Here is a 56,660-nt window from a genome sequence, read left to right as displayed (position 1 = left end):
CCAGTCCTCGGTGACGATCCGGGCGAGGACCGCCACCGGGACGGCCACGGCCAGGCCCAGCTGCGGCAGATAGCGGGAGAAGTAGTCGTCGAGGGCGTCCACGCCCCGGGTGGCCAGCGCCACGAGGGAACCGGTCCGCTGCCCGCTCAGCCAGCCCGGTCCCAGATCGGCCGCCCGGTCCAGCAGTTGTCCCCGCAGCTGCGACTTGACCGCCGCGGCGGCCCGGTGCGCTGCCAGCTCGGTGAGCCAGCCGAGCAGCCCGCGCCCGACCGCCACGGCGGCGAGCAGCAGCAGCGGCGTGCGCAGCGCCCCGCCGTCCAGGCCCTTCTCGAAGGCCCCGACGACGATCTCGGCGAGCAGCATCGCCTGGCCGATGACCAGCCCCGCCCCGGCACATCCCAGGGCCACCACGGCCGCCAGGAACAGGCGGGTGGAGCGGGCGTACCGAAGCAGGCGCGGGTCGATCGGTTTCACGTGAAACATCCCCCAGGGCAGGGTCGGTCAGGCGAGGCGGGACACTCGGCAGAGCCGGGTCTCAGTGCGCGTCGGCGATGTGCTGCGTGCCGATCCGCTTGCGGAACACCCAGTACGTCCAGCCCTGGTAGAGCAGCACCAGCGGGGTGGCCACGGCCGCCAACCAGGTCATGATCTTCAGGGTGTACGGGCTGGACGAGGCGTTGGTGACCGTGAGGCTCAAGGCGTCGTCCAGCGAGGAGGGCATGACGTTCGGGAAGAGCGTCAGGAACAGCATCGCGACGGCCGCCGCGATGGTGGTCCCGGAGAGCGCGAACGACCAGCCCTCCCGGCCCGCGAGGTTGGCGCCCAGCGCTCCGGCCAGCGCCAGCACGGCGACGATCAGGGCGATCAGGCTCCAGCCGTCACCGCGCTCGAGCTGGGTCCACCCCAGGAAGACCACCGCGAGCGCCGCGGTGACCGCGCCCAGCCGGGTCGCCAGGGCGCGGGAGCGGTCCCGGATCTCGCCCACCGTCTTGAGCGAGGTGAACACCGCGCCGTGGAAGGTGAACAGGGTGAGGGTGACCAGGCCGCCGAGGAGTGCGTACACGTTGAGCAGGTCGAAGAGGCTGCCGACGTACTCCTTGTTCTGGTCGATCTTCACGCCGCGCGCGATGTTGGCGAAGGCCACGCCCCACAGGAAGGCGGGGATCAGCGAGGCCCAGAAGATCGCGTGCTCCCAGTTGGTCTGCCACCTGTCCTCGTCCCGCTTGTGCCGGTACTCGAAGGCGACGCCGCGGACGATCAGGCAGACCAGGATGACGAGCAGCGGCAGGTAGAAGCCGGAGAACAGGGTGGCGTACCAGTCGGGGAACGCGGCGAAGGTCGCACCGCCGGCCGTGAGCAGCCAGACCTCGTTGCCGTCCCAGACGGGCCCGATCGTGTTGATCAGGACCCGCTTCTCGGCGCGGTCGCGCGCGAGCAGCTTGGTCAGGACACCGACCCCGAAGTCGAAGCCCTCCAGGAAGAAGTAGCCGGTCCACAGGACGGCGATGAGCACGAACCAGACGTCGTGGAGTTGCATGGTGGGGTCCCCTCAGCCTCAGTACGAGAAGGCCATCGGCCGGTCGGAGGTGCCGTCTCCGCCGATCCTGGTCGGCGGGTTGAGGTCGGCCTCGGTGAGCTCGGGCGGGCCGGCCTTGACGTACTTGACCAGGAGCTTGACCTCGATGACGGCCAGTACGGCGTACAGGGCGGTGAAGACGAGCATCGAGGTGAGGACCTCCCCCTGGGAGACTCCCGGCGAGACGGCGTCGCGCGTGCGCAGGACTCCGTAGACGACCCACGGCTGGCGGCCCATCTCGGTGAAGATCCAGCCCCAGGAGTTGGCGATCAGGGGGAAGCCGAGCATCCAGACGGCGGCGAGCCAGTACCACCGGGTCAGCCGGGCGCCGAGCGGCTGCCGGAAGAGCACCAGGTGCGGCACCTCGTCCTCACCGGTCCGCAGGGCCGGCGGGAGCATGAACCTCTTGCGGGTCAGCCACAGCCCGGCCGCGCCGAGGGCGACGGAGGCCATGCCGAAGCCGATCATCCAGCGGAAGCCCCAGTAGGCGACGGGGATGTTGGGCCGGTAGTCGCCGGGCCCGAACTTCTCCTGCTCGGCCTTGTTGACGTCGTTGATGCCGGGGACGAAGGAGTCGAAGTCGTCGTTGGCGAGGAAGGACAGCAGGCCCGGGATCTCGATGGCGACCCGGTTGTGGCCCTTGTCGACGTCCCCGTACGCGAAGACGGAGAACGGGGCGGGTGCCTCGCCGTCCCACAGCGCCTCGGCCGCGGCCATCTTCATCGGCTGCTGCTTGAACATGACCTTGCCGAGGAAGTCGCCACTGAGCGCGGTGAGCATGCCGGCGATGACGACGGTGACCAGGCCCAGCCGCAGCGAGCTGCGCATCACCGGGACGTGCCTCTTGCGGGCGAGGTGGTAGGCGGCGATGCCGACCATGAACGCGCCGCCGGTGAGGAAGGCGGCGGACAGGGTGTGGAAGGCCTGGGTGACGGTGGTGTTCTGGCTGAGCACCGCCCAGAAATCGGTCAGTTCGGCGCGGCCCGTTTCCTTGTTGATCCGGTAGCCGACCGGGTGCTGCATCCAGGAGTTGGCCGCGAGGATGAAGTACGCGGACAGGACGGTGCCGATCGAGACCATCCATATGCAGGCCAGGTGGATCTTCTTCGGAAGCTTGTCCCAGCCGAAGATCCACAGACCGATGAAGGTGGACTCGAAGAAGAACGCGATCAGGGCCTCGAAGGCCAGCGGGGCACCGAAGATGTCGCCGACGAAGCGCGAGTAGTCGGACCAGTTCATGCCGAACTGGAACTCCTGGACGATGCCGGTGACGACACCCATCGCGATGTTGATCAGGAAGAGCTTGCCCCAGAACTTGGTGGCCTTGAGGTACTTCTCCTTCTCGGTCCGCACCCAGGCCGTCTGCAGGCCGGCGGTGAGCGCGGCGAGCGAGATCGTCAGGGGGACGAAGAGGAAGTGGTAGACGGTGGTGATGCCGAACTGCCATCGCGCCAGAGTCTCCGGCGCCAGAGCCAGGTCCACGTCGTCTCTCCTTACGTCGCCGTGGGCGGCACTCCGCATGCCCGAACCGGCGTGAACCGGGAGGAGGCACGCGCTTGTGAACGCGTTCACATTCACAAGCATTATGTCGCACAGGCATCCGGCGCTTTCATCCGGGGGGTACAAGCACTGGCCAAGGAATTCAACATATTGTTGAATTCAGGCATGAAGATTCGAATCTCCTGGCCCGCAGGCCAGCTCACGGCCACGCTCGACGACACCCCGACGGCCAAGGCGCTCACCGCCGCGCTCCCCATCCACGCCTCCGCGAACACCTGGGGCGAGGAGGTCTACTTCGACACCGGCATCTCCGTCGCGCTGGAGCACGACGCCCGCCAGGTCGTCGAGCCCGGCACGGTCGCCTTCTGGACCGAGGGCGACGCGCTCGCACTCCCCTACGGTCCGACGCCCATCTCCCGCGGGGGCGAGAGCCGCCTGGCGAGCCCGTGCAACGTGCTCGGCTCGTTCGACGGCGACCCCCGCCTGCTGGCCACCGTCCGCGACGGCGACCCGGTCCGGGTCGAGCTGGCCTAGCCGGCCCGGGATCCCCCCGAGCCGGCGCTGCACCGGCCGCGTCCGCCGCAGCCGGCGCTACATCTCCTTGAAGAACGCCTCCGCCGTGTGCAGGAAGAGGTCGTTCGCCTCGGTCTCACCGATCGTGACCCGCAGGCCCTCGCCCGGGAAGGGCCGGACCACCACACCGGCCTTCTCGCAGGCCGCCGCGAACTCGGCGGTCCGCTCGCCGAGCCGCATCCACACGAAGTTCGCCTGCGTCGGCGGCACGACCGTCCAGCCCTGGCCCAGCAGCGTCTCGTACACCCGGGTGCGCTCCGCGACCAGCGATCCGACCCGGCCCATCAGCTCGTCCTCGGCGCGCAGCGAGGCGACCGCCGCGTCCTGGGCCAGCTGGCTGACACCGAAGGGCACCGCCGTCTTGCGCAGCGCCGCGGCCACCGGCTCGTGTGCCACTGCGAAGCCGACGCGCAGGCCGGCCAGGCCGTACGCCTTGGAGAAGGTGCGCAGCACGCAAACGTTCGGGCGGTTGCGGTACAGCTCGATGCCGTCCGGCACTTCCACGTCGCGGACGAACTCGCGGTACGCCTCGTCGATCACCACGAGGATGTCCGAGGGCACACGGTCGAGGAACCGCTCCAGCTCGGCGCGGTGCACCGCCGTGCTGGTGGGGTTGTTCGGGTTGCAGACGAAGATCAGGCGGGTCCGCTCGGTGATCGCGTCGTACATCGCGTCGAGGTCGTGCACGTCGCCCTCGGCCAGCGGGACCTGCACGGAGGTCGCACCCGCAATCTGCGTGATGATCGGGTAGGCCTCGAAGGACCGCCAGGCGTAGATGACCTCGTCGCCCGGGCCGGCCGTGGACTGCACCAGCTGCTGGGCCACGCCCACCGAGCCCGTGCCCGTGGCGATGTGCTCGGCCGGGATGCCGAAGCGCTCCGCGAGCTCGTTCACCAGGCCCGTGCAGGCCAGGTCCGGGTAGCGGTTGAACGCGTGGGCGGCCGTGACCGCGCTCTCCAGCACGCCGGGCAGCGGCGGGTAGGGGTTCTCGTTCGAGGACAGCTTGTACGCGACCGGACCGCCGCCGGCGGCAGCGGCGGGCTTCCCCGGCTTGTAGACGGGAATGCCGTCCAGCTCGGCGCGCAGCTTCGGGCTCTTCTCGCTCACCGCAGGTCCTCCTCGACCATCCCGTCCGACGTCGCCGTCGACTCAATACTGCTCACCATATGAGGATTCCGCGCTTCCGAAAATGGCGGCGCCAGGATTGCGGGGGAGCGCACGCATATATGCGTGCGCCGGTGGCCTGCGCCGTGGCGCGCATCCCTCGTACAGGTGAGTTGAGACCGCACCGAGACCATCCCCGTTTGGCATGCCCGTACCCGCCGACAAAGGCCCCGGTCACTCTCAGCTCCCAAATCCCTTTGTTTCCAAGGTCATTGGGGGTGGCGAACCATGCAGAATCGTGCCTGTCAACGCGTGCATATGCACCCGGACCACCCGCCCCCCCGAGCCCTACTATCGGCTCGCCATGACAGCAGCAGGGAAGCATCAGGTGAGCCGGACCGAGACCACCCGGCGGGCCGCCGGCCGACAGGGCCGGGCAGGCATCAGGGACGTGGCCGCCGCAGCGGGCGTCTCGATCACGACCGTCTCCGACGCGCTCAATGGCAAGGGGCGGCTGCCGGACGCCACCCGCCGCCATGTGCGCGAGGTCGCCGACCGGCTGGGCTACCGCCCCTCCGCCGCCGCCCGCACCCTCCGTACCGGAAAGTCGGGCCTCATCGGCCTGACCGTGACCACGTACGGGGATGAACCTTTCACCTTCACCGAATTCGCGTACTTCGCGGAGATGGCCAGAGCCGCCACCTCCGCCGCGCTCGCCCGCGGGTACGCCCTCGTCATCCTCCCCGCCACCTCCCGGCACGACGTGTGGTCCAACGTGGCCCTCGACGGCACCGTCGTGATCGATCCCTCCGACCACGATCCCGTCGTCACCGAGCTGGTCCGCCAGGGCCTGCCGGTGGTCTCCGACGGGCGCCCCGCCGGCTCCCTGCCCGTCACCGCCTGGGTCGACAACGACCACGAGGCGGCCGTGCTCAACCTCCTCGACCATCTCGCGGCCGCCGGCGCCCGCCGCATCGGGCTGCTGACCGGCACGACCACCGACACGTACACGCGCCTGTCGACCACCGCCTACCTCAACTGGTGCAAGCGCGTCGGCCAGGACCCCGTCTACGAGTCCTACCCCGCCCACGACCCGTGCGCGGGCGCCGTCGCCGCCGACCGCCTGCTCGCCCGACCCGACCGCCCCGACGCCGTCTACGGACTCTTCGACCCCAACGGCACCGACCTGCTCGCCGCCGCCCGACGCTACGGACTGCGCGTCCCGGAGGACCTGCTGCTCGTGTGCTGCAGCGAATCCACCGTGTACGCCAACACCGAGCCGCCGATCACCACGCTCTCCCTCAAGCCGCGCCGCATCGGCACCGCCGTGGTGCAGCTGCTCATCGACGCCATCGAGGGGGTCGACACCGGGCGGCCCGTCGAACAGGTCGTCCCGACCGAGCTGATCGTCCGTACGTCCTCGCAGCGCAGGCGGCCCCGGACGACGGTCAGCCCGCCCCGGTCACCGGCCCAGGACTGACCGCCACAGCGCCGTACCGGCGGGGTCGACGGCCCCGCCGAGGATTTCAGCAACGCCAATTTCGGGCGAAAGCGGCAGGAACGATCGGTTCCGCACAGGATTCACCACCCCTGGTGCGTCACACAGCGCGAGCCGCATTCCTATGATGGGCGCACGACATCACGGATCCTCCACCCTGGAGGCCAGGAGGGTCCGCAGGTGTACGGCAGCGCGACGGTGGTGGAGGGGTCGATGACTCAGGGGGCCGGTCAGGGACCCGCGATGCGGACGGAGACGCTGCGGGACTTCCGGGTGCCGGTCACCGAACCCCATCCGTACGGCCCCGCGCCCGCACCGCAGCCCGAGGACGCCCCTGTGTACGGCGAGTACCCGGCGTACTACGGCGAACCGCCCGCGCCGGCCCACGCCCCGGGCCAAGCCCCCGTGCCGCCGCCCCCGCCGGCGCCCGTGCCGCCCATGCCCGCGTCCGCGCCGGCCCCCGTGCCCGCCCCGGCCACGGCCCTGCCCGCGGAGGAGGACCTCGGCGGCTACACCCCGACCCACCGCGACCTGCCGGTCATCGGCCGCGGCGGACCGGGCGACACCGTCCAGGTCCAGTACGTCCCCCCGGAGTCCCCGACCGGGCCCGGCCCGCTCTACGTCGTCGGCGACGTCCACGGCTACCTGGACGAGCTCGTCGCCGAGCTCCAGGCCCAGGGGCTCATCGACGCCGACCGGCGCTGGTCCGCCGGCAACGCCCGCCTCTGGTTCCTCGGCGACTTCACCGACCGCGGCCCCGACGGCATCGGCGTCATCGACCTCGTGATGCGCCTGTCCGCCGAGGCCGCCGCCGCCGGCGGCTACTGCAAGGCGCTCATGGGCAACCACGAGCTGCTGCTCATCGGCGCCAAGCGGTTCGGCGACACCCCCGTCGCCTCGGGCGCCGGCACCGCGACCTTCCAGGCCGCCTGGCTCCTCAACGGCGGCCAGCGCACCGACATGGAGCGCCTGGAGGACGTCCACCTGCAGTGGATGTCCCGGCTGGACGCGGCCGTGCTGGAGGACGGGCACCTGCTGCTGCACTCCGACACCACCGCGTACCTCGACTACGGCGACTCCGTCGAGGACGTCAACGACACCATCCACGAGCTGCTCAACCGCAACGACGCCGACATCACCTGGGACCTTTTCCGCAAGTTCACCAAGCGGTTCGCCTTCCGCGACGAGGAGACCGGCCCGCAGGCGGTGCGCGAGCTCCTCGACACGTACGGCGGCAGCCGCGTCGTGCACGGCCACAGCCCCATCCCGTACCTGCTCGGCGAGGTGGGCACCGAGGACGGCGAGAGCGGGCATGGACCGGAGACGGTCCACGGACCGCACGTCTACGCGGCCGGCCTCGCCATCGCGATGGACGGCGGGGTCACCATGGCCGGCAAGCTGCTCGTCCAGCAACTCCCGCTGAGCGACTGAGGCTTGCAGGCTTGTCACGTGCGGGGCAATTCACGAAAGCCCCTGTCACGGCGCGGCATGAGCGCTCTACCATCGCTCTATCCGTAGCAGGCTCTCCTCCGTTTGTGCCGGTGCCCGGTCTACGCGGGCCAACCGGCTCCCACGGAGCATCGGGGGATGCACATGAACAGCGCTCCGCACCTGCTGACCGAAGACCGGCCGGAGTTCGATCGGCTCCTCGACGAGGCGCTGCGCACCGCACACGAACGGCCCGAGCTCGCCGGGATCGGGATCCGCCTGAACGCCGAGCAACTGCGCACCATGGCCGTCGGGGCCATCGCCCTGCTGACCGCCGCCGCAGCGGCCGAGTACGACCACTTCGTGAAGGTACGGGGCGAGCGGCGCGAGGAGCTGCGCTCGGCCCCGAGTGCAGCGGCCGGACACCGGGGCGCCGGACAGGAGGACGGGGAGGGCGACGGCGCGGGCATCAGCGCGATGGTCGCGGTCCTCGCGCCGGTCCTGGCGGCGGCCGCCATGCTGATCTTCCTGCTGCTGGGCTACACACTGAAGGCGGTCGATCCCGAACCCTCGTTCGCCGACACGATGCTGACGGCGGGTTGGCTCTTCGGTGCGCTCACCGTGGTGACCCTGCTGTTCGCGGCGGTCGGGCTGCTGGTGACGGCCGTCCGCAACCGTGCGACCGAGGTCGTGGCCGGGGACGGGGACGCGGCCGAAGCGGTGCCCGACGAGGTCGCGATGGCCCGCGAGGCCTGGCGGCGGTCGTTGCTGGAGCGGGGCATCCTGCCGTTCCTGCGGGACGCGCTCGCCGACCCCGGCGCGGGGCCGGAGCCGGTGCCCGGGCCTGCGCTTTCGGGACCCCGCACGCCGAAGGCCGGGCGCATCCCCAACCTCGGATACTCCCGGCCCGACTTCACCAGTCCCGGCTCGCCCTCACAGGGGACCCGGCCCGGCTACACGCCGCCGGACTTCACGAGCCCGGACTTCGGCGGCCCGCTTCGCGAGCCGGAGTGACCTGCCCTAGTGGTTCCTGGGGGCTCCTTGCAGGGTGTCTGCCTTGAACCCCTTCGCGCGAAGAGCGCCCGTGGCCGGGCCGGTCAGCTGGGTCCACCCCTCGTCCCAGGTGAATTGGCCGTTGATGTCCCCGTGCGTCTGGAAGACCCGGCCGTCGGTTGTCAGCACCCTGACGTACGCGTCGTTGCCCTGGGCATGGATCCCGACGCTGCAGGCGAACCCCAGGGGGAATCCGGGGTTGTCCGCGTTCGTCAGGTCCTGCCAGGCGATGTTCCCGCCGAGCGTGGTCGACTCGCCGACAAAGGCGCGGCCGTTGAACAGCGCTGTACTGAAGGACCTGGTATCCGATGGCGCGTAGCTGTCGATGTCGTTGCAGGGCGCGCTGGCTCCCGTCGCACCTGTGGCACCCGTGGTGCCCGTGGCGCCGGTCGCACCCGTAGGGCCGGTCGGGCCCGTGGGACCCGTCGCGCCCTTGTGCCCTCTCGGTCCGCGCGGGCCCGTCGGGCCGACCTTGCACTTGTCGCCACCGGCAGGCTGCGCCTGCTCCATCGCCTTCTTCCCCGTGGACGGCCCGCAGTAGTCGCCGCCGTCCGGCGCCACCACGGACCCCGCGGGCCGCGGTGCGACCGCCGCGGCCGGAGCCGCGATGCCCGTCAGAACCAGCGCCAGAGACGCGAACGTGCCTCCGGCCAGCCAACCGGCCCGACGGGGCAAGGGCCCCAGGGGGGATCGGGACCTGTCCTCAGAACTCATGTACCGCTCCTCGCGCACACCGGATCGAATGTTTCGGCGAAGTCCGCACACAGGCGCAGACTCCGCGGGCCATCCTGAAGAGCCCTTCCCGCCACACCGGTCCGGCTCGCAGGCGTGTCAGCGGAACGGACCAGTAAACGCGGCCACTTGGCGGTGTCGTACCAGCCCACCGGGTCGCCGTACGGCGTGCCGCCGGTACCCCGGCCGGCCGTATCCCTAGGGTCGGCGGCCGTGAAGCCGACCATTTGCCTCTGCATGATCGTGAAGAACGAATCCGCCGTCATCGAGCGCTGCCTGGCCTCGGTGCGCGACCTCATCGACACCTGGGTCATCTCCGACACCGGTTCCACGGACGGCACCCAGCAGCTGATCCGCGACGCCCTGGCGGGGATCCCCGGCGAGCTGCACGAGGAGCCGTGGACGGACTTCGGCCACAACCGCAGCCTCAACATCGCCCATGCCCGCGGCAAGGCCGACTACCTGCTGCTCCTCGATGCCGACCACGTCCTGCGCAGCGAGGGGCCGCTGCCCCGGCTCGGAGCACAGTCGTACATGCTCCGCCACGAGGGGGCGACCGAGTACCGCATCAAGCGCCTGGTCCGCGGCGACCTGCCCTGGCGGTACGAGGGCGTCACGCACGAGTACCTCACCTGCGACCGCCCAGGCGAGTTCGAGCCTCGCCCGGGGGTGCAGGAGAACCTCGACGCGCTCTTCATCGAGGACCACGCCGACGGCGGCTCCCGGCACGACAAGTTCGAGCGCGACGCCCGCCTGCTCAGCGCGGAGCTCGAGCGGGATCCGTCCAACACCCGGACGGTGTTCTACCTCGCCCAGACGATGCGCGACATGGGCGACATCCAGGAGGCGATCCGGCTCTACGAGCACCGGGCAGAGATGGGCGGCTGGCCCGAGGAGGTCTACTGCTCCCTGCTCCAGGTCGGCGTCCTGGCCGCCGATTCCGGGGACTGGCCGGCAGCCATGGACGCCCTCACCCGCGCCTGGGAGTCGCGGCCCAGCCGCCTGGAGGCCTGTTACGAACTGGCCTCACGGCTGCGGATGCTGGGCCGCCACCACGCCGCCCACGCGATCACCTCGGCCGTCCTGGACCGACCCGCCCCGGACGACCTGCTGTTCATGCACCCGTGGGTCTACCGGTGGGGGCTGCTCTTCGAGCACTCCATCACCGCGTACTGGGTCGGCGACATGGAGGCCTCGCTGAACGCCTGCGACCGGCTGCTGGCCCTGCCCGACCTGCCCGAGCCCTACCGGCGCCAGACGGAGACCAACCGCGGCTACACCCTGGCCCGCAGCGGTTCCTCCATCCCTGTTTCACGTGAAACATCGAAGCGCAGGGCAAAGGCCTAGCCGGCGGCGCGCTCCCCCCGGGGCCGTCGGCGCAGCGCGGCATCGGCCAGGGCCGGCGGAAGCCAGACCCCGTCGGGCCGGTACAGGTTCGTCCCCGGCGGCACGATCGCGTCGATCCGGTCGAGCGCGGCGTCGTCGAGCACCACGGAGGCGCCCTTGAGGAGCGACTCCAACTGGTCCATGGTTCGCGGGCCGATGATCACCGACGTGACCGCGGGGTGCGCGACGGGGAAGGCGACGGCCAGCTCCGGGAGGGTGCAGCCGATCCCGTCGGCGAGCTCGACGAGCTGCTCCACGGCCTCCAGCTTGGCGACGTTGCCGGGGATCGCCGGGTCGAAGCGGGCCGGTGTCAGCGCGGCCCGGCCCGAGGTCAGGTCGACGGGGCCGCCGAGGCGGTACTTGCCGCTCAGGAAGCCCGAGGCGAGCGGGCTCCAGGTGAGCACCCCCATCCCGTACCGCTGGGCCACGGGCAGGACGTCGGCCTCGATCCCGCGCGCGAGGATCGAGTACGGCGGCTGCTCGGTCCGGAACCGCGGCAGGGCGCGGCGCTCGGCGGTGTGGTGTGCCTCGACGATTTCTTCCGCGGGGAAGGTCGAGCAGCCGAAGGCCCGTATCTTGCCGGCCCGCACCAGGTCGCCGAGGACGGACAGGGTCTCCTCCACGTCCGTCGTGTGGTCGGGCCGGTGCACCTGGTAGAGGTCGATCCAGTCGGTGTCCAGCCGCCGCAGGCTGTCCTCCACCGCGCGCACGATCCAGCGCCGCGAGTTGCCGCTGCGGTTGCGTCCCTCGCCCATCTGGAAATGGACCTTGGTGGCGAGCACGACATCGTCGCGCCGTCCCTTGAGGGCCTTGCCGACGATCACCTCGGACTCGCCCGCTGAGTACATGTCCGCGGTGTCGACGAAGTTGATGCCCCGGTCGAGCGCGGCATGGACGATCCGCACGCAGGCGTCGTGGTCGGGGTTGCCCACCGCCCCGAACATCATGGTCCCCAGACAGTGCGTGCTGACTTCCATGCCGGTCCGGCCCAGGCTGCGGTATCTCATGGTCATGGGCCCGCACTCTAGGAGCTGGAGCACACTCGAGCGCAAGCCTCTTTCCACGGACCGAGGCCGCGGACGGCGCTCCGGGGAAGCCCCCTCTACCTCCCCGGAGCGGTGCGCCCGCGGCGCTGCGGGTCAGTCCGCCAGCGGGAGGTAGACCCGGTTGCCGCTCGCAGCGAACTCGGCGGACTTCTCCGCCATGCCCGCCTCGATCTCCTCGGCCTTCAGGTCGCCGCCGTGCTCGCGGCGGATGTCCTGGGAGATCTTCATCGAGCAGAACTTCGGACCGCACATGGAGCAGAAGTGCGCGGTCTTCGCCGGCTCGGCCGGGAGGGTCTCGTCGTGGAACTCGCGGGCCGTGTCCGGGTCGAGGGCCAGGTTGAACTGGTCCTCCCAGCGGAACTCGAACCGCGCGTCCGACAGGGCGTCGTCCCACTCCTGGGCGCCCGGGTGGCCCTTGGCCAGGTCCGCCGCGTGGGCCGCGATCTTGTACGTGATGACGCCGGTCTTCACGTCGTCGCGGTTGGGCAGGCCCAGGTGCTCCTTGGGCGTCACGTAGCAGAGCATCGCGGTGCCCCACCAGGCGATCATCGCGGCGCCGATGCCGGAGGTGATGTGGTCGTACGCCGGGGCGACGTCCGTGGTGAGCGGGCCCAGCGTGTAGAACGGGGCCTCCTCGCAGATCTCCTGCTGGAGGTCGATGTTCTCCTTGATCTTGTGCATCGGGACGTGGCCCGGGCCCTCGATCATCGTCTGGACGTTGTGCCGCTTGGCGATCGTGTTCAGCTCGCCCAGCGTCTTCAGCTCGGCGAACTGCGCCGCGTCGTTGGCGTCCGCGATCGAACCGGGGCGCAGGCCGTCACCCAGCGAGTACGTCACGTCGTATGTCGCGAGGATCTCGCAGAGCTCCTCGAAGTTCGTGTAGAGGAAGTTCTCCTTGTGGTGCGCCAGGCACCAGGCGGCCATGATCGAGCCGCCGCGCGAGACGATGCCCGTCTTGCGGCGGGCGGTCAGCGGCACGTACGGCAGCAGCACGCCGGCGTGGACCGTCATGTAGTCGACGCCCTGCTCGGCCTGCTCGATGACCGTGTCCTTGTAGATCTCCCAGGTCAGCTCCTCGGCCTTGCCGTCGACCTTCTCCAGCGCCTGGTAGAGCGGCACGGTGCCGATGGGCACGGGGGAGTTGCGCAGCACCCACTCGCGGGTGGTGTGGATGTTGCGGCCGGTGGAGAGGTCCATGACCGTGTCGGCGCCCCAGCGGGTGGCCCAGGTCATCTTCTCCACCTCCTCCTCGATGGAGGAGGTGACGGCGGAGTTGCCGATGTTGGCGTTGACCTTCACCAGGAACTTCTTGCCGATGATCATCGGCTCGATCTCCGGGTGGTTCACATTGGCCGGCAGCACCGCGCGGCCTGCGGCGATCTCCTCGCGGACGACCTCGGGGGAGACGTTCTCGCGGATCGCGACGTACTCCATCTCCGGGGTGATCTCACCGCGGCGGGCGTACGCGAGCTGAGTGACGGCCTGGCCGTCGCGGCCGCGGCGCGGCAGGCGCGGGCGGCCGGGGAAGACCGCGTCGAGGTTCTTGAGGCCACCGCGCGGCGAGGTGTGCTTGATGCCGTCGTCCTCGGGGCGCACGGGGCGGCCCGCGTACTCCTCGGTGTCGCCGCGGCCGATGATCCAGTTCTCGCGCAGCGGCGGCAGGCCGCGGCGCACGTCGGTCTCGATCTGCGGGTCGGTGTACGGCCCGGACGTGTCGTAGAGCGTCACGTCCTTGCCGTTGGTGAGGTGGACCTGGCGAACCGGCACCCGGATGTCGGGGCGGGAGCCCGCCACGTAGCCCTTGTGCCAGCCCGGCTGGCGCTCGGTCCGGCCGTCGGCGTCCTGGCCGACGGCAGGCGTGCGTGCGTCCTGAATGGTCATGAGACCTGATCTCCCTACGCCGGCATTACCCGGTAACAGGTTCGGCGGTCGACGCAGCCTCTTCCCTACGCGTGCCGTGCGCGCGTACGGTGATCAGCGTCCTCTCAGCCCGGTGCTCCGAGCTCCCGCGTTGTGCAAAGGTGCCCCCACGCTAGCGTTATCTGTGGCGTGCTGAACAGTGGGCGCCCCTCATCTCTTGCGATGATCGGTCGGTGACGTCCTCGCCGCATCTTCCCTTCAAGCCCTCCGAGCCCCCTGACCACGGCCGTGCCGGTGGTCATGACCACGTGCCCGGAACCGGGCACGGAAACGGGAACGGCCACGGCCACGGCCACGGCCACGGCCATGCGCACGGTCACAGCCACGGCCACGGGCCGGCGGCGCCCGTCTCGATGCACCTGCGCAAAGTCATCGCGGCCGTCCTGATCCCCTTCGCCGCCGCCGTCTTCATCGGCATGGCGGTGCTCTGGCCGGGCGGCGCCCCGTCCCACGAGCGCTCCGGCGTGGGGTTCGACCGCCAGACCCAGCAGGGCAAGGTCGTCGCCCTCGAACACGTCGACTGCAAATCGGTGAACGCCTCTCAGGTGCCGCCCACGGGCAGCACCGCGACCCCGGAGGGCCGCGAGGCGGTGGCTTCGCAGACGGGCGAGTGCAAGAAGGCGACGATCGAAGTCGGCACCGGACCGGACAAGGGGCGCACCTTCTTCGAGATCGTCCAGCCGGGCGCCCCGCGGCAGCTGGCCAACGGCCAGGAGGTCGTCGTCGCGTACGCACCGGACGCGCCCCGGGACCTGCAGTACTCCGTGATCGACGTGAACCGCAAGCTGCCGCTGGCGCTGCTCGCCGGCCTGTTCGCGGTGGCGGTGGTCGTCGTCGGGCGGATGCGCGGCATGTTCGCGCTGATCGCCCTGGCCGTCAGCTTCGTCGTGCTGACCCTGTTCATCCTGCCGGCGATCCTGCAGGGCTCGAACCCGCTGGTCGTCGCGGTCATCGGGGCGAGCGCCATCATGCTGATCGCGCTCTACATGTGCCACGGGCTGACCGCCCGGACCTCGGTCGCTGTGCTCGGCACGCTCGTCTCGCTGCTGCTGATCGGGCTGCTGGGCTCGCTGTTCATCGACTGGGCGTTCCTCAGCGGCAACACCGACGACAACACGGGGCTGATCCACGGGCTCTACCCGGGCATCGACATGAGCGGCCTGCTGCTTGCCGGCGTCATCATCGGATCGCTCGGCGTGCTCGACGACGTGACGGTCACCCAGACCTCGGCGGTCTGGGAACTGCACCAGGCGGACCCGTCGATGGGGCCGCGCGCCCTGTACCGGGCTGCCATCCGCATCGGCCGCGACCACATCGCCTCGGTCGTCAACACGCTGGTGCTGGCCTACGCCGGCGCGGCGCTGCCCCTGCTGCTGCTGTTCTCGATCGCGAACAGCAGCATGGGCTCGGTGGCCAACAGCGAGCTGGTCGCGGAGGAGATCGTCCGGACCCTCGTGGGCTCGATCGGACTGGTGGCCTCCGTGCCGGTGACGACGGTACTGGCGGCGCTGGTGGTCTCCGCCGACCGGCCCGGCGTCCCGGCCCCAGCCGGTCCGGCGCGCGGCGGGCGGGGCCGGCGGCGGCGCAAGCGCTGATCCTGCTCAGCCCGCGTTCTGCTCGTTCTGCCGCGCCTCGGCCAGGATCCGGTCGAGCGCCTCGTCGAGGCTCCCCTCGAAGTCGCCGAGGCTGCGCTCCTGGCCGAGCGGAACGAGCCGGTCGGTACGGTCGAGGAAGGCGACGAGCGGGGCCGCGCCGGCCCGGAACAGGGCCCGGTCGCCGCCGACCTGCAACCGGATGTGCACATCGGACAGTTCCTCGGAGGAGGTCGGTGCGATGTGCACATCGCCGTCCCCACACGGCTTGTTGATGCCGTCGAGGAGGAGCTCCCTGCCGAACGCCCAGGTCACCGGCGCGTCTCCGGGAAGGTGGAAGGTCAGGCGGACCGCGTAGGGGTCACGGGCGTCGTACCGGAGCTCCACCGGGATCCGGAACGAGAGCTCCTCGGAAACGAGGAAGCTCATCATGACCTCTGCCTGCACCGACTCGCGCATTGCCTACCCCGCTGTTGTGGAAGTGGCCAGGAATGACCCCCCAAGACCCTCTTGACAAGAGTGGTGGAAGCGCTGGCGGATCACAAGGAGTGAGTTTTCAGATACTGATAGAGAAGGAAAGGGTACTCAACAGCGCGCCTACTTCACTCCGTAGTCGATTGACCACACAGGGCAATCGCGCTTCCTGGTGCAAGGGGAGAGAAATGGCCATCGCGGCCGCGGTGTCCCCCGCCGTGATCGGGATGGCCGCACAGACCGTGCCCAGCGCGTACTCCTGATGCTCCATGACGGGCTGCATCCGCCCCAGGGAGGCGATCCGGGCTTCCAGGGCGCGCTGGTCCCGCACGGTGTAGGCGGTGATGGCCTCGACCGGATGGCGGTCGTAGTAGTCCTTGCGCGTCGCCTCGTCGAGCTGCGCCAGCAGGCACTGCCCGATCGCGTGGGCGTGGCCCGTCGCACGGAAGTCGGCCCATTCCTCGACGGCCGGATCGGCCGGGGTGTCCGAGACGCCCACGACCTCGATCTCACCCTCGCGGAACACCGCGAAGTAGACGGGTGCCCCGACGGCATCGCGGAAGTGGGCGAGGGAGTCGAGGATCATGCTGCGACGTTTCTGCTGCAATCCCCCGCCCGCCAGCCGGCCGGCGGCGTCCCCGAGCACGAAGACCCCGCTCTCGCGCCGCAGATAGCCCTCGTGCGTGAGGGTGCGCAGCAGGTGGTACGCGGTGGGGAGCGGGAGCCCGGCCTCACGGGCCAGCTGTTTCGCGGGTGCTCCGCCGCTGTGGGACCCCGCGGCTTCGAGCAGCCTCAACGCCCGCTGGACCGAACCGATCAGTGTCGGCACACCGGCATTGTGAACCGAAGACAAAGCACACCCCCAGGCGTGGCGGCGGGCTTCGGGCACCCGCCCTGCGGGGGCCGCCCCCGCACATGCCGTGGGTCCCCTGGGGTCGCACTCGGCCGTGCTCGGTAGAGCCGCGTTCACGGCGGCATTACCGGTGCTCAGGGCCAAGGGAACGGCACAGATTGCCACTGTATCGGCCGATTCCGCACTGCGAGCGGTTCAGCGGCCGGCGTTCCCCCACCCGGGTGAGTCCGGGAAGCGCCCGCACCGGGCCGGTGCCGCCCGGCCCACCCGGCCTACCACTTGTCGTACGAGGACTTCGTGCTGCTCCCGCTGCTCCCGGCGAACTTCTTCACCAGGAAGACCAGGGCGCCGACCAGGGCGACGAAGAGCAGCAGCTTGAAGACGAACCCGATCAGGGCACCGAGGATGCTCGTGATGACGCCGCCGAAGACGAAGACCACCAGCAGCGGGACCGCAACCCACTTCACCCACCAGGGCATCCCTGCGAACGTCTCCCGGATACCGTCCATGTCCTCGACCTCTTCTCGCTCGGATCTCGCTCGGATTGCGCTCGGATTGCGCTCGGTTCGCGCTCGTGGCGCGTTTTCCTGGTTCCGATGCTAGGAGGCCGCGTCGCGCGGCGGGGGCCCGCAAGCCCCCGCCCTCCCCTGATCCGCCCCCTAGGGGGACCGGGGCCCCGACCCTCAGCCGGCGGGCCGGTCAGGCCTCCGGCGGGGAGAACACCACCAGGACCTTCAGGTCCTCGGTGATGTGGTGGAACTTGTGCGGCACTCCGGCCGCAACGTAGACGACGCTGCCGCGGGCCACCGTCGTCGTCTCCTCCCCGACCGTGATCGACGCGCGGCCGCTCACGACGAAGTACACCTCGTCCTGGCGGTGCGGCTGCTGCGGGTCGCTCTGGCCGGCATCGAGCGCGTACAGCCCGACCGACATGTTCCGCTCGTGCAGGAACTGCAGGTAGGCGCCGTCGTTCGCGAGCCGCTCCGCCTCGAGTTCGTCCAGCCGGAAGGCCTTCATCTTCGTTGTGCCCCTCGTGTTCTCGCGGTCCCGGGCATCCGCTGATCTGCTGATGTCCCACCGGGATCTTCTCTGCCACGATCAGACACATGACCAATTTCGTAGTCAAGACGCTCGCCAATGCGGCGGCTCTGGCCGTCGCCATCTGGCTCCTCGCCGGCATCACACTCGACGACCAGTCCTCCCTGGGGCGCCGGGCCCTGACCCTGATCCTCGTCGCGCTGGTCTTCGGCCTGGTCAACATCGTCGTCAAGCCGATCGTGAAGTTCTTCTCGCTGCCGCTGTTCATCCTCACCCTGGGCCTGTTCACACTCGTCGTGAACGCCCTGATGCTGCTGCTGACGTCCTGGCTGGCCGAGCAGCTGGACCTCAGCTTCCACGTCGACGGCTTCTGGACCGCGGTCCTCGGCGGCCTGATCATCTCCGTCGTCTCCTGGGCCGTGAACCTGGCCCTGCCCGACAAGAGCTGAGCGGCCCGCCGTGTACCGCGTGTGCTTCGTCTGCACCGGCAACATCTGCCGCTCCCCCATGGCCGAGTCCGTCTTCCGCGCCCAGCTCGCCGAGGCCGGCCTCGACGGCCTGGTCGAGGTGGACAGCGCCGGAACCGGTGGCTGGCACGAGGGGGACCGGGCCGATCCGCGCACCGTCCTGGTCCTGGAGGCCGCCGGGTACGAACAGGACCACCGTGCCCGGCGGTTCCGGGCCTCCTGGTTCGCCGCCCTCGACCTCGTGATCGCCCTCGACGCGGGTCACCTGCGGGACCTGCGGGCCATCGCACTCACCCCCGAGGACGCCGCCAAGGTCCGCCTGCTGCGGTCCTACGACCCGGCGGCCACGGCCGCGGAGGCCGACGTACCGGATCCCTACTACGGCTCCCTCGACGGGTTCGAGGAGTGCCTGCGGCTCGTCGAGGCGGCCAGCCGGGGCCTGCTGGACGCCGTACGCGAGGCCCTGAAGGAGCACACCGCATGACCGACGACCGCGAAACCGCCGCCGCGGCGGGCACCGCCGAGACCCTCCCCGACGCCGCGCCCCTCCCCCTGGGCGAGGGCACCCGGGCCGTGCGGGCCGGACTGCCGGCCCCCGTCAAGAACGAACCGCCCCTGCCCGGGCCGGTCTTCGCCGCCCACTTCCACCTCCCGGGCGACGTCGAGGGCCCGTACACCTACGGCAGGGACACCAATCCGACCTGGACGCTGCTGGAGCGGGCCATCGGGGAGCTCGAGGCCCCCGGCCGCGACGGCGTGGACACGGTGGTCTTCGCCTCCGGCATGGCCGCAGTCTCCGCCGTCCTGCTGTCCCAGGCGCGCACCGGGGACACCGTCGTCCTCCCCGACGACGGCTACCAGGCCCTGCCGCTGCTCCGGGAGCAGCTGGAGGCGTACGGGATCCGCGTGCGCACCGCCCCGACCGGCGGCGACGCCCAGCTCGGCGTCCTCGGCGGCGCCCGGCTGCTGTGGATCGAGACCCCGTCCAACCCCGGCCTCGACGTGTGCGACATCCGGCGCCTGGCCGAGGCCGCGCACGCCGAAGGCGCCCTGGTCGCCGTCGACAACACCCTCGCCACACCGCTCGGACAGCGGCCGCTGGAACTCGGCGCGGACTTCTCCGTGGCCAGCGGCACCAAGGGCCTGACCGGCCACGGCGACCTGCTGCTCGGCTACGTCGTCTGCCGCGACCCGGAGCTCGCCGCGGGCATCCGCCGCTGGCGCAAGATCATCGGGGCCATCCCGGGCCCCATGGAGGCCTGGCTCGCCCACCGCTCCCTGGCCACCCTCCACCTGCGCGCCCGGCGCCAGTGGGCCAACGCCCTGGCCGTCGCGCAGGCGCTGGCGGGCCGCGGCGAGGTGGCCGGACTGCGCTACCCGGGCCTGCCCGCGGACCCGTCCCATCCGACGGCCGCCCGGCAGATGCAGGGCTTCGGCTCGGTGGTCTCCTTCACGCTGCCCGACCGCGCCCACGCCGAGCGCTTCCTCGCCGCGTTGCACCTGGTCGAGGACGCCACCAGCTTCGGCGGCGTACGGTCCACCGCCGAGCGGCGCGGACGGTGGGGCGGCGACCCGGTGCCGGAGGGCTTCATCCGGTTCTCCGCCGGGGCCGAGGATCCGGAGGACCTGGTCGCGGACGTGCTGCGGGCCCTGGACTCCGCGGGCGCAGGCCCTTCCTGAGCCGGGCCTCCTGAGCCGGGCCGCCCACGCGAGGGCGGTCCGAGCCTCCCCCCTAGTGGCTCGGACCGCCTCGGGTTCCCGCGCGAAGAACCACGCGGTCAAGGCTAGTTGACTCTGCGTCAGAGTCCAATCACCGTAACGACAGGGGCCTATCGACATATTTATAGTTGAAGGCCCCCACGGAGAGGGGCCCTCATGGACCTGGCCCTGCTGCGCACCTTCGTCGCCGTGCACCGGGCCGGCTCGTTCACCCGGGCCGCGGCCCTCCTCGGGCTGTCCCAGCCTGCCGTCACCTCGCAGATCCGCACCCTCGAACGCCAGCTCGGGCGGCCCCTGTTCCACCGGCGGGCCCGCGGAGTCACCCCCACCGCCGTGGGCGACGAGCTCGCCCACAAGGCCGCCCCGCACCTCGACGCCCTGCTCCGGATCACCGAGGCGGAACGGGAGGCGGCCGGCGCCTCGCGCACCCTGCACCTCGCCGGTCCCCCCGAATTTCTGTGCCTGCGCGTCCTGCCGGCGCTCGCACCCCTCGTCGGCCAGGGCCACACCCTGCGGACCGCCCTGCAGACCGGCGCCGAGGAGACCCTCGACGGACTCGCCGCCGGCCACCACGACCTCGTCGTGACCACCGCCCGCCCGCGCGGCGGGCTCTTCGCGGCCACCGCCCTGTGCGACGAGGAGCACGTACTGGTCGCCGCGCCCTACTGGGCGGCCCTGGTCGACCCGGACCGGCTGCGCGACAAGGACCCCGCCGCCCTCGACGGCATCCCGCTCGTCGAGGTGCACGAGAGCCTGCCGCTCGTCACCCGCTACTGGGCGTCCGTCTTCGAGACCCGCCTCGAGGCCCGCCCCGAGACCCGGCCCGATGCCGCCACCGTGGTCGTGCCCGACCTGCGGGCCGTGCTCGCCTGCGTCCGGGCCGGCGCGGGGCTCGCCGTCCTGCCCCGCTACCTGTGCCAGGAGGCCCTCGACCGCGGACAGGTCGTCGCCCTGCTGGAACCGCCCGTACCGCCGCTGCGCACCTGGTTCCTCGTGGTGCGCACCGGGAGCCTGGCCCTGGCCCACCTGGCCCGCGCCCACGAGAGGCTGCTGCGCGCCGCGGCGCACTGGTGAGCATTCCGGTTTCGGACCGTGGCGCGTTTCGGAAGGGGAGTCCTGGGCCACTCTTCTCCCATGACCGAACGTCCTGTGGTCAAACGCACCGCCCGCGCGATCCTGCTCGACGGTGACGACCTGATCCTCATCAAGCGCACCAAGCCCGGCGTCGACCCGTACTGGCTCACCCCCGGCGGCGGGGTCGAGCCCACGGACGCCACCGTCGTAGAGGCCCTCCACCGGGAGGTCCACGAGGAACTCGGCGCGAAGATCACCGATGTGGTGCCCTGCTTCGTCGACACCGTCGAGCACATCGCCGACGGGGGAGTGACCGGAGTGAAGGTGCAGCACTTCTTCGTGTGCCGCCTCGCGTCCATGGACCCCGGCCAGCGGCACGGTCCCGAGGTCGACGAGCCACAGGGCGAGTACGAGATCGTCCGCGTGCCGTTCAGCCGGGTGGGCATCGCCGCCGTCCACCTCGTCCCGCTGTCGCTGCGCCACTACCTGGACGCCAACATCGAGGGCGTGCGCGCCATGCACGCGCCCGACCTGGGCTGAGCCCCGGCCGGACCGGCCGCCGGCGTCAGCCGGCGGCGCCCACCAGCTCCTCCACCGCGTCGTAGCGGATCCGCTCGCGCGGGATCCCGATCCGCTTGAGCTCGTCCACACCGCTGCGGATCATCGCCGGCGGGCCCGAGATGAAGGCGTCGTACGAGCTCCACGGCCCGTGCTCACCGACCGCCTGGGGCAGCTGCCCCGCCAGCCCCTCGCCGATCACCGGGCGTACCGAGAGCCACGGGTGCGAGCGCTGGAGCCCCAGCAGGGTGTCCTTGTCGTACAGGTCGCCGTCGGTGCGCGCGCCGAAGAACACCTCCACCGGACGGCGCTCGCCGTGCTCGGCCACGTCCTCGATCAGGGCCTTGATGGGGGCGATCCCGGTCCCGCCGCCCAGGCACAGCATCCCGTTGTCGGTGCTGTGGTCCACCACCATCGAACCGGCCGGCGGCCCGAGCCGCAGCACGTCGCCGGGACGGGCGTGGCGGACCAGGGCGTTGGAGACCCAGCCCGCCGGCACGGCCTTGACGTGGAAGGAGAGCAGGCCGTCGGCGCGCGGGGCAGAAGCGAAGGAGTAGTGCCGCCACACCCGCGGCCACCAGGGGGTCTCCAGGCTCGTGTACTGGCCCGCCAGGAAGGCGTACGGCTGGTCGGGGCGGACGGTGATCACCGCGATGTCGGGGGTGCGCAGGTCGTGCGAGACCACCTCCGCATGCCACCACGCCGGAGCCTTCTGCTCGTCCTCGGCCGCCGCGTCGATCATGATCTGCGAGATCGCCGTGTACGCCCGCACCCAGGCGGCCTGCGTCTCGGGCCCCCAGGTGTGCTCGGCGTACCGGGTGAGCGCCCCGATCAGGGCCTCGCCCACCACCGGGTAGTGCTGCGCCACCGTGCCGTACTTGCGGTGCCCGGTGCCCAGCCGCCGCAGGTACGGCACGAGCACGTCCGGGTTGTCGATGTGCTCGGCGGCGGTCAGCAGCGCCTTCAGCAGCCGGTCGCGCTGCGCGTCCATCGCGGCCGGGAACATGCCGCGTATTTCGGGGTGCCCCGTGAACACCAGGGCGTAGAAGTACGAGGTGACCTTGTCGGCGACGGGTGCGATCTCCTCGAGCGTCCGGCGGATGAGCACCGCATCGGGGGAGGGCTCGGCCGGTCCGCCCCCGGACGGTATCCGGGCCGTCGCTCTGGCCGATCTGGTGGGCGGAGCGTCCATGCGGTGCCTCGCTTCGGGCATCTCGGTCGGTAAGCACGCCACGGCCTCAGAATCCGTGGTTCCGGGGCTCACAGCCTGCCAGCCGACCCCACCGCCCGCGGGGGAATGAAGAAAGTCCGCGTTTCGAACCCACTTTCCTCCTAAGATGCCTCAACTCCCGGACGTGCCGCAGGCACCAGCTGATATGCCTCCCGCAGGTCGCGCCCCTCGTAGACATGGGTCGCGCACTCCGCCAGAGCGGGCCGCGCGTTGACCGCCACCGACACCCCCACCGCTTCGAAGAGCACCGCGTCGGTCGCGGAATCCGCGTACGCGACACAGTCGGTCCTGGTCACCCCGAACCGGGCGCACAGCCGGTCCGCGACCGTGACCTTGTCCTTCGGCGTAAGGATCCCGCTCACGTCCACCGGCCGGGTGAACGGCACCTCCGGGAAGACCGAGCCGTGGGCGGCATGCGCGCCCCACTCCAGCAGCAGCTCGACGAAGAACGAGGGCGACAGCGAGATCACCGCGCAGTAGTCCCCCCGCTCCCGGATCTCCTGCCACACGTCGCGGATGCCCGCCAGCCAGGGAGATCCGTCGAAGGCAGCCCGGACGTGTGCGGGCGTCAGCTCCGCCCACAGGGCGTGCACCGCCACGGAGAACTGCTGCGGGCCGATCTTCCGGGCCCCGAACGCCCGCTCCAGCTCGGCGATCTCTGCATCGAGGCCCAGCTGCCGGGAGATCTCCGCCGGCGCCGCCGAGCCGTACATCAGTGTGCCGTCGAGGTCGAAGAGGTGCAGACGCGTCATGGCAGTCGAGGCTATCCCGCCCGGCGTTTCCCTCGACGCACCCCCCAGCCGTGGCCGGGGCACATCGGGCGACGTTTCACGTGAAACATTCGGCGGTGGGGCGCCGAACATCCGCCGAATTCCCCTGGACGCCCTCCACTCGCTGATCCAATCTGGGCCGGTGACACCACCACACCTCACCGACCTGCCGATCCGTGCGCTGACCGTGGAAGACCTCCGCCACTGCGCCGACCTGTCCGAAGACCGCGGGTGGCCGCGCGAGGACCACAAGTGGGGGCTCCTCCTCGCCGCCGGCAACGGCTACGGCATCGATGCCCCCGATGGGATCGGGCTCGCCGCCGCCTGCGTCGTCACCTCCTACGGCTACCCGCACGCCGGTCCGGAGCTGGCCGCCATCGGGATGGTCCTCGTCGCCGCGCGATACGCCCGCCAGGGCCTGGGCCGCCGCCTGATGACACACGTGTGCGATGGCGTGCTCAAGGGCGTCCCGCTCACCCTCCATGCCACGCCGAACGGCCGGCCCCTCTACGAGGAGCTCGGCTTCCACACCACCGGCCGGGCCGAGATGCTGCTCGGCTCCTTCCGGCCCGATCCGGCGGCGCCGGAGCCGGACGCCGTCGAAGTCCGGCCCGCGACCGCCGAGGACATCCCGCGGATCCTCCGCCTGGACACCGAGGTCTTCGGCACCGACCGCACCCACATGATCACCCGGCTCCCCGCCTTCGCGGACCGGCTGCTCGTCGCCGAGGACGCCGCCGGCGTCCTCACCGGATACGCGGCCATCTGGCCCAACATGGGGACGCATGTCATCGGCCCGCTGATCGCCCGGGACACCGCGGGCGCCCGGGCGCTCGTCACCGCACTCGCCGCCGCAACCGACCGCCCCCTGCGCACCGACATCGACGTACGCCACGAGGAGCTGGTGGCCTGGCTGAAGGAGCGCGGCCTGGAGTCCGTCGCCTTCAACGCCGTCATGACCCGAGACCTCCCCGGACTGCCCGGCGACTGGACCCGCCGCTGGGCTCCGCTCACCGTGGCCGCCGGCTGAGAAAGGAGCAGTCATGCCCGACCCCGCCGAGCTGTCCATCCGCCCCGCCACCGAGGAGGACCTGCCGGCGATCGTCGCCCTACTGGCCGACGACCCCCTCGGCGCCACCCGCGAGTCGCCGGGCGACCTCGCCCCGTACCGCGCGGCTTTCGCGCGCCTGGCCGGCGACCCCCACCAGCACGTCGTCGTCGCGGTCCGCGACGGCCGCGTCGTGGGCACCCTGCAGCTGACCGTCGTTCCCGGCCTGTCGCGCAAGGGCGCGACCCGCTGCGTCATCGAGGGGGTCCGCGTTCACGCCGACGAACGCGGGAGCGGCCTGGGCACCCGGTTCATCGAATGGGCGATCGACCGGTCCCGGAAGGAGAACTGCCAACTGGTGCAGCTGACCTCGGACATGAGCCGCACCGACGCCCACCGCTTCTACGAGCGGCTCGGCTTCACCGCCTCCCATGTCGGGTTCAAGCTCGCGCTCTGACCGCCGTGCGGAAGGCCGGGCCGCCGCCCGGGGCCCGGCCGGCGATCGGGAGGATGCGTGCCGCCTCCCCCTGATCGCCACCGCCGACCGCCGCCACCGGCTCAGCCGATGCCCCGCCAGCCCTCCGGGTCCACCCCGCCGGGCACCGGGGCCTGCGGGTCGTAGGGCTCCCGGGTGAACACGAACGACGCCAGGTCGAGGTGGCTCACCGTGCCGTCGGGCCGCCGAACCGCCCGCAGCGTCTCCCCCGCGTAGTAACCGGACAGGCCCAGCCAGGTGCCGTCCGGCTGCGCGCGGAAGGCCGCCGAACGGCCCAACGCGCCCACCGGGCCCATTTCGAGCCGCCCGTCCGACACCAGCCGCACCACGTGGGCGGCCGTTCCCCAGTACCAGGGTCCGCACAGCTCCAGGGCGACCGGCTCCGCCTCGGTGAACGGCTTCCACGGCGCCGGGAAGCGGGGCTCCCCGTCGGCCACGATGCCCACCAGGTCGGCGGCGACCGTCGCGGCCGGCAGCCCGGAGGTGCAGTTGGCCAGGACCACCGCCGCCACGTCGTCCGCCTCGCTCGTCCACAGGCCCGCGACGAACCCCGGCAGCGAGCCGCTGTGGCCCGCGAGCCGGCGCCCGCCGCTCTCGGTCAGCTGCAGCCCGAGCCCGTACCCGAACTCCGCCAGCCCGCGCTCCGGGGGCGCCGCGGAGGTGGCCATCTCCCGGACCGTGCGCGCGCCGAGCACGCGCTCGTCGCCGTGCATCAGGAACCGGGCGAACGCCGACAGGTCCCGGGTCGTGGACCACAGCTGCCCGGCGGGTGCCATCAGCCCCAGGTCCTCGAGCGGTTCGGGCATCATCACATCGGCCCACGGGTGGACGGCCCAGCCACCCGCGTGCGGGGCCTGCGGCTGCGCGGACGTACGCTCCAGCCCCAGCGGCTCCAGCAGCTCCTCGCGCAGCACCTCTTCCCAGGGCCTGCCGCGTACGGCCTCCACGAGTGAACCGAGCAGCGTGTAGCCGGGGTTGGAGTAGTGGAAGCGCCTGCCGGGCTCGAAAGCGAACGGCTGCTCCCCCAGGACGTCGGCGAGTTCGGGGCGGGAGGAGCCCGGGGTGCGCTCCCACCACTCGCCCGGCGTCTCGGCTGCCAACCCGCCGGTGTGGGCCAGCAGCTGTCCGACGGTCATCTCACCGACGCCCGTACCCGGCAGGTGCTTCTCCAGCGGGTCCCCGAGAGCCAGCAGGCCCTCGTCGCGCAGCCGCATCACCAGGACGGCGGTGAACGTCTTGCTGATCGATCCGATCCGGTACTGCACGTTCCCGTCCGGACCGTGGCCCTCGACCGAGGTCCGGGACCCCTCCCAGACCAGCTCCCCGCCGCGCGAGACGGCAGCGACCACCGAAGGCGCCCGCCCCTCGCTCTGGGCGACGGCGATCCGGTGGCGCAGGGCACGCCGGGTGGAGGGCAGTAGTTCCAGGTCTTCATCCAGGGCATCCATGCCCGGGATGCTACGTGTTGGCCATGTCGACGAACCGCGAATAATGGCCCTGGAAGGCGACCGTGATCGTCGCCGTGGGGCCGTTACGGTGCTTCGCCACGATCAGGTCGGCCTCGCCCGCGCGGGGGGACTCCTTCTCGTACGCGTCCTCGCGGTGCAGCAGGATCACCATGTCGGCGTCCTGCTCGATGGAGCCCGACTCACGCAGGTCGGAGACCATCGGCTTCTTGTCGGTGCGCTGTTCGGGGCCACGGTTCAGCTGGGACAGCGCGATCACGGGCACCTCGAGCTCCTTGGCCAGCAGCTTGAGGTTTCGGGACATGTCCGAGACCTCCTGCTGGCGGCTCTCGGGCCGGCGCGCGCCGCCCGACTGCATCAGCTGGAGGTAGTCGATGACGACGAGGGCGAGGTTGTTGCGCTGTTTGAGGCGCCGGCACTTCGCCCGGATCTCCATCATCGACAGGTTGGGGGAGTCGTCGATGTACAGCGGGGCGGCGGAGACGTCCGGCATCCGGCGCGCCAGGCGGGTCCAGTCGTCGTCGGTCATCGTGCCGGAGCGCATGTGGTGCAGCGCCACGCGGGCCTCTGCGGACAGCAGGCGCATCGCGATCTCGTTGCGGCCCATTTCGAGGGAGAAGATGACGCTCGGCAGGTTGCTCTTGATGGAGCAGGCGCGGGCGAAGTCCAGCGCGAGCGTCGACTTGCCCATGGCGGGTCGGGCGGCGATGACGATCATCTGGCCCGGGTGGAGTCCGTTGGTCAGCGAGTCGAGGTCGGTGAAGCCGGTCGGGACGCCCGACATCTGGCCGCTGCGCGAGCCGATGGCCTCGATCTCGTCGAGCGCGCCCTCCATGATGTCGCCGAGCGGCAGGTAGTCCTCGGACGTCCGCTGCTCGGTGACGGCGTAGATCTCCGCCTGGGCGCTGTTGACGATCTCGTCGACGTCGCCGTCGGCCGCGTACCCCATCTGCGTGATCTTCGTGCCCGCGGCGACGAGGCGGCGCAGGACCGCCCTCTCGTGGACGATCTCCGCGTAGTACTCGGCGTTCGCTGCGGTCGGGACCGACTGGACCAGGGTGTGCAGGTACGAGGCCCCGCCGACCTTGGCGATCTCGCCGCGCCGGGTCAGCTCCGCGCCGACCGTGATCGGGTCGGCCGGCTCGCCCTTGGCGTACAGGTCGAGGATGGCCTGGTAGATGGTCTCGTGCGAGGGCCGGTAGAAGTCGTGGCCCTTGATGACCTCGACGACGTCCGCGATCGCGTCCTTGGAGAGCAGCATGCCGCCGAGCACCGACTGCTCGGCGTCGAGGTCCTGCGGCGGTACGCGCTCGAAGCCGCCGCCGTCCCAGGAGCCGCCCTCGCGGCCGCGCTCGTGCTGCTCGTCCCCACGGCCCCGGCCCTCGCCTCCACGGCGCGAGCGGGTGGGCAGACGGTCGCCCGGACCGCTGTCGGCCCAGGGGTCGTCCATGGGCTCGGGCATACTCACCGGGCCGCCTCCTCCCGTCCGCGGACGCGGACCTCGCCGTGCGACTCTTTCTAGAGCACGGCTCTGACATTTGGGACACCCGAACCGGCGGTCGCCGAGTCGGGCAACGCACAACGGTAGGGCCGACGGCGACGTCAGCCAATCTTGTTATCCACAGGCTGTGTGGATGAGATGTGGACGACGGACCCCAAGCTGTGGGTAACTCGCCGGAAGCTGTGCACGGACCGGGGGACGGCGCTGTGGACAAAATCACCAGACCCACCCCTCAACCCCTCCTGACCTGTGTTTTCTTTCTCCACGGCCTGTGGGGGAGAAAATTCTCGGCCGCCTCTTCGAGTTCGCCTCCAACGAGGTGTCGGGACGACGTGAACCAGCTCATAGGTAAGGATCCTAATGTCCTTGCACCTATTACCTGTGGAAGATTAGATTGAGCGCATGACACAGGCCACCGAACCGCTGAAGGCTGCCCCGAGACGGCACGACCGCGAGATCCTCGCCCTCGCCCTCCCCGCGTTCGGCGCCCTCGTGGCCGAGCCACTCTTCGTGCTGGCCGACAGCGCCATCGTGGGACACCTGGGCACCCCCCAGTTGGCCGGCCTCGGCATCGCCGCCGCCCTGCTCACCACCGCGGTGAGCGTCTTCGTCTTCCTCGCCTACGCCACCACCGCGGCCGTCTCCCGCCGCGTCGGGGCGGGAGATCTCAAGGCCGCCATCCGCCAGGGCATGGACGGCATCTGGCTCGCCCTGCTGCTCGGCGCCGCCGTGATCGCCTTCGTCCTGCCGACGGCACCGTGGCTGATCAACGCCTTCGGAGCCTCCGACGCCGTCGCCCCGTACGCGGTCACCTACCTGCGGATCTCCGCCCTCGGCATCCCGGCCATGCTCATGGTCCTGGCCGCCACCGGCGTCCTGCGCGGCCTCCAGGACACCCGTACGCCCCTGTACGTCGCCGTTGCGGGCTTCGCCGTCAACGCCGGTCTGAACGCCGCCCTCGTCTACGGCGCCGGCCTCGGGATCGCGGGATCCGCCTGGGGCACGGTCATCGCCCAGTGCGCCATGGCGGGCGCCTACCTCGTCGTGGTCGTCCGCGGGGCCCGCAGGCACGGAGCCTCGCTGCGCCCCGACGCGTCCGGGATCCGGGCCTGCGCCCAGGCCGGCGTGCCACTGCTGGTCCGCACGTTGTCCCTGCGCGCCATCCTGATGACCGCGACGGCCGTGGCCGCCCGTCTCGGCGACGCGGACATCGCCGCCCACCAGATCGTGCTCTCCCTGTGGAGCCTGCTCGCCTACGCCTTGGACGCGATCGCCATCGCAGGCCAAGCCATCATCGGCCGCTACCTGGGCGCCGGCGACACCAAGGGGGCCGAGGCCGCCTGTCGGCGCATGGTGCAGTGGGGCATCGCCTCCGGCATCGTCCTCGGCGCGCTCCTGATCGCGGCCCGCCCGCTCATCGTTCCGCTCTTCACGACCGACCCCCTCGTGGAGCAGGCGCTGCTGCCCGCCCTGCTGGTCGTGGCGGCCTCCCAGCCGGTGTCCGGCGTGGTCTTCGTGCTCGACGGGGTCCTGATGGGCGCGGGGGACGGCCGCTACCTCGCCTGGGCCATGCTGGCGACGCTGGCCGTCTTCGCCCCCGCCGCCCTGCTCGTACCGGCCCTCGGCGGCGGACTGACCCTGCTCTGGTGCGCCATGACCCTGATGATGCTGGTCCGGCTGGTCACCCTCCAGCTGCGTTCCCGCTCCGGCCGGTGGCTGGTCGCCGGAGCCACGCGCTGAGCTCGCGGCCCGACGGCGGGGGCAGGACCGCGTTTCACGTGAAACATCCCCCCGCCCCCTGCCATGTTTCACGTGAAACACGAATCCGGCCCCGACAACGACGGCCCCACAACGACGAAGGGCCACACCCCTGGGGGGTGCGGCCCTTCATGCGCAGCACTTAGGCGGCGACGACCTCGACGCCCACGTTCGCGGCGACCTCGGCGTGCAGACGCACGGAGACCTGGTACGAACCGAGGGTCTTGATCGGGGCAGCCAGCTCGACGCGGCGCTTGTCGACCTTCGGACCACCGGAAGCCTCGATCGCCGTGGCGATGTCGGCCGGGGTCACGGAGCCGAAGAGGCGGCCGGCGTCACCCGAGCGGGTGGCCAGGCGGACCTTCGTGCTCTCGAGCTTGGCCTTGACCTCGTTGGCCTGCTCGATGGTCGCGATCTCGTGGATCTTGCGGGCGCGGCGGATCTGCGCCACGTCCTTCTCGCCACCCTTGGTCCAGCGGATCGCGAAACCGCGCGGGACCAGGTAGTTGCGAGCGTAACCGTCCTTGACGTCGACGACGTCGCCGGCGGCACCGAGGCCCGAGACCTCCTGGGTCAGGATGATCTTCATTAGTCGGTCACCCTTTCCTTATCGCGCGGTGGACGTGTAGGGCAGCAGCGCCATCTCACGGCTGTTCTTCACGGCCGTGGCGACGTCACGCTGGTGCTGCGTGCAGTTGCCGGTGACGCGGCGGGCACGGATCTTGCCGCGGTCGGAAATGAACTTCCGCAGCATGTTCGTGTCCTTGTAGTCCACGTATGCGGTCTTGTCCTTGCAGAACGCGCAGACCTTCTTCTTAGGCTTGCGCACAGGCGGCTTCGCCATGGTGTCTCTCCTGTGTGATCAAGAAGTGGGGATGCGAGCTTCCCTAGAAGGGGGGCTCGTCCGAGTAGCCGCCGCCGGAGTTTCCACCCCAGCCGCCGCCGCCGCCCTGCTGCTGGCCGCCGGCCGGCGCGCTGGACGCCCACGGGTCGTCGGAGGGGCCTCCGCCGCCCTGCGGGGCGCCGCCGCTGGGGGCTCCGCCCCAGCCACCGCCGCCGCCCTGCTGCTGGCCGCCGCCGTACCCGCCCTGGCCACCGCGACCGGTGGTCTTGGCGACCTTGGCCGTGGCGTTCTTGAGGCTGGGGCCGACTTCCTCGACGTCCAGCTCGTAGACCGTGCGCTTGACACCCTCACGGTCCTCGTACGACCGCTGCCTCAGCCGGCCCTGCACGATGACGCGCATGCCCCGCTGGAGGGACTCGGCGACGTTCTCAGCCGCCTGCCGCCACACCGAGCAGGTCAGGAACAGGCTCTCGCCGTCCTTCCACTCGTTGGTCTGACGGTCGAAGGTGCGGGGGGTGGACGCGACACGGAACTTCGCGACCGCCGCACCCGAGGGGGTGAAGCGCAGCTCGGGGTCGTCGACGAGATTGCCGACGACCGTGATGACGGTCTCGCCTGCCATGGATGAACCTCTCGGCGGGGATTGCTGCTGGCTGCTGTGCTACTCGAACCCGATTACCGCTGAACCGGGGTTCAGTGGGTCTCGGGGCGAAGGACCTTGGTCCGGAGAACCGACTCGTTCAGGTTCATCTGGCGGTCGAGCTCCTTGACGACCGCAGGCTCGGCCTGCAGGTCGATGACCGAGTAGATGCCCTCGGGCTTCTTCTTGATCTCGTAAGCGAGACGACGACGGCCCCAGGTGTCGACCTTCTCGACCTTTCCGTTGCCCTCGCGGACGACGGAGAGGAAGTTCTCGATCAGGGGGGCGACAGCGCGCTCCTCGAGATCGGGGTCGAGGATGACCATCACTTCGTAGTGACGCATGTGGAACCCACCTCCTTTGGACTCAGCGGCCACGGTCGTTCCGTGGCAGGAGGGTCGTGATGCGTGCGCACGGCGTCCTGAGAGCAGACACCGCGCAGACCGTACAGACTACCCCGCCGACTCCTTCCGGTTGAAATCCGGCACGGGAGCGCCACAATCTGTAGGCATCGGGTGTGCTCGGTGCTATGCCCTCGGCCCTGCCGGCGGCGGCTCCGCAGCACCGCTCTGCGTCAGCCAGGAGGTGCCTTTCCGATGGCACAGGCAATGCAACGGCAGTCCATCTCGCTCCTCGCCACCGACGGCAAGCCCCATCCGCTGCAGGACACCCTGTTGGCGATCACTCTCGTCCTCGGCGCCGTGTCGTTCGTCACGGCCTTCTTCCACAATCTGCACCTGCTCACCTCGTGGACGGGGCTGTTCGGGATCCTGACCGGCGCATACGGCCAGTTCATCTCGGAGACCACGCGCGAGCGCTTCGCGCTGATCATCGGCCTCGGCGCCGCCGGCATCGGCTTCTTCCTCGGCATGGCCCACGGCGGCCTGTTCGGAGGCTGGCTGGGCTGACCGGGGCACCTTCGCGACGGGGCGCCGACCCGCCACAGGCCCGGACCAGGCGCTTTCCGGCCCGTCCCCCAGATGGGCGGCGCCCCTGTCGCAGTAGGCTTCGCGCCATAGCCAGCGAAGCCGCCGGAGGAGACGCCCCGCATGAGCCTGTCCCTGAGGACCATCAGCCGAGAGCAGCATCTGGGATATCTCCAGAGCCTGCCCTCGGCTAGCCACTGCCAGGTCCCGGCGTGGGCCGACGTGAAGAACGAGTGGCGGTCGGAGAACCTCGGATGGTTCGACCAGAACGACGAAATGGTCGGCGCCGCACTCGTGTTGTACCGCCAGCTGCCGAAGGTGAAGCGCTACCTGGCGTACCTTCCCGAGGGTCCCGTCATCAACTGGTTCGCCCCGAATCTGGAGGAGTGGCTCCAGCCGATGCTGGCGCACCTCAAGCGCCAGGGCGCCTTCACCGTGAAGATGGGCCCGCCCGTCGTCATCCGCCGCTGGAACTCGGCCGCCATCAAGGCCGGCATCCAGGACCCCGAGGTCAAGCGGCTGCGGGACGTGGAGGCCTCGCACATCGAGCCCCGCGCGTTCGAGGTGTCCGACAAGCTGCGCCGCATGGGCTGGCAGCAGGGCGAGGACGGCGGCGCCGGATTCGGCGACGTCCAGCCCCGCTACGTCTTCCAGGTGCCGCTCGGCGGCCGCTCGCTGGACGATGTCCTCAAGGGCTTCAACCAGCTGTGGCGCCGCAACATCAAGAAGGCCGAGAAGGCCGGCGTCGAGGTCGTCCAGGGCGGCTACGACGACCTGCCGACCTGGCAGCACCTCTACGAGATCACGGCCGAGCGGGACAAGTTCCGCCCGCGCCCGCTCAGTTACTTCCAGCGCCAGTGGACGGCCCTCAACTCCGAGGACCCCAACCGCATGCGCCTGTACATCGCCAAGCACGAGGGCGAGGCGCTGGCCGCGGCGACCATGCTGACCGTCGGCCAGCACGTCTGGTACTCGTACGGAGCCTCCGCCAACCACAAGCGCGAGGTGCGTCCCTCGAACGCGATGCAGTGGCGCATGCTGCGCGACGCGTACGCGCTCGGCGCCAGCGTCTACGACCTGCGCGGCATCAGTGACACCCTGGACGAGAACGACCACCTGTTCGGCCTGATCCAGTTCAAGGTCGGTACGGGCGGCGAGGCCGTCGAGTACGTCGGCGAGTGGGACTTCCCGCTCAACAAGATGCTGCACAAGGCGCTCGACATCTACATGTCGCGTCGCTGACCCGCTGCATCCCACACCGCACCGCTGCATCACGCAGCCACCCAGAGAGGCTCCGGACGGGCATGGCGCTCACGCTCTACGTCGACACCGCGCGCTGGCGTGCGCACCAGAAGCAGATCCAGGACCAGTTCCCCGGAATGATCCCGGTCTGCAAGGGCAACGGCTACGGCTTCGGCCACGAGCGGTTGTGCGAGGAGGCGACCCGGCTGGGCGCCGACATCCTGGCCGTCGGCACGACGTACGAGGCCGCCAGCATCAAGGACCTCTTCGGCGGCGACCTGCTCGTCCTCACCCCGTTCCGGCGGGGTGAGGACCCGGTGCCGCTGCCGGACCGGGTGATCCGCTCGGTGTCCTCGCTGGACGGGGTCCGCGGCCTGGTCGGCGCCCGCGTGGTCATCGAGTGCATGAGCTCGATGCGCCGCCACGGCATCTCCGAGCAGGACCTGGGCCAGCTGCACGCCGCGATCGAGGACGTCCGGCTGGAGGGCTTCGCCCTCCACCTGCCGCTCGACCGCCCCGACGGCTCGGACGCCGTCGAGGAGGTCATCGGCTGGATGGACCGGCTGCGCGCGGCCCGGCTGCCGCTGCACACCATGTTCGTCAGCCACCTGCGGGCCGAGGAGCTCGCCCGGCTGCAGCAGCAGTTCCCGCAGACCCGCTTCCGGGCCCGGATCGGCACCCGGCTGTGGCTGGGCGACCACGACGCCACCCAGTACCGCGGCAGCGTCCTGGACGTCACGCGTGTCGCCAAGGGCGACCGGTTCGGCTACCGGCAGCAGAAGGCGGCCTCCGACGGCTGGCTGGTCGTGGTCGCGGGCGGTACCTCGCACGGCGTCGGCCTGGAGGCCCCCAAGGCCCTGCACGGCGTGATGCCGCGCGCCAAGGGCGTCGCCCGGGCCGGCCTGGCCACGGTGAACCGGAACCTTTCGCCGTTCGTCTGGGCGGGCAAGCAGCGCTGGTTCGCGGAGCCGCCGCACATGCAGGTGTCGATCCTGTTCGTGCCGTCCGACGCCCCCGAGCCGCAGGTCGGCGACGAGCTGGTGGCCCACCTGCGGCACACCACCACCCAGTTCGACCGGGTCCTGGACTCCTGAGCCGAGCGGGCCGGCCCGGCGGGACGCTCAGTCCCTGCGGGCCGTGCCCCACTCCACACGCTGTCCCTGCGAGGGCGCCGCATCCTGCGGCGCCCTCGCGGCGTCCGAGAGCACGAACACGTCCTTCGCCCCGTCCAGGACACCGCCGGAGGGGTCGTCCGAGCCGTCGCGGCGCACGACGTCCCGCTCGGGCAGGAGGATGTCGCGGACGACGATCGCGCACAGGTAGAGCGTCGCCAGCAGGTGGGCGGCGATGGCCAGCTGGTAGCCCTCCGGCGGCAGGCCCTGGTGCTTGTCACCGCTGGTGGTGTAGGCCAGGTAGAGCCAGATCCCGAGGAAGTAGACGACCTCGCCGGCCTGCCAGACGAGGAAGTCGCGCCAGCGCGGCCGGGCCAGCGCCGCGAGCGGGATCAGCCAGAGCACGTACTGCGGCGAGTAGACCTTGTTGGCCAGGCAGAAGACGGCCACGACCAGGAAGGCCAGCTGCGCGAAGCGCGGGCGGCGGGGCGCGGTCAGCGCGAGCACGCCGATGGCCGCGCACAGCAGCAGCGTCAGGCCCGTTGCGTAGGTGTTGGCGTCCTGCAGGGGGTTGCCGGAGCGCTGGGAGATCAGCAGCCACACGGAGCCGAAGTCGATGGGCCGCTCCTGGCTGAAGGTGTAGAACTTCTTCCAGCCGTCCCAGGCCAGGAGCATGACGGGAAGGTTCACCACCAGCCAGGAGGCGGCCGCGCCGAGGAAGGCCGCGGCGAAGGCCCGCCACTTCCCGGCCCGCCAGCACAGCACGAACAGGGCCCCCAGCAGCAGCACGGGATAGAGCTTGGCCGCGGTGGCCAGACCGATCAGGACGCCGAAGAGCCACGTCCGGCCGCGGGCCCACATGAGCATCCCGGCGGCGGTCAGGGCGATGGCCAGCAGGTCCCAGTTGATCGTCGCGGTGAGGGCGAAGGCGGGAGCGAGGCCGAAGAGCAGCGCGTCCCAGGGCCGGCGGCGGTGGGTGCGGGCGACGCACACGGCGATGACCGCGGCGCAGGCCATGAGCATCCCGGCATTGACCATCCAGTACATCTGCTCGCGGTGCTGCATGGAGCCGCCGCCCGGGGTCAGCCAGGACGCGACCTGCATGAACAGCCCGGTCAGGACCGGGTACTCCAGGTACTCCATGTCGCCGGGCAGGCGGTCGAAGTACGGCGTGAGACCGTCGGCGAAGCCGCGTGCGACGAACAGGTGGGGGATGTCGGAGTAGCAGGCGTGCGTGTACTGCGACCCTGCGCCCCGGAACCAGGCCCAGTCGTAGCAGGGCAGCTTCTGGACCATGCCGAGCGCGAACATCCCGAGGGCGACGAGCGCCACGACGCGCACCGGGTGCAGCCAGTGGCCGCCCAGCCGGGCGTGGCGGCCGATGGGGCCGCCGATGAACTCGCTGCCGGCCGCGGCGACCTCGTCTTGCTGGGTGGGCAGTACGGGACGCTCCTCGTGCACCTTCGTCATGCGCTCATCCTGCCGTACGGCGCCGGACGTGCGGGAGGGCCGCCGCACCGTGTGCGACGGCCCTCCTCCGGCGGGGTGGATCAGCCGGATGTGCCCGTGGTGGTGCCCCAGCTGGTGACGCCTCCGGCGCGTCCGGGTCTGGGGGTGGGTGTCGGGGACGGCGAGCCGGTGGCGCCACCGCTGCCGCCGGTCGTTCCGCCGCTGCTGGAGAAGCAGTCCAGCTGCCACGGCTTGCAGGGCTTGCCGCCGCCCTTGGTGGGCGTCGGGGACGGGGAGGTGGACATCGACGGGGACGGGGAGGCCGACAGGGACGGCGAGACGGACACCGACGGGCTCGGGGAGGGGGCGCCGGGACCGTCCGCGATGACACCGAGCTTGTCCGCCTCGGGGAAGTCCTTCACGGGGGCGTCCTTGAGGGCTTCCTTCATGTAGGCGGTCCAGATCGCCGCCGGGATGTCACCACCGTGGATGGAGTCGATGCCGCCCACGCCGTTCATGGAGATCAGCTTCTTGTCCTTGGAATTGGGGTCGGTACGGAACAGCGTGACCGAGGTCGACAGCTGCGGCGTGTAGCCGACGAACCAGGCGGACTTGTTCTCGTCGGTCGTACCGGTCTTGCCGGCGGCCGGCCGACCGAGCTTCTTGGCCTTGGTGCCGGTGCCGTTCTCGACGACGTTGCGCAGCACCTTGGTGACGTTGTCGGCGATGGAGTCGTCCATCGCGCGCTCCTCCTTGGGCGGCTCGAAGCCGGGCAGCTCCTTGCCGTCCTTCTCGACCTTGCGCACGGAGAACGGCTCGTGGTGCGTGCCGGAGGCGGCGAAGGTGGCGTAGGAGTCGGCCATGCGGATGGCGCTCGGCGTGGAGGTGCCCAGGGCGAACGAGGCGTCGTTGTTCGGGTTCATCGAGTCCTCGAGGATGCCCGTGGACTTGGCCACCTCGCGGACCTTGCTGTGGCCCACGTCGAAGACGAGCTGCGCGAACGGCACGTTGATGGACTTCTCCATCGCCTCGTTGAGGGTGACGAAGCCGTAGGGGTACTCGCTCTCGTTCTTCTGCCGGAACGGCTGGCCGGAGGCGTCCCGCAGCGGCTTGCCGTCGCGGTTGTTGATCACCGTGAGGTCGTTGGCCTGGTACTTGCTCTCGGGCGAGATGCCCCGGCCGCCCGAGTTCTGGGTGCCGTACTCCATCGCGGCCGCCAGCACGTACGGCTTCCAGGTCGAGCCGACCGGGACGCCGATGGTGTTGGCGTTGTTGCTGAAGTACTTCTTGTCCATGCCGGGGCCGCCGTACAGGGCCACGATCGCGCCGGTCTTCACGTCCACGGAGGCGGCGCCGAACTGTACGAAGGTGTCGTACTCGGGCCGGGCCTTCTCGTCGAGGAAATCGTTGCGGGTGTCCTCGACCGCCTTGACCAGGGCGTCCACCTTGGGCTTCTGGAAGGTGGTCCTGATCTGGTAGCCGCCCCGGGCCATCTGCTCCGGGCCGATCTTCGCGACCTTCATGACGTACTGCTTGGCCGTCTCGACGAGGTAGCCGGTCTGCCCGGAGAGGCTGCGGGCCTGCTCGGAGTCGACGAGCTTGGGGAACTCCTTGAACTGGTCGCGCTCGGACTTCTGCATGCGGCCGACGGCGACCTCGCGGTCCAGGACCCAGGCCCAGCGGGCGTGGGCGCGCTGGGTGTTCTGCTCGGGGGTGGCCGTGGGGCCGATGCCGCCGTCAGGGTTGTAGAGGTTCGGGCCCTTGAGCACGGAGGCGAGGAAGGCGCTCTCCGAGGGGGTGAGGTCCGAGCAGTCCTTGCCGAAGTAGGCGCGGGCGGCGGCCTGGATGCCGTAGGCGTCGCGCCCGTAGTAGGCGGTGTTCAGGTAGCCGGCGAGGATCGTGTCCTTCTCCTCGGACACGCCGAGCTTTATCGAGATGAAGAGCTCGGTGACCTTGCGCTTCAGCGTCTGGTCGGAGTCCAGGTACGTGTTCTTCACGTACTGCTGGGTGATCGTGGAGCCGCCCTGCGTGGATCCGCCCTTGGCCATGTTCCACACGGCCCGCAGGATGCCCATCGGGTCGACGCCCTTGTCGGTCTCGAAGGACTCGTTCTCCGCGGCGATCACGGCGTTCTGCATCGACTTGGGGATCTTGTCGATGCCGACGATCTGGCGGTTCATCGAGCCGCCGGTGGCGACCATCTGGCTGCCGTCGTCCCAGTAGAAGACGTTGTTCTGGGCCCGGGCCGCCAGGTTCGGGTTCGGTGTGTTCACGGCGGCGATGCCGATGCCGGCGCCGGCCGTGATGAGGGCGACGAACCCGAGGGCCGTACCGCCCACCAGCTTCCAGGACGGCACGAAGCGCTGCCAGCCGTCCTTGTCGGAGCGGGGGTAGTTGATCAGGCGCTTGTCCTGGCGCCCTCCGCCGCGTCCGCGGCTTCCGCTTCCGCGCTGGGTGGCCCGGCGGGCGTCGGCGCGGCTGCCGTGGCCGCGCGGGTCTGCGTACGGCCCGCTGTGCGACGCGACGGGTACGTCACGTGCGGGCCCGGCGCCCCGTCCGGGGCGCTGTGGGGCGGCCCTGCGGGCCGCGGCACGTCCGCCGCCCTCGGGCTGCGGCGGTTTGCGGCGGTGCTCGCTCATCGAACGACTACTCCTCGGGCAGGCGACTGGCCTGGAAGCGGCTGTTGAGTTCCGGTTCCCCCGGTGTCCTGGCGCACAGACTACGCACGCTCAAAACCTGAACAGTGCCAAAGTTCACCCCAAATCAGGCAAGTCGCCTCGTGCGAATCGGTGATGTGATGCCGGTCACCAGATCACGACTTGTCGCCGGAGACAGCCCGTTCTATCGTCTGGATGTATCGAGCCGATACATCAGCTCGGCATAAAACTCAGGGGCGAGGGGAGGCAGGCGAATGAGCAGACGTTCGGGCATCCTCGAGTTCGCCGTACTCGGCCTGCTCCGCGAGGCCCCCATGCACGGCTACGAGCTCCGCAAACGGCTCAACACCTCGCTGGGGGTCTTCCGGGCGTTCAGCTACGGGACGCTCTATCCCTGCCTCAAGACGTTGGTCGCCAACGGCTGGTTGATCGAAGAACCGGACAACGGCCCGGAGGACGCTCACACCACTTCACTCGCAGGGCGCCGGGCCAAGATCGTCTACCGGTTGACGGCCGCCGGCAAGGAGCACTTCGAGGAGCTCCTGTCCCACACGGGCCCCGACGCCTGGGAGGACGAGTCCTTCGCCGCCCGCTTCGCCTTCTTCGGTCAGACCGAGCGGGACGTGCGCATGCGCGTCCTGGAGGGCCGCCGCAGCCGGCTCGAGGAGCGGCTGGAGAAGATGCGCGCCTCCCTCGCCCGGACGCGCGAGCGCCTCGACGACTACACGCTCGAGCTCCAGCGACACGGAATGGAGTCCGTGGAGCGCGAGGTGCGCTGGCTGAACGAGCTCATCGAGAGTGAGCGGGCGGGGCGGGATCGGAAACGACCCGGCCCACCCGACGAAACTGCAAAGTGAGGCCTGCACCGCGCAGGCCTCGTCCGAGAACAAACAGGGAGCAACCGGAATGGGTTCGGTTCGCGTAGCCATCGTCGGCGTGGGCAACTGCGCCGCCTCGCTGGTGCAGGGCGTCGAGTACTACAAGGACGCCGACCCGGCGGCCAAGGTCCCCGGACTGATGCACGTCCAGTTCGGCGACTACCACGTCGGTGACGTCGAGTTCGTCGCCGCGTTCGACGTCGACGCGAAGAAGGTCGGCCTCGACCTCTCGGACGCCATCGGCGCCAGCGAGAACAACACCATCAAGATCTGCGACGTCCCCACCACGGGCGTGACCGTGCAGCGCGGCCACACCCTGGACGGCCTGGGCAAGTACTACCGCATGACGATCGAGGAGTCCTCCGAGGCGCCCGTCGACGTGGTCCAGGTCCTCAAGGACCGCGAGGTCGACGTTCTGGTCTGCTACCTGCCCGTCGGCTCCGAGGACGCGGCGAAGTTCTACGCCCAGTGCGCCATCGACGCCAAGGTCGCCTTCGTCAACGCCCTCCCGGTCTTCATCGCCGGCACCAAGGAGTGGGCCGACAAGTTCACCGAGGCCGGTGTCCCGATCGTCGGCGACGACATCAAGTCGCAGGTCGGCGCCACCATCACCCACCGCGTGATGGCGAAGCTGTTCGAGGACCGCGGTGTCCGTCTCGAGCGCACCATGCAGCTCAACGTGGGCGGCAACATGGACTTCAAGAACATGCTGGAGCGCGACCGCCTGGAGTCGAAGAAGATCTCCAAGACGCAGGCCGTCACCTCGCAGATCCCCGACCGCGAGCTCGGTGAGAAGAACGTCCACATCGGCCCGTCCGACTACGTCGCGTGGCTCGACGACCGCAAGTGGGCGTACGTCCGTCTCGAGGGCCGCGCCTTCGGCGACGTCCCGCTGAACCTGGAGTACAAGCTCGAGGTCTGGGACTCCCCGAACTCCGCCGGTGTCATCATCGACGCCCTGCGCGCCGCGAAGATCGCCAAGGACCGCGGCATCGGCGGCCCGATCCTGTCGGCGTCCAGCTACTTCATGAAGTCCCCGCCGGTCCAGTACTTCGACGACGAGGCGCTGGAGAACGTCGAGAAGTTCATCCGCGGCGAGGTCGAGCGCTGACCCACGCCGCAGCGCGAGGCACCGGGAGTCCCCGACACCTGGTCTTCGACTGTTCTTCCGCGGAGGGTCCCCGGGCAATGTGCCCGGGGACCCTCCGCGTGTGTGACCCTTGCCCTCATGCCTGTCGTACGTGATCTGCGCGTACTCCTGCGCCTGAGGGACTTCCGCAACCTGCTCGCCGTACGGCTGCTCTCCCAGGCCGCCGACGGCGTCTACCAGGTGGCGCTCGCCACCTACGTGGTGTTCTCCCCCGAGAAGCAGACCTCCCCCGCGGCCATCGCGTCCGCCATGGCGGTCCTGCTGCTGCCCTACTCGGCGATCGGCCCCTTCGCCGGGGTGCTCCTCGACCGGTGGCGCCGCCGCCAGGTCCTCCTCTTCGGCAACCTGCTGCGGGCCTTCCTCGCCTGCACCACCGCGATCCTGATCATCGCGCACGTCCCGGACTGGCTGTTCTACGCCTCGGCCCTGTCCGTGACCGCCGTCAACCGCTTCGTCCTGGCCGGGCTCGCCGCCTCCCTGCCCCGGGTCGTCGCCCCCGCCCAGCTGGTCACCGCCAACGCGCTCTCCCCCACCGCCGGCACCCTCGCGGCCGTCGCCGGCGGTGGCATGGCCTTCCTGCTGCGCCTGCTGGCCTCCGGCTCCAACGCCCTGGTCGTCCTGCTCGGTGCCGCCCTCTACCTGGCCGCGGCCCTGGTCTCGCTGCGCCTGGCCGCCGGACTGCTGGGGCCCGACCATCCGCCCGGCGTGCTCCACCCGTCGGTCGCCGAGGGAGCCGCGCTCACCGTCCGGGGCATGGCCGAGGGGCTGAGGCATCTGGCCGGGCGGCGCGAGGCGGCGCAGGCGCTCACCGCCATGACCCTGATGCGGTTCTGCTACGGGGCCCTCACCGTGACGCTGCTGATGCTCTGCCGCTACTCCTGGTCGGACACCGAGTCCGAGGGCCTGGCCCTGCTGGGGGTCGCCGTGGCCGTCTCGGGCGCCGGATTCTTCGCGGCCGCCGTGGTCACGCCCGGGCTGGCGGGGAGGCTCGGCACGCACGGCTGGATCACCGTCTGCTCGGCCTCGGCCGCCGTCCTGGTGCCCGCGCTCGGCCTGTTCTTCCTGCCGGGCCCCATGCTCGTCGCGGCCTTCGTCCTCGGCCTCGCCACCCAGGGCGCCAAGATCGCCACGGACACCGTGCTCCAGTCCCGCGTGGACGACGACTTCCGCGGCCGCGTCTTCTCCGTCTACGACGTGCTCTTCAACATCGCGTTCGTCGGTGCCGCCGGTGTGGCCGCGCTCATGCTTCCCGTCGACGGGCAGTCGGCAGCGCTGGTCGTCGGCGTCTCCGTCCTCTACGCGCTCACCGCCGCCTACATGCTGCGGCGGGGCGATGTTCCACGTGAAACATCTCCCCGGGCGTGAGGGCCCGCCGTCGGTGTTGCACGTTTCACGTGAAACACCGACGCGCGTGCTCGCGGGTCAGGACTGCGCGGCCCACCACTCCTTGAGGGCCGCGACGGCCGCATCGCGCTCCATCGGGCCGTTCTCCAGCCGCAGGTCCAGCAGGAACGCGTAGGCCTTGCCGATCACCGGGCCGGGGCCGACGCCCAGCTCCTGCATGATCTCGTTGCCGTTCAGGTCGGGCCGGATCGCATCCAGCTCCTCCTGCTCCTGGAGCTGCGCGATGCGCTCCTCCAGGCTGTCGTACGTGCGGGAGAGCGCGTTGGCCTTGCGCTTGTTGCGGGTGGTGCAGTCCGACCGCGTCAACTTGTGCAGGCGCTCGAGCAGTGGCCCCGCGTCGCGCACGTAGCGCCGCACCGCGGAGTCGGTCCACTCGCCGTCCCCGTAGCCGTGGAAGCGCAGGTGCAGCTCCACCAGCCGGGAGACGTCCTTGACCATGTCGTTGGAGTACTTCAGCGCGGTCATGCGCTTCTTGGTCATCTTCGCGCCCACCACCTCGTGGTGGTGGAAGGAGACCCGGCCGTCGCTCTCGAACCGGCGGGTGCGCGGCTTGCCGATGTCGTGGAGCAGGGCCGCGAGCCGCAGGACCAGGTCGGGGCCGTCCTCCTCCAGGGCGATCGCCTGCTCCAGCACGATCAGCGAGTGCTCGTAGACGTCCTTGTGCCGGTGGTGCTCGTCGCTCTCCAGCCGCAGCGCGGGCAGCTCGGGCAGCACGTGGTCGGCCAGCCCGGTGTCCACGAGCAGGCCGAGCCCCGTGCGGGGGTGCGCGGACAGCAGGAGCTTGTTCAGCTCACCCTGGATCCGCTCGGCCGAGACGATCTCGATCCGGTCGGCCATCGCCTTCATCGCCGCCACCACCTCGGGGGCGACCTCGAAGCCGAGCTGGGCGGCGAAGCGGGCCGCGCGCAGCATCCGCAGGGGGTCGTCGGAGAACGAGTCCTGCGGGGTGCCCGGGGTGCGCAGCACGCGCGCCTGGAGGTCCTCCAGACCGCCGTGGGGGTCCACGAACTCCTTCTCCGGCAGCGCGACAGCCATCGCGTTCACGGTGAAGTCGCGGCGGACGAGGTCCTCCTCGATCGAGTCGCCGTAGGAGACCTCCGGCTTGCGGGAGGTCCGGTCGTAGGACTCCGAGCGGTAGGTGGTGACCTCGATCTGGAAGCCGGCCTTCTGCGCGCCGACCGTGCCGAAGGCGATGCCGACGTCCCAGACCGAGTCCGCCCACGGCCGGATGATCTTCAGGACGTCCTCGGGGCGGGCGTCGGTGGTGAAGTCGAGGTCGTTGCCGAGACGGCCGAGCAGCGCGTCGCGTACGGACCCGCCGACCAGGGCGAGGCGGAAGCCCGCCTCCTGGAACCGGCGGCCGAGCTCGTCGGCGACAGGGGCGACCCGCAGCAGTTCACTGACCGCGCGGTGCTGCACCTGACTCAGGGCACTGGGGTTGTCTTCGTTGGCGTTCGGCACAACAGAAAAGGGTACGTGCCCCGCCCGGTGCGGGCTTCCCCGTTTGTGCCCACCCCGGCAGGCGAGGACCGGGGGGGGCGGTCCCGATCTTGTGGGGCAAGGCGCGGCACTCGCGCACAGCGGGGCTCGTTACCATGCGTGGACGCACATACGACGACCACTGACACTTCGAGGGACGGGCTAGCGCGTGGCCGAGGCGGCAGTCAACCAGGGGGCCCACCCCCAACCTGCCCGGCGCCGCCGGCTGAGCCGCGCAGCCGCCGCCCTGCTGGCCGGGACACCCGTGCTCGCCGCCCTGGTCTGCCTTCCCGCCCCCGCGGCGCAGGCCGCCGAGGCCGGAACCGTGGACGTCCAGCTCACCAGCGTGGCCCCCGCCGCGCCGGTGAAGACCGACACGCTCACCATCTCCGGAACGGTGGTCAACACCGGCCGCGAGACGATCACGGGCGCGCACGTGGGCCTGCGGGTCGGCCCGGCGCTGGGGGACCGGGCTTCGATCGACGAGGCGGCGGAGCGCGCCGGCTTCCGGGCGGGCACGGATCCGGGCGAGATCGACCAGACCTACTCGGTCAAGATCGCCTCGCTGCCCTCGAAGGTGAGCCAGACGTTCACGCTCTCGATTCCGGTGAACAAGCTGGAGCTGGACAAGGACGGGGTCTACCAGCTGGGCGTCTCCCTGTCCGGCGAGACCGACAGCCGGCCGTACGAGCAGGTCCTCGGCATCAAGCGGACCTTCCTGCCCTGGCAGCCGGAGGCGGCCGCCAAGCGCTCCCAGCTCACCTACCTGTGGCCGCTGATCTCCACCACCCACCTGACCGCCGAGACAGGCTCGGACGAGGTGCAGACCCCGGTCTTCCTGGACGACTCGCTCGCCGACGAGCTGCGGACCGGCGGCCGCCTGGAGCGGATGGTCTCCCTGGGCAAGGAGCTGCCGATCACCTGGGTCATCGACCCCGACCTGCTGTACACGGTCGACGCCATGACCAAGGGCTACCGGTACCGCACCCCGGACGGAAAGATCGTTCAGGGCAGGAACAAGGCCGTCGCCGAGCAGTGGCTGAGCTCGCTCGAGGCCGCCGTCCAGGGCAAGAAGGTCGTCGCGCTGCCGTTCGCGGACCCCGACATCGCCTCCCTCGCCCACCAGGGCAAGGACGTCTCCGGCACCCTGGGCCAGCTGCGGCCGGCCACGGACAAGGCGAAGCAGGCCGTGGAGACCGTGCTGCACGTCACGCCGTCCACCGACTTCTCCTGGCCCGTGGACGGGGCCATCGACCCATCCATCGTGAACGTCGCCACCTCGGCCGGCGCCCACAACGTGCTCGCCCGCAGCGACAGCCTCCAGGAGACCGGCGCCCTCGGCTACACCCCGTCGGCGGCCCGCCCCATCGGCGCGGGCGCCACCGCCGTCGTGGCCGACGCCGACCTGTCCACCGCCTTCGAGGGCGACATGCTGAGCGCCGCGAACTCCACGCTGGCCGTGCAGCGCTTCCTCGCCCACAGCCTCGCCCTGAACCTGCAGAAGACCGACAGCCAGCGCAGCTTCGTGGTGACCCCGCAGCGCACGCCGACCGCCACCCAGGCGCAGTCCATGGCCGAGGCCGTGCGGGCGCTGCAGGCGGGCCGCTGGACCCAGCCCGCGGACCTCGACGCCGCGGCGGCCGCCAAGCCCGACCCGGGGGTCAACACCCAGGTGCCGGGTGCGGGCCAGTACCCCGAGGCCCTGCGCAAGACCGAGCTGCCCGTCGCCGCCTTCGAGAAGATCCGCACCACGCAGAACACGCTCGACCACTTCAAGGTCATCCTGAGCGCACCCGACCGCGTCGAGATCCCGTTCGGCAACACCACCAACCGCGAGATGTCCACGTCCTGGCGGGGCCGCCCCCAGGAGGCCGCGCTCTACCGCGACCAGGTGCAGGAGTACCTGATCGGCCTCACCGAGAAGGTCAAGGTCGTCCCCAAGTCCGACGCCACCCTGTCCGGGCACAGCGCGACGATCCCGGTCAGCGTCCAGAACAGCCTCGTCCAGGACGTCCACAACCTCGTCCTGCGGGTGAAGTCCGCCAATCCGACCCGCCTGGTCTTCGGCGACAGCGGCGAGGCCGAGCAGGAAGTCACCGTGCAGGGCGGGCACAGCCAGACGGTGAAGTTCACCGCCAACGCCACGGCGAGCGGTCCCGTCGAGGTCACCGCCCAGCTCTTCACCGAGAACGGCGTGCCCTACGGCAAGGAGCGCAGGTTCACGGTGGAGGCCACCGAGATCACCCCGACCGTGATGCTCGTCATCGCCGGCGGCGTGCTGCTCCTGGTCCTGGCAGGCATCAAGATGTACGCCAGCCGCAAGCGCGTCGCGGCCCGGGCTGCAGCCGAGGAGAGCACGCAGCCGAGTGACGGGACCCCGGACACCGGAGTGCAAAGCACCGGGCCGTCCGGCGCGGGTGAGACAGTGGACCGTTGAGCGATGCCGTGGCCGGCCGGCCTGGGGACGATGAGGTGGGGTTTCGATGAACGCGCCGTACGACGGTGACCGTGCGCAGGGCACTGGCGCGCCCGCGCCCTCCCCGGGCGCGGACCCGGGCACCGCGCTGCCCGGGCAGGCAGGCGTACCCGCCCCCGCGCCCGACCGCGACCCGTACGTCCAGGACGCCTACGACCGCGATCCGTACCGGTCGCAGGACCTCTCGGCGCAGGACCCCGTGGCCGAGGTGCTCTACGACCGCGCCTCGCACCCCCCGCCGCCGCCCGGCACCTTCCGGGAGCCCGGCCCGCTGTACGCGGCCCCGCAGGCCCCGGCGCACGGCCCCGACCCGCGGGTGTGGGCGCAGACCCCGCCGCCCGAGCCGGACGGGCCCTCGCGCCACCTGCGGTACGGCGACCGCGCCACCACCACCGAGTTCGTGGGCGTGGACTCCCTCGTCACCAGCGCGGCGGAGGAGGAGCCCGAGACCGACGCCTTCGCACACCTGTACAAGGACCAGCAGGCGGTGCCCGGTGCGCCCGCCGAGGACGCGCCCGTCGCGGCCCCGGCCCCGAGCAAGCCCGCCGGCCGCGCCGCAGGCCTGCTGAAGTCCAGCGCCCTGATGGCCGCGGGCACGATCGTCTCGCGCATCACCGGCTTCCTGCGGACCCTGGTCATCGCGGCCGCGATCGGCGTCGGCACGTTCAACGACACGTACCAGATCGCCAACACGCTGCCCACGATGATCTACGTGCTGGTCGGCGGCGGCGCGCTCAACGCGGTCTTCATCCCGCAGCTGGTGCGCGCCATGAAGAACGACGACGACGGCGGCGAGGCCTACGCCAACCGCCTGCTGACGCTCGTCGTCGTCCTGCTGGCCGCCATCACCACGATCTGCGTCCTGGCCGCGCCGGTGTTCATCACCATGATGTCGCCGAAGATCGCCTCCGACCCGCACCAGATGGACGTCGCGGTCGCCTTCGCCCGCTACTGCCTGCCCACCATGTTCTTCATGGGCGTGCACGTGGTGCTCGGTCAGATCCTCAACGCCCGCGGCCGCTTCGGCGCGATGATGTGGACCCCGGTCCTCAACAACATCGTCGTCATCGCCACGTTCGGCGCCTTCATCTGGGCCTTCGGCGGCTTCACCACCTCCGGTGTCAGCGCCACCACGGTCACCGCGGAGGGCGTGCGCCTGCTCGGCCTCGGCACCCTCCTCGGCCTCACCGTGCAGGCCCTGGCGATGCTGCCCTACCTGCGCGACGCCGGCTTCTCCCCGCGCCTGCGCTTCGACTGGAAGGGCCACGGTCTGGGCAAGGCGGCCCGCCTGGCCAAGTGGACGTTCTTCTTCGTCCTCGCCAACCAGATCGGCCTCGTCGTGGTGACCCAGCTCGCCACCTGGTCCGGCTCGGTCGCCGAGAAGCAGGGCCACCCGGGCACCGGCATCACCGCCTACAACTACGCGCTGCTGCTCTGGCAGATGCCGCAGGCCATCATCACCGTCTCCGTCATGACGGCCGTCCTGCCCAGGATTTCCCGCTCCGCCCACGACGGGGACGCCGCCGCCGTCCGCGACGACATCTCCTACGGGCTGCGCACCTCGGCCGTCGCGATCGTGCCCTGCGCCTTCGCGTTCCTCGCCCTCGGCGTCCCGATGTCCACCCTGCTCTACGCCGGCTCCGGCGCAGGCGCCCAGAACATCGGCTACGTGCTGATGGCCTTCGGCCTCGGACTCATCCCGTACTCCGTCCAGTACGTCGTGCTGCGCGGCTTCTACGCGTACGAGGACACCCGCACGCCCTTCTACAACACCGTCATCGTCGCCGCCGTCAACGCCGCCGTCTCCACTGCCGCGTTCTTCGTGCTCCCCGCCCGATGGGCCGTCGTCGGCATGGCCGCCGCCTACGGCCTCGGCTACACCGTGGGCGTCGGCGTCGCGTGGAAGCGCCTGCGCAAGCGGCTCGGCGGCGACCTCGACGGCGCCCACGTGCGCCGCACCTACACCCGCCTCACCGGCGCCTGCATCCCCGCCGCCGCGGTGGGCGGGGGCGCGGCCTACGCCGTCATGCAGTGGCTGGGCAGCGGAGTCCTCGGCTCCGCCCTCGCGCTGACCGTCGGCGGCGCCGCCCTGGCCGTGGTGTTCCTGCTCGCCGCCAAGCGGATGCGCATCGAGGAGCTCAACGCCATGGTGGGCATGGTCCGCGGGCGCATGGGCCGCTGATGCGTACAACCGTCGCACCCCTTCGCGTGTCGTGCATAGCACCGGACTGTGGGCACAATTGGCATGACTTCGCAGACTGGCCGACAGCGCGTAACGGATGGGGAGGCAGGAACGACGGTGGCGGAACGTAGCACGGCTGCCGTCGACGTGGCCGACAACGGCGGCGACCAGCCGCCGGTCGCTGATGCAGCGAAGGCCATGGCCGACGGGGTGGACACCCAGAACGGACGAGCCGCGGACGGACCCATGCCAGAAAAGGACGGCGAGCGTAGGAAAGCGGCTCCTGCTGCCGCGCCCGAACTCCACAGCGGCCACAAGCTCGCACGGCGCTACCGCCTCGAGGAGTGCGTCACCCGTCTGGACGGATTCAGCAGCTGGCGCGCGATGGACGAGAAGCTGCGCCGCGCCGTCGGCGTCCACCTGCTGCCCGCCGACCACCCGCGGGCGCGCTCCGTCCTGGCCGCCGCACGCTCCTCCGCCCTGCTCGGAGACCCCCGCTTCGTCCACGTCCTCGACGCCGTGGAGGACAGCGACCTCGTCTACGTCGTCCACGAGTGGCTGCCCGACGCCACCGAACTGACCGCGCTCCTCGCCGCCGGCCCGCTGGAGCCCCACGAGTGCTACCAGCTCGTCAGCCAGGTCTCCCAGGCCATGGCCGCCGCGCACCGCGAGGGCCTGGCCCACCTGCGCCTGACGCCCAGCGCGATACTGCGCACCTCCACGGGCCAGTACCGCATCCGCGGCCTGGCCGTGAACGCCGCCCTGCGCGGCATCACCAGCGACACCCCGCAGCGCACCGACACCGAGGCCATCGGGGCCCTGCTGTACGCCTCCCTCACCCAGCGCTGGCCGTACGAGACCGACGCGTACGGCCTCACCGGCCTGCCCAAGGGCGTCGGCCTGATCCCGCCGGACCAGGTCCGCGCCGGCGTCCACCGGGGCCTGGGCCAGCTCGCCATGCGCGCCCTCGCCAACGACGGCGCCACCGCATCGCGGCAGGAGCCCGCCTGCACCACCCCCGAGGAGCTGGCCAAGGCGGTCGCCGCGATGCCCCGCATCCGGCCCCCGGAGCCCGCGTTCACGGCCCCGCCCGAATACCAGCACACCACCTACCAGCAGGGCAGCTACGGCCGTCCGCCCGCGCACCCCGGCATGCCCGGCACCCAGCCCATCGCCGTCCCCCCGCCGCCCCCGCTGCAGAGCCGTACCGGCCGCGTCCTGAAGTGGGGCGTGGCCGCCCTGCTCATCGCCGCCCTCGGCCTGGGCAGCTGGCAGCTGGCCGACACCCTGCTGGACCGCGTCAAGGGCGACAGCGGCGGCGGCAGCACCTCGCAGACCGCCAAGCCCAGCGAGGACCCGAAGCCCAAGCCGAGCACGCAGCTGCGCATCAGCAGCGCCTCCGTCTTCGGCAAGGATCCGATCAAGGCCGAGGATGCCGGGAAGGCCGTCGACGGCGACTCCGACACCGCGTGGAGGACGATTCGGTTCGACGGCTACGGGGGCAAGTTCGGCAACCTGGACAGCTACGACGACGGCAGCGGCATCATCGTCGACCTCGGCAGCGTCAAGGAAGTCACGGGCTTCGAGGCGGACATGTTCGCCGCCGGCCACAAGCTCGAAGTCCGGGCCGCCGCCCCGGACGCCTCCTCGGCGCGCACCATCGCCGACTTCCCCCAGGAGCTCCACAAGCTGGGCACCACGGGGAAGAAGGTGCAGGGCATCCTCGCCACCCCGGTGAAGACCCGCTTCGTGCTGGTCCACATCACCGTGCTGCCCCCGGAGAACGGGGACAGCTACCGCGGCGGCATCAAGGAGATCAGGGTCATGGGCACGGGCGACTAGCCCGGCTCCGCACGACAGGTCCCGGGTCCGCTGCGCCGTCGGCACGGCGGACCCTCGTATTCGTCCCGCCCGCCCCGTACGCTCCCTTCGGGGAGGGGAGGTGTGATGCACGACGCGACGCCCGGCGAGGGCGGCGACAGCGACCGGGACCTGCTCGCACGGCACGTCGCCGGCGACGCCGGCGCCTTCGGCGAGCTCGTACGCCGCCACCGCGACCGGCTGTGGGCGGTGGCCCTGCGCACCCTCGGCGACCGGGAGGAGGCCGCGGACGCCGTGCAGGACGCCCTGGTCTCCGCCTACCGGGCGGCGCACACCTTCCGCGGCGAGTCCGCCGTGACCACCTGGCTGCACCGCATCACCGTCAACGCCTGCCTGGACCGGGCCCGCAAGGCGGCCTCCCGCAAGACCGCCCCCCTCGACGACACCGAGCGCCTGGAACGCCTGCTGGAGCCCCACGAGTCCGCCGAGGCCCCCGCGGAGCGCCACGACCTCCACCGCCAGCTGCTGGCGGCCCTCGCCACCCTGCCCGCCGACCAGCGGGCCGCGCTGGTCCTCGTCGACATGCAGGGATACTCCGTCGCCGAGGCGGCCCGCGTCCTCGACGTCCCCACCGGCACCGTGAAGAGCCGCTGTGCGCGCGGCCGGGCCAAACTCGTCCCGATGCTCACTCATCTGCGCTCGAATGCCGTGGATAACACCGCCGCGGAGCGGGGAAGGAACCGGACGCCGGGGACACCCGTCCCACCAGCGGCAGACCCGGGTCATCCAGCCCCGGGCGCAGACACGGTGAAGGGCGGAGGTGGACGAACGTGACTCCCGCAGCCGGCACGATCCGGCACCCTGACGTCTCGGAGATCTCCGACCTGACCGAGGGAATCCTCTCCCCGGCCCGGACCGCCGAGGTGCGCCGCCACCTGCACGACTGCCCCCTGTGCGCCGACGTCCACGCCTCCCTGGAGGAGATCCGCTCCCTGCTGGGCACCCTGCCGGGGCCGCCCCGCATGCCCGCCGACATCGCCGGGCGCATCGATGCCGCCCTCGCCGCCGAGGCCCTCCTCGACTCCACCACCCCCAGGGCCGAGGACCGGTCGGCCGCCGCAGCGGACGGCGACCGCGAGGCACTTCCCCAAGCGGCCGCGGCCGGGGCGCCGACCACGCCCTCCGGACCGAGCGGACGCCGCCCCGCCGGTCACCCGGTCGGCGGGACGGGCCCCGGGCGCCGCCGCGCCCGCCGCCGGATCACGATCCTCGGCGGCCTGGCCGCCGCCGCTGCCTGCGCCTTCGGCGTCTTCCTCACCGGGAACCCCTCCGGCCCCGGCTCCCCGGACACCGCCGCCCGTCACGCCGCCACCAGCGAGAACCCGCAGCCGACGACGGCCGGCGGCTACACGGCCCAGGGCCTCCAGGACAGCGTCCGCCGGCTCCTGGCCGCGGACCCCGGAGCCAAGGCCTCCACGACGGAGGGCAACCGCACCTACGGCCTGGAGAACACCCCGCCCGGCCCGGGTCTCGTGCCCGGCGAGCGCTCGGGAACCGACGCCGCCGCGGTCCCGCCCTGCGTCCGGCAGGGCACCGGCCGCACCGACGCCCCGCTCGCCGCGGAGCGGGGCAGCTACGAGGGCGCCCGGGCCTACCTCGTCGTCCTTCCGCATCCGGGTGACCCGGACCGGGTCGACGCCTACGTCATCGGCGCCGACTGCGCGGACACCCCTGCGGGCGGCCCCGGCAAGCCGCTGCTGACCAGGACCTACCCCCGGAGCTGACAGCTTGCGGCCCGGACAGGAGCGGGCCGGGAATGTGCGCGCCGTAGGATCCGTTGGGTGGGGTGAGACTCCACAACGGCCCCGGCACACAGCAGCGCGCAGTCCACAGAGACGAGGAAGAAACCCGTGAGCGACGTACGTAACGTGATCATCATCGGCTCCGGGCCGGCCGGTTACACCGCCGCCCTGTACACCGCACGCGCTTCGCTCAAGCCGCTGGTCTTCGAAGGCGCCGTCACCGCCGGCGGCGCGCTGATGAACACCACCGAGGTCGAGAACTTCCCCGGGTTCCAGGACGGCATCATGGGCCCGGACCTCATGGACAACATGCGCGGCCAGGCCGAGCGCTTCGGCGCCGAGCTCGTTCCGGACGACATCGTCTCCGTGGACCTCACCGGTGAGATCAAGACCGTCACCGACACCGCCGGCACCGTGCACCGCGCCAAGGCCGTCATCGTCGCGACCGGCTCCCAGCACCGCAAGCTCGGCCTGCCCAACGAGGACGTCCTCTCCGGCCGCGGCGTCTCCTGGTGCGCCACCTGCGACGGGTTCTTCTTCAAGGACCAGGACATCGCCGTCGTCGGCGGCGGCGACACCGCGATCGAGGAAGCCACCTTCCTCTCCCGGTTCGCCAAGTCCGTCACCGTCGTCCACCGCCGCGACGCCCTGCGCGCCTCCAAGGCCATGCAGGACCGCGCCTTTGCCGACCCCAAGATCAAGTTCGCCTGGGACAGCGAGGTCGCCGAGATCCACGGCGACCAGAAGCTCTCCGGCCTCACCCTGCGCAACACCAAGACCGGTGAGACCTCCGAGCTCGCCGTGACCGGCCTCTTCATCGCCGTCGGCCACGACCCGCGCACCGAACTGTTCAAGGACCAGCTGGAGCTCGACGACGAGGGCTACCTCAAGGTCGAGGCCCCCTCCACGCGCACCAACCTCACCGGCGTGTTCGGCGCCGGCGACGTCGTGGACCACACGTACCGTCAGGCCATCACCGCCGCGGGCACCGGCTGCTCCGCCGCCCTCGACGCGGAGCGCTTCCTCGCCGCCCTCTCGGACGCCGAGAAGGCCGCCGCGACCGTCTGACCCCCCGAACGCCCCCCCCAGCCCAACACCCCGCAGGAAGAATCAGGAGGCCGCTGTGGCCGGCACCCTCAAGAACGTCACCGACGCCGACTTCGACACCGAGGTCCTCAGGAGCGACAAGCCCGTCCTGGTGGACTTCTGGGCCGCATGGTGCGGTCCTTGCCGCCAGATCGCGCCGTCCCTGGAGGCCATCGCGGCCGAGTACGGCGACCAGATCGAGATCGTCAAGCTCAACATCGACGAGAACCCGGCCACGGCCGCCAAGTACGGCGTCATGTCGATCCCGACCCTGAACGTCTACCAGGGCGGCGAGGTCGCCAAGACCATCGTCGGTGCCAAGCCGAAGGCCGCCATCCTGCGCGACCTCGACGCCTTCATCCAGACGAAGACCGTCTGACAGCAGTGAAGGCCGCCTGACGGCAATGTTTCACGTGAAACGGGGCCGCCCCCCTCACAGGGGCGGCCCCGTTCGCATGTTTCGTGCCCCCAAGGCCTGACGCTCACAGCGGCCGCAGTGCCGGCTCCTTGCGGGCCGCACCCAGCAGGCGGTCCAGCGCCATCTCCACGTCTTCCTTCCACGACAGCGTCGAGCGCAACTCCAATCGCAGCCGCGGGTGCACGGGATGCGGGCGCACCGTCTTGAAGCCCACTGCGAGCAGATGGTCCGCCGGCAGCAGACACGCCGGCCCCTCCCACCGTGCATCGCCGAACGCCTCGATCGCCCGGAACCCCCGCCGCAGCAGGTCCTTGGCCACCGTCTGGACCATTACCCGTCCCAGCCCCTGGCCCTGATACCCCGGCATGATCCACGAAGTGATCAGCTGCACCGCATCCGGAGACACCGGGCTGGTCGGAAAGGCAGTGGACCGCGGGACATACGCCGGCGGCGCGTAGAGCACGAAGCCCACCGGAACCTCGTCCACGTAGACCACGCGGCCGCACGAACCCCACTCCAGCAGGACGGCGGAGATCCACGCCTCCTTCTCGAGCTCCGGAGTCCCCGCCTTCACGGCGGCCTCACCGCTGACGGGATCGAGCTCCCAGAAGACGCAGGACCGGCAACGCCGAGGCAGATCCTGGAGGTTGTCCAGTGTGAGAGGTACCAGCCGACGCCCCATGAGCGCATGGTATCCACAGCCCGAATCAGGAGAAACCGCAACAAGGCAAAGGGCGGACCGCGCCGGCACGCACCGGCACGACCCGCCCTACGGCGGCCCGGAACTCACTCCCCGGACAGGCCCTGCTCCAGCACCCGGCCCTCACCCGGCGCCATCGTCGTCAGGATCCGCTCCAGATCCTCCATCGAGGCGAACTCAACGGTGATCTTTCCCTTCTTCTGGCCCAGGTCCACCTTCACCCGGGTCTCGAACCGGTCCGACAGCCGGGTCGCCAGCTCGCTCAGCGCCGGGGCCACCCGGGCACCCGCCCGCGGCCCCTTGGGCTTCACGGTGGTCGCGGGCTCCGAGCCCATCAGCGACACGATCTCCTCGACCGCACGGACCGAGAGGCCCTCGGCCACGATGCGGGCTGCCAGCTGGTCCTGGGCCTCGTGGTCCTGCACGCCCACCAGCGCGCGGGCGTGCCCCGCCAGGAGGACGCCCGCAGCCACCCGGCGCTGCACCGGCGGCGACAGCTTCAGCAGCCGCAGGGTGTTGGTCACCTGGGGACGGGAACGGCCGATCCGGTCGGCCAGCTCGTCGTGGGTGCAGTTGAAGTCCTGCAGCAGCTGGTCGTAGGCCGCAGCCTCCTCCAGCGGGTTCAGCTGAGCCCGGTGGAGGTTCTCCAGCAGCGCGTCCAGCAGCAGCTTCTCGTCGTCCGTCGCCCGGATGATCGCCGGGATCCGCTCCAGCCCCGCCTCACGGCACGCCCGCCACCGGCGCTCGCCCATGACCAGCTCGTAGCGGCCCGGACCTGCCTGCCGCACCACCACCGGCTGGAGCAGGCCCACCTCCTGGATGGAGGTCACCAGCTCCGCCAGCGCGTCCGCGTCGAACACGTCGCGGGGCTGCCGCGGGTTCGGCGTGATCGCATCCATCGGCAGCTCGGCGAAGGTCGCCCCCGCCACCTCGTGGGCCGCGGGCTCCACTACCTCCGGCGCGTCGACCACGACGGCGGAGGTTTCTCCCCCGCCCACCGCCGGTGGAGCCCCCAGCGAAACATCCGCCTGCGCGAGCGAAGCCAGCTTCGCCGCCGCGACTCCGCGCTCCGAGGGCAGCACCGGCACCGCGGCCGGAGACGTCGACCCCGTACCGATCACCGACGGCGTCTTCTCCTGCGGAGCCGCGGGAATCAGCGCGCCGAGCCCCCGCCCCAGACCCCTACGTCGCTCACTCACTGGATGCCCTCCGCCATGCTCTGCGTGCTGTTCATGCCCGCGCCCATGTGGGCGTTGCGGGCGTCGTACTGGATTCCGGCTCCGCGGTACGCGATCTCCCGCGCCGCCTCCATGTAGGAGAGGGAACCGCTGGACCCTGGATCGTAGGTGAGCACCGTCTGCCCGTAGCTGGGGGCTTCGGAGATGCGCACCGACCGGGGGATGCTCGTGCGCAGCACCTCGTTGCCGAAGTGGGAACGCACCTCGTCCGCCACCTGGGACGCGAGCCGGGTCCTGCCGTCGTACATCGTCAGCAGGATCGTGGAGACGTGCAGCGTCGGGTTCAGGTGGGCCCGGACCAGGTCGACGTTGCGCAGGAGCTGGCCCAGGCCCTCCAGTGCGTAGTACTCGCACTGGATCGGGATCAGCACCTCGGCGCCGGCGACCAGAGCGTTCACCGTCAGGAGCCCCAGCGAGGGCGGGCAGTCGATCAGGATGTAGTCGAGCGGCTGCTCGTACGCCTGGATGGCCCGCTGGAGCCGGCTCTCACGGGCGACGAGCGAGACCAGCTCGATCTCCGCGCCCGCCAGGTCGATCGTGGCCGGGGCACAGAAGAGCCCTTCCACGTCCACCACCGGCTGGACGACCTCGAGCAGCGGGCGGCTGTCCACCAGCACGTCGTAGATCGACGGCACATCCGCGTGGTGGTCGATACCGAGCGCCGTGGAGGCATTGCCCTGCGGGTCCAGGTCGATCACCAGGACGCGGGCACCGTGCAGCGCCAGCGAGGCCGCCAGATTCACCGTCGTGGTGGTCTTGCCGACGCCGCCCTTCTGGTTGGCGACCACGATCACCCGGCGCTGATCCGGGCGGGGCAGCCCCTCGCCGGCACGGCTCAGCGCCTGGACCGCAAAGGGGGCGACTCCGCCGCTGGGCGTGTCGTTGTCGGCAAGGGGCACAGACGATGTTTCACGTGAAACATCGCCGCCCGCCGATTCAGAGCGGGGACCGGGGACCGGATCGGCCATCGGCCCCGCGAGGTTGGCGTCGGACCGCACGGTGTCACTCTCCTCGACATCAGGCTCGCGATGAACAGAGCCTGCCATGTCCCCGGGGTCGCGAACCAGCGGGGCCCGTACTCCTGTGGATGAATCCACCGTTGTGGACAACTCCGTCCCCCCTTCTCCCGTGCGGGAGCGGGGAGCCGCGGCTGCACGGCCGCGGCTGATGATTCCGTGCAGCAGAGAGCGATGTTTCACGTGAAACACGATGCCGGGACCACGACTGCAGGCCCCTACGACACTCCGAAATCCATACCTATAGGGCCCAACACGCGCGAAAGGGGCCCGGTGGAA

General features: G+C 70.9%; 51 protein-coding genes, 1 pseudogene and 1 riboswitch (1 of these 53 running past the window's edge). Of the genes and pseudogenes, 27 read left to right on the top strand and 25 right to left on the bottom strand.

The window, feature by feature from the left end; genetic code table 11:
* The 3 genes in view from cydD to AB0F11_RS07730 are tightly spaced (at most 52 nt apart) and all read right to left on the bottom strand, a layout consistent with a single transcriptional unit that may run on beyond the window.
* Positions 1-483, bottom strand: the start of a protein-coding gene (gene cydD, locus AB0F11_RS07740) for a thiol reductant ABC exporter subunit CydD (protein WP_362169470.1). It extends 3,081 nt beyond the left edge of the window; only the first 483 of its 3,564 coding nucleotides appear in the window; its start codon is at positions 481-483; its stop codon lies beyond the left edge, outside the window.
* Positions 484-535: 52 nt separating this feature from the next.
* Complete coding sequence (gene cydB, locus AB0F11_RS07735; RefSeq protein WP_362169468.1) at positions 536-1,537, bottom strand: cytochrome d ubiquinol oxidase subunit II; 1,002 nt, start codon at positions 1,535-1,537, stop codon at positions 536-538.
* An 18-nt stretch (positions 1,538-1,555) separates the two neighbouring features.
* The gene (locus tag AB0F11_RS07730; protein WP_361903736.1) at positions 1,556-3,058 is read right to left on the bottom strand and encodes a cytochrome ubiquinol oxidase subunit I; all 1,503 of its coding nucleotides are present in this window, start codon (positions 3,056-3,058) and stop codon (positions 1,556-1,558) included.
* 183 nt (positions 3,059-3,241) lie between these two features.
* Between AB0F11_RS07730 and AB0F11_RS07725 the strand changes: the two genes are divergently transcribed.
* On the top strand, positions 3,242-3,610 hold the full coding sequence (locus tag AB0F11_RS07725) for a cyclophilin-like fold protein (protein WP_362169466.1): 369 nt from the start codon (positions 3,242-3,244) through the stop codon (positions 3,608-3,610).
* 57 nt (positions 3,611-3,667) lie between these two features.
* Here AB0F11_RS07725 and hisC read toward each other — a convergent pair whose 3' ends face one another.
* The gene (gene hisC, locus AB0F11_RS07720) at positions 3,668-4,756 is read right to left on the bottom strand and encodes a histidinol-phosphate transaminase (protein ID WP_362169464.1); all 1,089 of its coding nucleotides are present in this window, start codon (positions 4,754-4,756) and stop codon (positions 3,668-3,670) included.
* 361 nt (positions 4,757-5,117) lie between these two features.
* On the opposite strand from hisC, the gene AB0F11_RS07715 reads away from it, so the two are divergent.
* The 3 genes from AB0F11_RS07715 (at position 5,118) to AB0F11_RS07705 (ending at position 8,693) form a co-directional block, all read left to right on the top strand.
* Positions 5,118-6,233, top strand: coding sequence for a LacI family DNA-binding transcriptional regulator (locus tag AB0F11_RS07715; RefSeq protein WP_361903745.1), 1,116 nt, complete (start codon positions 5,118-5,120; stop codon positions 6,231-6,233).
* A gap of 231 nt (positions 6,234-6,464) precedes the next feature.
* Positions 6,465-7,682: a metallophosphoesterase gene (locus AB0F11_RS07710; protein ID WP_362169462.1), complete on the top strand. Its 1,218-nt coding sequence runs from the start codon at positions 6,465-6,467 to the stop codon at positions 7,680-7,682.
* Positions 7,683-7,838: 156 nt separating this feature from the next.
* Positions 7,839-8,693, top strand: a complete 855-nt coding sequence (locus tag AB0F11_RS07705; RefSeq protein ID WP_362169460.1) for a hypothetical protein — start codon at positions 7,839-7,841, stop codon at positions 8,691-8,693.
* Positions 8,694-8,699: 6 nt separating this feature from the next.
* On the opposite strand, the gene AB0F11_RS07700 is transcribed toward AB0F11_RS07705, so the two are convergent.
* Entirely contained in the window at positions 8,700-9,242 is a 543-nt protein-coding gene (locus AB0F11_RS07700) for a hypothetical protein (protein WP_362169458.1), read from the bottom strand.
* Positions 9,243-9,677: 435 nt separating this feature from the next.
* On the opposite strand from AB0F11_RS07700, the gene AB0F11_RS07695 reads away from it, so the two are divergent.
* Positions 9,678-10,811, top strand: coding sequence for a glycosyltransferase (locus AB0F11_RS07695; RefSeq protein ID WP_362169456.1), 1,134 nt, complete (start codon positions 9,678-9,680; stop codon positions 10,809-10,811).
* Here AB0F11_RS07695 and AB0F11_RS07690 read toward each other — a convergent pair.
* A complete protein-coding gene (locus AB0F11_RS07690) occupies positions 10,808-11,857 on the bottom strand; it encodes an aldo/keto reductase (RefSeq protein WP_362169515.1) in 1,050 nt (349 codons plus the stop codon). The two genes, AB0F11_RS07695 and AB0F11_RS07690, sit on opposite strands and share 4 nt — an antisense overlap.
* A gap of 132 nt (positions 11,858-11,989) precedes the next feature.
* Positions 11,990-13,777 carry a phosphomethylpyrimidine synthase ThiC gene (gene thiC / locus AB0F11_RS07685; protein ID WP_362169454.1) on the bottom strand — a complete coding sequence of 596 codons (1,788 nt, stop codon included), beginning with the start codon at positions 13,775-13,777 and terminating at the stop codon, positions 11,990-11,992.
* A riboswitch (TPP riboswitch) is annotated at positions 13,772-13,916 on the bottom strand. It overlaps the preceding gene by 6 nt.
* Positions 13,917-14,064: 148 nt before the next feature.
* Between thiC and AB0F11_RS07680 the strand changes: the two genes are divergently transcribed.
* A complete protein-coding gene (locus AB0F11_RS07680) occupies positions 14,065-15,411 on the top strand; it encodes a YibE/F family protein (RefSeq protein ID WP_362169452.1) in 1,347 nt (448 codons plus the stop codon).
* Between the two features lie 6 nt (positions 15,412-15,417).
* Here the strand turns inward: AB0F11_RS07680 and AB0F11_RS07675 are convergent, their stop codons facing one another.
* From AB0F11_RS07675 to AB0F11_RS07660, 4 genes are all read right to left on the bottom strand, one after another.
* Complete coding sequence (locus tag AB0F11_RS07675; RefSeq protein ID WP_362169450.1) at positions 15,418-15,867, bottom strand: SsgA family sporulation/cell division regulator; 450 nt, start codon at positions 15,865-15,867, stop codon at positions 15,418-15,420.
* 97 nt (positions 15,868-15,964) lie between these two features.
* Entirely contained in the window at positions 15,965-16,711 is a 747-nt protein-coding gene (locus AB0F11_RS07670; RefSeq protein WP_362169448.1) for a helix-turn-helix domain-containing protein, read from the bottom strand.
* Between the two features lie 296 nt (positions 16,712-17,007).
* On the bottom strand, positions 17,008-17,244 hold the full coding sequence (locus tag AB0F11_RS07665) for a DUF5326 family protein (protein ID WP_362169446.1): 237 nt from the start codon (positions 17,242-17,244) through the stop codon (positions 17,008-17,010).
* A 190-nt stretch (positions 17,245-17,434) separates the two neighbouring features.
* The gene (locus tag AB0F11_RS07660; protein WP_362169444.1) at positions 17,435-17,752 is read right to left on the bottom strand and encodes a cupin domain-containing protein; all 318 of its coding nucleotides are present in this window, start codon (positions 17,750-17,752) and stop codon (positions 17,435-17,437) included.
* Positions 17,753-17,841: 89 nt separating this feature from the next.
* On the opposite strand from AB0F11_RS07660, the gene AB0F11_RS07655 reads away from it, so the two are divergent.
* The 5 genes from AB0F11_RS07655 (at position 17,842) to AB0F11_RS07635 (ending at position 21,573) form a co-directional block, all read left to right on the top strand.
* Positions 17,842-18,222 (top strand): phage holin family protein, encoded by a 381-nt coding sequence (locus AB0F11_RS07655; protein ID WP_362169442.1) that lies wholly within the window; start codon positions 17,842-17,844, stop codon positions 18,220-18,222.
* 58 nt (positions 18,223-18,280) lie between these two features.
* Positions 18,281-18,724, top strand: coding sequence for a low molecular weight protein-tyrosine-phosphatase (locus AB0F11_RS07650; RefSeq protein WP_362169513.1), 444 nt, complete (start codon positions 18,281-18,283; stop codon positions 18,722-18,724).
* Positions 18,721-19,920: a cystathionine gamma-lyase gene (locus AB0F11_RS07645; RefSeq protein ID WP_362169440.1), complete on the top strand. Its 1,200-nt coding sequence runs from the start codon at positions 18,721-18,723 to the stop codon at positions 19,918-19,920. Before AB0F11_RS07650 ends, AB0F11_RS07645 begins: the two co-directional genes overlap by 4 nt.
* A gap of 195 nt (positions 19,921-20,115) precedes the next feature.
* The gene (locus tag AB0F11_RS07640; RefSeq protein WP_362169438.1) at positions 20,116-21,033 is read left to right on the top strand and encodes a LysR family transcriptional regulator; all 918 of its coding nucleotides are present in this window, start codon (positions 20,116-20,118) and stop codon (positions 21,031-21,033) included.
* Positions 21,034-21,093: 60 nt separating this feature from the next.
* The gene (locus AB0F11_RS07635; protein WP_362169436.1) at positions 21,094-21,573 is read left to right on the top strand and encodes an NUDIX hydrolase; all 480 of its coding nucleotides are present in this window, start codon (positions 21,094-21,096) and stop codon (positions 21,571-21,573) included.
* A 25-nt stretch (positions 21,574-21,598) separates the two neighbouring features.
* Here the strand turns inward: AB0F11_RS07635 and AB0F11_RS07630 are convergent.
* Positions 21,599-22,711: pseudogene (locus AB0F11_RS07630) on the bottom strand (globin domain-containing protein); the annotation flags it as partial.
* A gap of 212 nt (positions 22,712-22,923) precedes the next feature.
* Positions 22,924-23,574 (bottom strand): haloacid dehalogenase-like hydrolase, encoded by a 651-nt coding sequence (locus AB0F11_RS07625; RefSeq protein ID WP_362169434.1) that lies wholly within the window; start codon positions 23,572-23,574, stop codon positions 22,924-22,926.
* Positions 23,575-23,734: 160 nt separating this feature from the next.
* On the opposite strand from AB0F11_RS07625, the gene AB0F11_RS07620 reads away from it, so the two are divergent.
* Together AB0F11_RS07620 and AB0F11_RS07615 are read left to right on the top strand one after the other, a co-directional pair.
* Positions 23,735-24,622 carry a GNAT family N-acetyltransferase gene (locus AB0F11_RS07620; protein ID WP_362169432.1) on the top strand — a complete coding sequence of 296 codons (888 nt, stop codon included), beginning with the start codon at positions 23,735-23,737 and terminating at the stop codon, positions 24,620-24,622.
* Between the two features lie 13 nt (positions 24,623-24,635).
* Entirely contained in the window at positions 24,636-25,097 is a 462-nt protein-coding gene (locus AB0F11_RS07615; protein ID WP_362169430.1) for a GNAT family N-acetyltransferase, read from the top strand.
* A gap of 101 nt (positions 25,098-25,198) precedes the next feature.
* Here AB0F11_RS07615 and AB0F11_RS07610 read toward each other — a convergent pair whose 3' ends face one another.
* Together AB0F11_RS07610 and dnaB are read right to left on the bottom strand one after the other, a co-directional pair.
* Complete coding sequence (locus tag AB0F11_RS07610; RefSeq protein ID WP_362169428.1) at positions 25,199-26,584, bottom strand: serine hydrolase domain-containing protein; 1,386 nt, start codon at positions 26,582-26,584, stop codon at positions 25,199-25,201.
* 10 nt (positions 26,585-26,594) lie between these two features.
* A complete protein-coding gene (gene dnaB / locus AB0F11_RS07605) occupies positions 26,595-28,070 on the bottom strand; it encodes a replicative DNA helicase (RefSeq protein WP_361903800.1) in 1,476 nt (491 codons plus the stop codon).
* A 435-nt stretch (positions 28,071-28,505) separates the two neighbouring features.
* Between dnaB and AB0F11_RS07600 the strand changes: the two genes are divergently transcribed.
* The gene (locus AB0F11_RS07600; RefSeq protein WP_362169426.1) at positions 28,506-29,843 is read left to right on the top strand and encodes an MATE family efflux transporter; all 1,338 of its coding nucleotides are present in this window, start codon (positions 28,506-28,508) and stop codon (positions 29,841-29,843) included.
* Positions 29,844-30,003: 160 nt separating this feature from the next.
* On the opposite strand, the gene rplI is transcribed toward AB0F11_RS07600, so the two are convergent.
* The 4 genes from rplI to rpsF form a co-directional block, all read right to left on the bottom strand.
* Positions 30,004-30,450, bottom strand: a complete 447-nt coding sequence (gene rplI, locus AB0F11_RS07595; RefSeq protein WP_361903806.1) for a 50S ribosomal protein L9 — start codon at positions 30,448-30,450, stop codon at positions 30,004-30,006.
* A gap of 18 nt (positions 30,451-30,468) precedes the next feature.
* On the bottom strand, positions 30,469-30,705 hold the full coding sequence (rpsR, locus tag AB0F11_RS07590; protein ID WP_005315025.1) for a 30S ribosomal protein S18: 237 nt from the start codon (positions 30,703-30,705) through the stop codon (positions 30,469-30,471).
* A gap of 43 nt (positions 30,706-30,748) precedes the next feature.
* Positions 30,749-31,327, bottom strand: a complete 579-nt coding sequence (locus tag AB0F11_RS07585) for a single-stranded DNA-binding protein (RefSeq protein WP_361903809.1) — start codon at positions 31,325-31,327, stop codon at positions 30,749-30,751.
* Between the two features lie 71 nt (positions 31,328-31,398).
* Entirely contained in the window at positions 31,399-31,689 is a 291-nt protein-coding gene (rpsF, locus tag AB0F11_RS07580; RefSeq protein WP_003956532.1) for a 30S ribosomal protein S6, read from the bottom strand.
* 252 nt (positions 31,690-31,941) lie between these two features.
* Between rpsF and AB0F11_RS07575 the strand changes: the two genes are divergently transcribed.
* From AB0F11_RS07575 to AB0F11_RS07565, 3 genes are all read left to right on the top strand, one after another.
* On the top strand, positions 31,942-32,253 hold the full coding sequence (locus tag AB0F11_RS07575) for a hypothetical protein (protein WP_362169423.1): 312 nt from the start codon (positions 31,942-31,944) through the stop codon (positions 32,251-32,253).
* 141 nt (positions 32,254-32,394) lie between these two features.
* Positions 32,395-33,513 (top strand): peptidoglycan bridge formation glycyltransferase FemA/FemB family protein, encoded by a 1,119-nt coding sequence (locus AB0F11_RS07570; RefSeq protein WP_361903815.1) that lies wholly within the window; start codon positions 32,395-32,397, stop codon positions 33,511-33,513.
* Positions 33,514-33,575: 62 nt separating this feature from the next.
* The gene (locus AB0F11_RS07565) at positions 33,576-34,607 is read left to right on the top strand and encodes an alanine racemase (protein ID WP_362169421.1); all 1,032 of its coding nucleotides are present in this window, start codon (positions 33,576-33,578) and stop codon (positions 34,605-34,607) included.
* A gap of 27 nt (positions 34,608-34,634) precedes the next feature.
* Here the strand turns inward: AB0F11_RS07565 and AB0F11_RS07560 are convergent, their stop codons facing one another.
* Both AB0F11_RS07560 and AB0F11_RS07555 read right to left on the bottom strand, forming a co-directional pair.
* Complete coding sequence (locus AB0F11_RS07560; RefSeq protein WP_362169419.1) at positions 34,635-36,095, bottom strand: glycosyltransferase 87 family protein; 1,461 nt, start codon at positions 36,093-36,095, stop codon at positions 34,635-34,637.
* An 80-nt stretch (positions 36,096-36,175) separates the two neighbouring features.
* Positions 36,176-38,713 carry a transglycosylase domain-containing protein gene (locus tag AB0F11_RS07555; RefSeq protein ID WP_362169417.1) on the bottom strand — a complete coding sequence of 846 codons (2,538 nt, stop codon included), beginning with the start codon at positions 38,711-38,713 and terminating at the stop codon, positions 36,176-36,178.
* Positions 38,714-38,985: 272 nt separating this feature from the next.
* On the opposite strand from AB0F11_RS07555, the gene AB0F11_RS07550 reads away from it, so the two are divergent.
* The 3 genes from AB0F11_RS07550 (at position 38,986) to AB0F11_RS07540 (ending at position 42,124) form a co-directional block, all read left to right on the top strand.
* A complete protein-coding gene (locus tag AB0F11_RS07550) occupies positions 38,986-39,588 on the top strand; it encodes a helix-turn-helix transcriptional regulator (RefSeq protein WP_362169415.1) in 603 nt (200 codons plus the stop codon).
* 49 nt (positions 39,589-39,637) lie between these two features.
* The gene (locus AB0F11_RS07545) at positions 39,638-40,720 is read left to right on the top strand and encodes an inositol-3-phosphate synthase (protein ID WP_361903831.1); all 1,083 of its coding nucleotides are present in this window, start codon (positions 39,638-39,640) and stop codon (positions 40,718-40,720) included.
* A 117-nt stretch (positions 40,721-40,837) separates the two neighbouring features.
* Entirely contained in the window at positions 40,838-42,124 is a 1,287-nt protein-coding gene (locus tag AB0F11_RS07540; RefSeq protein ID WP_362169413.1) for an MFS transporter, read from the top strand.
* A gap of 57 nt (positions 42,125-42,181) precedes the next feature.
* Here AB0F11_RS07540 and AB0F11_RS07535 read toward each other — a convergent pair whose 3' ends face one another.
* Entirely contained in the window at positions 42,182-43,624 is a 1,443-nt protein-coding gene (locus tag AB0F11_RS07535) for a CCA tRNA nucleotidyltransferase (RefSeq protein ID WP_362169411.1), read from the bottom strand.
* A 187-nt stretch (positions 43,625-43,811) separates the two neighbouring features.
* Between AB0F11_RS07535 and AB0F11_RS07530 the strand changes: the two genes are divergently transcribed.
* From AB0F11_RS07530 to trxA, 7 genes are all read left to right on the top strand, one after another.
* Positions 43,812-46,079, top strand: coding sequence for a DUF6049 family protein (locus AB0F11_RS07530; protein ID WP_362169409.1), 2,268 nt, complete (start codon positions 43,812-43,814; stop codon positions 46,077-46,079).
* 46 nt (positions 46,080-46,125) lie between these two features.
* Positions 46,126-48,300, top strand: coding sequence for a murein biosynthesis integral membrane protein MurJ (gene murJ, locus AB0F11_RS07525; RefSeq protein ID WP_362169407.1), 2,175 nt, complete (start codon positions 46,126-46,128; stop codon positions 48,298-48,300).
* 117 nt (positions 48,301-48,417) lie between these two features.
* Complete coding sequence (locus tag AB0F11_RS07520; protein ID WP_362169405.1) at positions 48,418-50,142, top strand: protein kinase family protein; 1,725 nt, start codon at positions 48,418-48,420, stop codon at positions 50,140-50,142.
* Between the two features lie 105 nt (positions 50,143-50,247).
* Positions 50,248-50,955, top strand: coding sequence for an RNA polymerase sigma factor SigM (gene sigM, locus AB0F11_RS07515; protein ID WP_362169403.1), 708 nt, complete (start codon positions 50,248-50,250; stop codon positions 50,953-50,955).
* Positions 50,952-51,905 (top strand): hypothetical protein, encoded by a 954-nt coding sequence (locus AB0F11_RS07510; RefSeq protein WP_362169401.1) that lies wholly within the window; start codon positions 50,952-50,954, stop codon positions 51,903-51,905. The genes sigM and AB0F11_RS07510 overlap by 4 nt, the downstream gene beginning before the upstream one ends.
* A gap of 126 nt (positions 51,906-52,031) precedes the next feature.
* Positions 52,032-52,991: a thioredoxin-disulfide reductase gene (gene trxB, locus AB0F11_RS07505; RefSeq protein ID WP_362169399.1), complete on the top strand. Its 960-nt coding sequence runs from the start codon at positions 52,032-52,034 to the stop codon at positions 52,989-52,991.
* A 55-nt stretch (positions 52,992-53,046) separates the two neighbouring features.
* Positions 53,047-53,388: a thioredoxin gene (gene trxA / locus AB0F11_RS07500; RefSeq protein ID WP_362169397.1), complete on the top strand. Its 342-nt coding sequence runs from the start codon at positions 53,047-53,049 to the stop codon at positions 53,386-53,388.
* Positions 53,389-53,491: 103 nt separating this feature from the next.
* Here the strand turns inward: trxA and AB0F11_RS07495 are convergent, their stop codons facing one another.
* The 3 genes from AB0F11_RS07495 to AB0F11_RS07485 all read right to left on the bottom strand — a co-directional run bounded on the left by AB0F11_RS07495 (position 53,492) and on the right by AB0F11_RS07485 (position 56,411).
* Positions 53,492-54,109, bottom strand: a complete 618-nt coding sequence (locus AB0F11_RS07495; RefSeq protein ID WP_362169395.1) for a GNAT family N-acetyltransferase — start codon at positions 54,107-54,109, stop codon at positions 53,492-53,494.
* A gap of 104 nt (positions 54,110-54,213) precedes the next feature.
* The gene (locus tag AB0F11_RS07490; protein ID WP_362169393.1) at positions 54,214-55,326 is read right to left on the bottom strand and encodes a ParB/RepB/Spo0J family partition protein; all 1,113 of its coding nucleotides are present in this window, start codon (positions 55,324-55,326) and stop codon (positions 54,214-54,216) included.
* Positions 55,323-56,411, bottom strand: coding sequence for a ParA family protein (locus tag AB0F11_RS07485; protein ID WP_362169391.1), 1,089 nt, complete (start codon positions 56,409-56,411; stop codon positions 55,323-55,325). The genes AB0F11_RS07490 and AB0F11_RS07485 overlap by 4 nt, the downstream gene beginning before the upstream one ends.
* Between the last annotated feature and the right edge of the window lie 249 nt (positions 56,412-56,660).

The sequence above is a fragment of the Streptomyces sp. NPDC032472 genome (assembly GCF_040636955.1).
In the GTDB taxonomy this organism is placed as follows: Bacteria; Actinomycetota; Actinomycetes; order Streptomycetales; family Streptomycetaceae; genus Streptomyces.
Note: the sequence above shows the minus strand (reverse complement) of the source record. Positions and strands in the feature narration are given on the sequence as shown.

Bases quoted from the DNA above. Each gene is read 5' to 3' on its own strand.
- cydB (WP_362169468.1), bottom strand. From the start codon at position 1,537: ATGCAACTCCACGACGTCTGGTTCGTGCTCATCGCCGTCCTGTGGACC.
- AB0F11_RS07725 (WP_362169466.1), top strand. From the start codon at position 3,242: ATGAAGATTCGAATCTCCTGGCCCGCAGGCCAGCTCACGGCCACGCTC.
- AB0F11_RS07715 (WP_361903745.1), top strand. From the start codon at position 5,118: ATGACAGCAGCAGGGAAGCATCAGGTGAGCCGGACCGAGACCACCCGG.
- AB0F11_RS07710 (WP_362169462.1), top strand. From the start codon at position 6,465: ATGACTCAGGGGGCCGGTCAGGGACCCGCGATGCGGACGGAGACGCTG.
- AB0F11_RS07705 (WP_362169460.1), top strand. From the start codon at position 7,839: ATGCACATGAACAGCGCTCCGCACCTGCTGACCGAAGACCGGCCGGAG.
- AB0F11_RS07700 (WP_362169458.1), bottom strand. From the start codon at position 9,242: ATGGAGCAGGCGCAGCCTGCCGGTGGCGACAAGTGCAAGGTCGGCCCG.
- AB0F11_RS07690 (WP_362169515.1), bottom strand. From the start codon at position 11,857: ATGAGATACCGCAGCCTGGGCCGGACCGGCATGGAAGTCAGCACGCAC.
- thiC (WP_362169454.1), bottom strand. From the start codon at position 13,777: ATGACCATTCAGGACGCACGCACGCCTGCCGTCGGCCAGGACGCCGAC.
- AB0F11_RS07675 (WP_362169450.1), bottom strand. From the start codon at position 15,867: ATGCGCGAGTCGGTGCAGGCAGAGGTCATGATGAGCTTCCTCGTTTCC.
- AB0F11_RS07665 (WP_362169446.1), bottom strand. From the start codon at position 17,244: ATGGACGGTATCCGGGAGACGTTCGCAGGGATGCCCTGGTGGGTGAAG.
- AB0F11_RS07660 (WP_362169444.1), bottom strand. From the start codon at position 17,752: ATGAAGGCCTTCCGGCTGGACGAACTCGAGGCGGAGCGGCTCGCGAAC.
- AB0F11_RS07655 (WP_362169442.1), top strand. From the start codon at position 17,842: ATGACCAATTTCGTAGTCAAGACGCTCGCCAATGCGGCGGCTCTGGCC.
- AB0F11_RS07650 (WP_362169513.1), top strand. From the start codon at position 18,281: ATGGCCGAGTCCGTCTTCCGCGCCCAGCTCGCCGAGGCCGGCCTCGAC.
- AB0F11_RS07645 (WP_362169440.1), top strand. From the start codon at position 18,721: ATGACCGACGACCGCGAAACCGCCGCCGCGGCGGGCACCGCCGAGACC.
- AB0F11_RS07640 (WP_362169438.1), top strand. From the start codon at position 20,116: ATGGACCTGGCCCTGCTGCGCACCTTCGTCGCCGTGCACCGGGCCGGC.
- AB0F11_RS07635 (WP_362169436.1), top strand. From the start codon at position 21,094: ATGACCGAACGTCCTGTGGTCAAACGCACCGCCCGCGCGATCCTGCTC.
- AB0F11_RS07625 (WP_362169434.1), bottom strand. From the start codon at position 23,574: ATGACGCGTCTGCACCTCTTCGACCTCGACGGCACACTGATGTACGGC.
- AB0F11_RS07615 (WP_362169430.1), top strand. From the start codon at position 24,636: ATGCCCGACCCCGCCGAGCTGTCCATCCGCCCCGCCACCGAGGAGGAC.
- AB0F11_RS07610 (WP_362169428.1), bottom strand. From the start codon at position 26,584: ATGGATGCCCTGGATGAAGACCTGGAACTACTGCCCTCCACCCGGCGT.
- AB0F11_RS07600 (WP_362169426.1), top strand. From the start codon at position 28,506: ATGACACAGGCCACCGAACCGCTGAAGGCTGCCCCGAGACGGCACGAC.
- rplI (WP_361903806.1), bottom strand. From the start codon at position 30,450: ATGAAGATCATCCTGACCCAGGAGGTCTCGGGCCTCGGTGCCGCCGGC.
- rpsR (WP_005315025.1), bottom strand. From the start codon at position 30,705: ATGGCGAAGCCGCCTGTGCGCAAGCCTAAGAAGAAGGTCTGCGCGTTC.
- AB0F11_RS07585 (WP_361903809.1), bottom strand. From the start codon at position 31,327: ATGGCAGGCGAGACCGTCATCACGGTCGTCGGCAATCTCGTCGACGAC.
- rpsF (WP_003956532.1), bottom strand. From the start codon at position 31,689: ATGCGTCACTACGAAGTGATGGTCATCCTCGACCCCGATCTCGAGGAG.
- AB0F11_RS07575 (WP_362169423.1), top strand. From the start codon at position 31,942: ATGGCACAGGCAATGCAACGGCAGTCCATCTCGCTCCTCGCCACCGAC.
- AB0F11_RS07570 (WP_361903815.1), top strand. From the start codon at position 32,395: ATGAGCCTGTCCCTGAGGACCATCAGCCGAGAGCAGCATCTGGGATAT.
- AB0F11_RS07565 (WP_362169421.1), top strand. From the start codon at position 33,576: ATGGCGCTCACGCTCTACGTCGACACCGCGCGCTGGCGTGCGCACCAG.
- AB0F11_RS07560 (WP_362169419.1), bottom strand. From the start codon at position 36,095: ATGACGAAGGTGCACGAGGAGCGTCCCGTACTGCCCACCCAGCAAGAC.
- AB0F11_RS07555 (WP_362169417.1), bottom strand. From the start codon at position 38,713: ATGAGCGAGCACCGCCGCAAACCGCCGCAGCCCGAGGGCGGCGGACGT.
- AB0F11_RS07550 (WP_362169415.1), top strand. From the start codon at position 38,986: ATGAGCAGACGTTCGGGCATCCTCGAGTTCGCCGTACTCGGCCTGCTC.
- AB0F11_RS07545 (WP_361903831.1), top strand. From the start codon at position 39,638: ATGGGTTCGGTTCGCGTAGCCATCGTCGGCGTGGGCAACTGCGCCGCC.
- AB0F11_RS07540 (WP_362169413.1), top strand. From the start codon at position 40,838: ATGCCTGTCGTACGTGATCTGCGCGTACTCCTGCGCCTGAGGGACTTC.
- murJ (WP_362169407.1), top strand. From the start codon at position 46,126: ATGAACGCGCCGTACGACGGTGACCGTGCGCAGGGCACTGGCGCGCCC.
- sigM (WP_362169403.1), top strand. From the start codon at position 50,248: ATGCACGACGCGACGCCCGGCGAGGGCGGCGACAGCGACCGGGACCTG.
- AB0F11_RS07495 (WP_362169395.1), bottom strand. From the start codon at position 54,109: ATGGGGCGTCGGCTGGTACCTCTCACACTGGACAACCTCCAGGATCTG.
- AB0F11_RS07485 (WP_362169391.1), bottom strand. From the start codon at position 56,411: ATGGCAGGCTCTGTTCATCGCGAGCCTGATGTCGAGGAGAGTGACACC.